Raw genomic sequence first — 57671 nt, 5'->3', positions numbered from 1 at the left:
ATGCCCCAATGGACTGGACCGGAAACCGGCCAACCGGCACGCAGTGACGCACAAACCGGCATCGGATACCGGCCGAATGCGCCGGTGCACACCCTGTGATGGGCTTTAGCCAAGGCCGAGTTGCATTCGCACCTGCTTGGGGCGATTTGTAATCACCGCATCGACTCCCAATTCCTGGCACAACACGACATCGTCGGGCTCGTTGACTGTCCACACATGCACCTGATTGCCCGCCCTGTGTGCCTTGGCGACGTATTCGGGATGTGCCCGGAGGATCCGGATGCCGGGTCCCGCGATGCCCACGCCCGCCGGTAGCCGGCCGTCGCGGTAGCGGGGGGTGAGGAATTGCATCAGGTAGACGGCGGGGATGGCGGGCGCCGCGGCCCGGACGCGGTGCAGCGAACGGGCGGAGAAGCTCATCACCCGGACCGGAGACGGCCGGTCGGTGCTCATGGCCGGTTTCGTGTACCCGAACCTGCCCAGCAGCTCGACCAGCCGCTCCTCCACCTGTCCGGCCCAACGCGTCGGATGTTTGGTCTCGATGGCCAGCTCGACCCGGCGGTCCGCGTCGGCGACCAGCTCCAGCAGCCGTTCCAGCGTCAGTACGGACGTCCGCTCCGGATCCTCGTTCTGCCGGTCCGGCGCCTCGCCGCCGAACACCCCGCTCCGGCGGTACGGCGCCTCGGCCCCGAACGTCTCGCCGCCGAGCGCCTCCTCCTTCCAGGAGCCGAAGTCGAGGGAGGCGAGATCGGCGAGTTCGAGGGCGGAGACCGCGCCGCGCCCGTTGGAGGTGCGGTTCACCCGCCGGTCGTGCACGCAGACCAGATGGCCGTCCGCGGTCAGCCGGACGTCGCACTCCAGCGCGTCCGCCCCGTCCTCGATCGCCTTGCGGTAGGCGGCCAGGGTGTGTTCCGGGGCGTCCTCCGAGGCGCCTCGATGGGCCACTACGGACATGGCGGGACGATCCGGATGGCGGTCCTGGGCGGGGCGTGCATAGCTCACCGCGTTATCGTGCCACTCGCCGGTGCCGGTGGGCCGGGCGTACCCCGGACCCCGGGCGTATCCGGGATCCCGGGCGTACCCCGGAGCGAGGGGGCGGCCGCGTTTCGGCTCCGCCGCGGTTCTCGCCGGGAGCATCGTCGAGGACCTCGCCGCCGTACCGACGCGGACCCGGCCGCCGTGGAGCCCGCTCGTGGAACTCGACGTGGACCCCGCTCGTGGAACTCGGTGTGGACCCTGCTTGTGGGTGGCCGTACTCCGACGTGCGGAACAACGGATGCGCCCGTTTTGTCCGGCATAAAGGATGAGAGCACAGTCACAGCCTCGGCTTACGGCACTCTGACGCGCGGTGGGAAAGGCTGGGACGGAGCTTCGCCCGTATCGCCTGGCCCGTACCGCCCGGCCGGGGCCCGCGGATCCACCGCGCGGCCCCGACCGACGGCCCGGTCCGGCGGCGCGGGACTCGCCGAGACCGCCGGGATCCTGAATCCTGGGGTACCGGAGTGCCGGAGCACTGGAGCAGTGGAGTACCGGGAGACCGGGAGTACCGGAGCACGGAAGCACGCGGGAAAGCACGGAAGAGCACGGAAGAACATGGAACGGCCCGCCGGGCGTACTGGTGAGCCGCGAAGTGGGTAGCCGAGCCAACCGGAGGTGGCCCCGGTCGATCGGGCCCACCGCTCCACCAGGCACTCCGGCGACGACGGGGACGCCCTCCGAGAGGTACTCGGAGACGTCCTCAGACGTCTTCGGAGACGTCACTCGGGGACGCCCTTCCGGGCGCCTCGGGGCGCACTCCGTGTCACTGTCGTCACCACCCGGTCGGACCGTGAGGCCCGGCCGGACCGCAAGACCCCCGTACGGGCCGCCGGCCCGGGCGGGACCGTAAGGCCGTGAAGCTGAGGAGAGAGCTGTGAGCACCGAGAACGAGGGAGCCGTCCCGTCGGAGGCCAGGCCGCCGACCGGGGCGCAGCCGGACAGCGCTGCCGCGTCCGCCTCCGGCGCCCAGGCTCCCGGCGCCCCGCCCGCGACTCCCCCCGCGGCACCCCCGCCGCCGGACTTCGCCCCGACCGTCGCCTCTGCGGGCGACCCCGGGCACGCACAGCCACCCCACCAGTCGCCCCAGGCACCCCAGCCACCCCAGACGCACCAGTCCGGCTACCCGGGTGGCGAGCCCACCGCCCCCGGGCACTCGGGTGGCGAGCCCACCGCGCAGCTCCCCCGTACGCCGCGGCCGGCCACGGTTCCTCCGGCGGCGGCTGGGGCGGGCCCCCGTACGGCGGTGGCGGCGACCCGTGGGCAGGGGCCGGCGCCCAGGCTCCCAAGCGGCGCACCGGTGGGCTGATCGCCGCGGTCCTGGTGGCGGCGCTGGTCGCCGGCGGAGTCGGCGGCGGCATCGGCTACTGGGCCGCGGGCCGCGACGACACCGCCTCGACGACGGTCTCGGCGCCCGGTGACGCCGGCGCGCTGAACCGCAAGCCCACCTCCGTCTCCGGGATAGCGCAGCGCGCGCTGCCGAGCGTCGTGACGATCGAGGCGCAGGGCGCCACCGGCGAGGGCGGCACCGGCACCGGCTTCGTCTACGACAAGCAGGGCCACATCCTCACCAACAACCACGTCGTCGCCAGCGCGGCCGACGGCGGCAAGCTCACCGCGACGTTCTCCAACGGCAAGAAGTACGACGCCGAGGTAGTCGGCCACGCCCAGGGCTACGACGTCGCCGTGATCAAGCTGAAGAACCCAGGTGATGCCACCCTCAACCCGCTCCCGCTGGGCAAGTCGTCCAACGTGCAGGTCGGCGACGCCACGATCGCGATCGGTGCGCCCTTCGGCCTGTCCGGCACGGTCACCACCGGCATCATCAGCGCCAAGGACCGGCCGGTGGCGTCCAGCGACGGCGGCGGCAGCCAGGCGTCGTACATGAGCGCCTTGCAGACGGACGCGTCGATAAACCCGGGTAACTCCGGCGGCCCGCTGATGGACGCCGGCGGCAACGTCATCGGCATCAACTCCGCGATCCAGTCGGCCGGCAACGGCGGTGGCCTGGGCGGCGAGTCCGGCCAGTCCGGCAGCATCGGGCTGGGCTTCGCGATCCCGATCGACCAGGCCAAGCGGGTGGCGCAGGACCTGATCAAGACCGGCAAGCCGGTCTATCCGCAGATCGGCGTCCAGGTCGGCATGCGCGACAGCGGCGACGGCGCGACCATCGCCCAGACGGGCAACAACGGCTCCGAAGCGGTCACCCCGAACGGCCCTGCCGACAAGGCCGGCCTGCGGCCCGGCGACACGATCACCAAGCTCGACGACACGGTCATCGACAGCGGCCCCACCCTCATCAGCGAAATCTGGCAGCACAAGCCGGGCGACCAGGTCACCCTGACCTACAAGCGCGCCGGCAAGGAGCACACGGCCAAAGTCACCCTGGGGCAGCGCACGGGCGACAAGTGACGCGCTAATCTGATCCCGCGGCACCCGCGCTCCCACGCGCCGGCGCCGCGGGGAGGCTTGCCCGAGCGGCCTAAGGGAACAGTCTTGAAAACTGTCGTGGCGGCAACGTCACCGTGGGTTCAAATCCCACAGCCTCCGCCGAGGTCAGCTAAGTAGCTGGTCAGAAGGGGTGCCCCGCATTAGCGGGGCACCCCTTCTGCATCCGTCCTGTCTCACCCCGGTTCGCCTGTATCCCGGTGCTGACCAGGGCGTACGGGCCAGCGGCGTGGCCAGGACAGGGTCAGGGGCACCGCGTGAGGTAAAGACGAAGACGGGGGTGACCGTAGCGAGAGACTCGGCGATGTTCGCTCGCTGCTTCGCCGCAGCCTGCGGCCACTTCATGAGTGCGTACGCGACGCTGTGGTCGTACCAGGTCGGGCTGTTGAGCGCGTCCAGCTCATTGGCCGGCAGATCGCTTTCCTCGTCGAACTGCTGCCGGTCTCGGAGGGCCTCTTCCAATCTTGTTGAAGTCGGCACAGAGGTGGCAAGAATTCGGTTCCCCCTCTGGCGTGGTTACCCTGTAATCGAACAAGTAGGGACCGCAATTCCACTATTCATCCTTCCCGAAGGGCGACCCGTCGTAGCCACCCTCCAGAGGCTGTCTGAGTTCGTCGAGGTGGTCATTGGCGATCTTCAACGGAATTTCCCCTAAGGCGGGATACGGTCGCGTGTGTGGATAGATGAACCGGGCTCCAACCGTGCCTGACAAGAAGGTCGGAGGCCGCCAAACTGCATGGTGGATGTGGGATGGAACTCACGCTGGTTCGCGCCGCGAAGGGTTTCAAGATTGATGTGTCTTGATCCGTCCAGTTGGGCCTCCCCTGACCTCTTCCTGCCCGTACCCTGAGCTGCCATGGACGAGGGGATTGCGGCGCTCGTAGGAGCAGCCGTCGGTGCAGCTGCGACCACTGTCGGCGCTGGATTGGCTTTTGGGACAGCAGTCAGGCAGGCAAGGATCCAGGCACGAGCTGAGCACGCGCAATGGCGGCGACAGGTGCGTCGGGAAGCATTCCTCGTCTTTCACGCCCTGATAGAAGACGTGTACAACCAGAACTGGGATGTCCTGGAAGCCATGTCCCTTCAGGGCGTGCAAACTCCGGCTCACGTCCCCATCCCGCTTTATGAATCCCGGAGGGCGGCCCATGAGGTTATGGATCACATCAGGCGGGCAAGAGGGGCTGTCCAAGTGGAGGGCCCACGGTCCATGTACCAGCTAGCCAACCAGCTGGACATGTTGGCTTACGCCATCCTCGACGAAGTAGCCGTCCTTCAGTCGAAGGAATCTCCGGAAATCGAATCGATCAGGCGAACTGATCAAAGACTCCGGGCCCTTCAGTCCGGGGCAGAAGGCATCCTCGACGCCGCAGCCAAGGTGCTCGATGATCCTGAGCCGACCGCCCCTGTTCCACGAGCTCGTCGGTGAGCCTGATGAGGAGTGGTGGCCCGACGCATCCAAACGGCACCAGATCGAGCGGGGAATGGTGGTGAGAGCAGCGGTGCCCATCGAGGCCGCCCGTCGTCGGCTCGGCAGATGAATCGTGCTTCCCGCTGCGGGATCCCCACGGGGAGGTCGAAGGCTCGTAGTAGTGTGCCTGAGCTCTTCAGGGGGTGAGCCTTGCCACAAGTGAGGGTCAGCTGTGGCTTGGTGACGTTGGCTGCCACCTCACTTCGACCAGAGCCCCTGCCTCGCGGAGAGCCATCGCCGCGGCGGCCGCCGGCTCTTCCGGAAGCCATTCCAGGACGGTTGCTGGCACGTCCCTGATGACGGTCTTGCTATGCCACAAACTCAGCCCCGTCAGCCTGTGCAGCACCTTCATCACTTCAACGGCCCGGGGGCCTGGATCCAGGACCACAACTGAGGTCGACACTTCGTCGCAGACAGGTTCTATGTACTCGGGCACCGTGCGCTCGCCTCCCTGTGGTCTGGCAGCAGGGTAGGCCTTGATCCACGCGGCGCCATTGACACGCACGCTCGCGCTTCCGAAAGTCTGGGTGCCTGTGGACGAGACGGGGACCGGCTAGGAGCCGGGGAAGGTCCTGGTTGGCGAAGCGGGTGAGCCAGGCAAGTCCAAGCGACGCCGATCCGGAGGAGAGTTGTCACAGCCCGTCGACTGCAGGAACCGTGCGGGACACCTTGGCGTTTGGCCCACGTGAGAGCGGTGGTGTTCCTACCCTGTTCCTTCCATAGTCCTGAACCTCGGGGGAGCAAATGAGTACTGAGATCGTGCAGTTGGTGGAGCAAGCAGCGCCCTACCTGTCGTCCGCGGTGAGTGCCTATGGGGCGGCTGTGTTGACCCGGGCGGAGAACGCGGCCGTGGAGAGCACAGCGAATCTGGGACGACGCATTCTGCAGATTGTGTGGCGCCGCCGTGACCAGCAAGGCCAGGCGCAACTTGAAGCCGCCGTCCAGGACGCCGCCGATGCCCCGGACGATGAGGATGCGGCGGCCGCCTTGCGTCAGCAGATCAAGCGTGCGCTGCGCGACGACACCGAGTTGCTGTCCGAACTGGCCCGGATGCTGCCCGTAGCTGGCGGGACTGTGAATGTGACGGCATCTGGCGAGCGGTCCATCGCTGCCAAAACCATTGGCACGGCCGTTACCGGAGACAACACAACGATCAAGCCATGACAGACAGCCTTGGGCCTGAGGTGGGTGGCCAGCATGCGACGGGCCCACGATCCATGGCGGTCGGTGGCAGTGTGGGCGTGGCACTGACCGGAGACGGTGCCCAGGTGGTGACGTTGCCGGCCGAGGCGGTGCGCTGGGCCCAGGAGGTGAACGCGCCACCGGGCGCGGGTAATCTCCCCGGGTCTGCGTCCGGCGTCTTCGTTGGGCGAAGGGACGAACTCGCCAAGCTGCACGAACTCTTGGCCGATCAGGGCGATGCCGCGGTCACCCAGGTGTCCGGCATACGCGCGATCCATGGGCTGGGCGGGGTCGGCAAGAGCACGCTCGCCCTGCACTACGCCCATGAGCACAGGCGCACGTACAAGCTTGTCTGGTGGATCAACGCCGCTAGCCCCGAGCAGATCATCACCAGTCTGGCCGCCCTCGCCACGCGGGTATGCCCGCAGTGGGCCGCAACCGCAGGGGTGCAGGAACGCGCGGCTTGGGCGATCTTGTGGCTTCAATGGCACCCTGGCTGGCTGCTCGTGTTCGACAACGTCGAAAACCCCAATGACCTGCGCCATTACCTGGGCACTCTCCCAGACGGACATCACCTGGCCACCAGCCGTGCCGCGACTGGTTGGCATTCCATCGCCCCCACCATTCCTCTGGGCTTGCTCGATGCCGAGGCGGCCGTGTCCTTGTTGTGCACCCTAGCTTTCGGAGACGAGCAAACCCCTACATCGGAACAACGCCGGGACGCTGCGGTCCTCGCTGCCGAACTCGGCTACTTGCCCCTGGCACTGGAACAGGCAGGTGCCTACCTCTTCGAGACCGGAACCTCTCTGGCCGACTATCGGAGTCTGCTAGGGAGGGTCATGGACAAGGCCGCGGGCGGCATCAACCCTGAACGAACCATCGCCCGGATCTGGCGCCACACCATCAACGCCATCGAACACCGCAGTCCGCAGGCTGTCAGGCTTCTCAACGCCATCGCCTGGTTGGCCCCGGACGACATCCCCCGTGCCCTGCTCGCTCCGATGTGCCCCGACTCAGTCGCCCTTGGCGAGGCACTGGGCGCTCTATACACGTACAACATGATTTCGTACAGTGACGACCGTCAGAACGTCAGTGTCCACCGACTTATGCAGACCGTTCTGCGCCACCAAGCCACCACCGACGGTGACGGCTACCAAAGCGGCCGCCAAGAGGCTGAATATCTCATTTGGCAAGCCTCACTCGATGAAGACGCAAGTACCTCACAGTGGGAGCAACTACTCCGCACGTCGTCGCGCTTGCCGAGTCCACCCCACCAAACAGCCCCGCATCGATCGAGACGACCAACGTCTACCATGCTGCGGCTCAATACCTTTACCGCCAAGGACGCCAAGCGCACACCATACCTTTACGTGAAGCCGGACTTGCTCAGTGTGAGCAGGTTCTGGGCGGCACTCACCCCGGCACGCTTGTCAGCCGGAATAATCTGGCCTCTGCCTATGAGTCGGCGGGGGACTTGGATCGAGCCGTCGCGTTGTACGAGGCGACGCTTGCTCAGTGCGAGCAGGTTCTGGGCAATACCCACCCAACCACGCTGACCGTGCGGAGCAACGTGGCCTTCGCCTATAAGAAGGCGGGGGACTTGCAGCGAGCCGTCCCGCTACTGGAGGCGACGCTTGCTCAGTGCGAGCAGCTTTTGGGCGACACTCACCCGGATACGCTGACCGGCCGGAATAATCTGGCCTCTGCCTATGAGTTGGCGGGGGACTTGGCCCGAGCCATTCCGTTGTACGAGGCGACGCTTGCTCAGCGTGAGCAGGTTCTGGGCGGCACTCACCCGGATACGCTGACCGGCCGGAATAATCTGGCCTCTGCCTATGAGTCGGCGGGGGACTTGGCCCGAGCCATCCCACTACTGGAGGCGACGCTTGCTCAGTGTGAGCAGGTTCTGGGCGGCACTCACCCGGATACGCTGACCGGCCGGAATAATCTGGCCTCTGCCTATGAGTCGGCGGGCGACTTGGCCCGAGCCATTCCGTTGTACGAGGCGACGCTTGCTCAGCGTGAGCAAGTTCTGGGCGGCACTCACCCGGATACGCTGACCAGCCGGAATAATCTGGCCTTCGCCTATGAGTCGGCGGGCGACTTGGCCCGAGCCATTCCGTTGTACGAGGCGACGCTTGCTCAGTGTGAGCAGGTTCTGGGCGATACTCACCCGGATACGCTGAGCAGCCGGAATAACCTGGTCTCTGCCTATGCGTCGGCGGGGGACTTGGCCCGAGCCCTCCCACTACTGGAGGCGACGCTTGCTCAGTGTGAGCAGGTTCTGGGCGGCACTCACCCGGATACGCTGAGCAGCCGGAATAATCTGGCCTCTGCCTATGAGTCGGCGGGGGACTTGGCCCGAGCCATCCCACTACTGGAGGCGACGCTTGCTCAGCGCGAGCAGGTTCTGGGCGATACCCACCCGGACACGCTGACCAGCCGGAATAACCTGGCCGGCGCCTACCGGACGGCGGGGGACTTGCAGCGAGCCATCCCACTACTGGAGGCGACGCTTGCTCAGCGCGAGCAGGTTCTGGGCGATACCCACCCGGACACGCTGACCAGCCGGAATAACCTGGCCGGCGCCTACCAGACGGCGGGGGACTTGCCGCGAGCCGTCGCGTTGTACGAGGCGACGCTTGCTCAGTGCGAGCAGGTTCTGGGCGATACTCACCCAAGCACGCTGACCGTGCGGAATAACCTGGCCTTCGACTATGAGTTGGCGGGGGACTTGCCGCGAGCCGTCGCGTTGTACGAGGCGACGCTTGCTCAGCGCGAGCAGGTTCTGGGCGATACCCACCCGGACACGCTGACCAGCCGGAATAACCTGGCCGGCGCCTACCAGACGGCGGGGGACTTGCCGCGAGCCGTCGCGTTGTACGAGGCGACGCTTGCTCAGTGCGAGCAGGTTCTGGGCGATACTCACCCAAGCACGCTGACCGTGCGGAATAACCTGGCCCTCGCCTATGAGTCGGCGGGGGACTTGGGCCGAGCCGTCCCGTTGCCAGAAGTTCCAGACATCCGTCCCTGAGATCAAGGGTGGTGGATGCCAGCAGTCGCCGAGGGCCCTCCAGGACGCAAGGGATGCCCCCATGGGGCTGATGTTCCGGAATTCGGGCGCATTTTGTAATGCGAGTGTCTCGAAGCCGTGCAGGTTCTGGCGTGAGGCAGCAGGGCCTACGGCTGACAGAACTAGAGCTGTGGGCCATGCGCGGGCCAACGGAGCGACATTACCTCTGTCGGCAGGAGTTTGCGCAGGTCAGGGCTGGACTGTTGGGCGCCAGAGTAACGCTCTTGAAAACTGTCGTGGCGGCAACGTCACCGTGGGTTCAAATCCCACAGCCTCCGCCGAGGTAGGAAAACATGCAGGTCGGAGCGGGTTCCGGGGTTACCGGGGTCCGCTTCGGCTGTGTTTGTTGGTCGGGTGCGCCAGGCTTTTCGTGCTTGTGGGGCGTCAGTAGCGCAGTACGCCTGCGATGCAGCCCTGGTCCGTGAGTGTGCCGTCGGGTACGAATCGGACCTCGGTGCCGGTCTCCAGGGCCTGCTCGATGATCTCGTCGATCATGTCGTCGCGTGCCCCGGAGTGGGCGGTGTCCGCCGGCTGGAGGTGCCCGCCCTCCTCGCGTACGACGGTCCGGAAGTGGTCTTCGACGGCGAGCAGGCGCACCCGCGCCTCCTTCACGGCCTGCCAGACCTCGTCGAGACCGCCCGCGAAGTCGTGCCGCCCCTGTGCGGTCTCCAGCTCGGCGACGACAGTGGACGTCGCCGCGGACTCGCGCGCGGTGCGCAGTGGCTCGACGGCCTCCCGCACGCCGGCGGCCGGCCCGTCGGCGAGACCGCCGTGCTCGACGGTCATGGTGTCCGGACCGAGCGGCCCGAGCTCCTCCAGGAGGGTCAGCGCGGCGGACGACCCGATCACGTAGAGGGGCGGGGTTCGGCGGTGAGGACGGCCCGCAGCTTCTGGTGTGCCTCGCGCAGGAAGTGTCGGGTGGCCTCGTCCTGGAAGGTGCTGGGCAGGTCGCCGATGCGTTCCTTTCGCTCCGCGTCGTAATCCTCGAGGCTCCGGGTGTGGGGAAAGCCGTCACGGGTGTGCTCGGCGGCGCGCTCGGGCTCGCCGTTCCACAGTGAGACCCGGTCGGCGGCCACGGCCAGTGCCCAGTAGGGCTGCTCAGCGGCCTGGGCCGCGACGAGGTTTCGGGTGAGGAAGGTGTCGGCGAGGACCACGCGCTCCGGCACGTCACGGGCCACCGACCACACCTGGTGTTCGCCCCGCGCCGCATAGATGATGAGACCGTCCTCGGCGTGGACGAGATCGACCTCGGCCACGGCTCGGCGCAATTGGTCGAGGACCTCGATGCGCCCTTCGCGGGGCACGTCCGGGTCGTTCTGGACGGCTTTCTCGGCTTCGGCGACGAGGTTGCGCAGGCGTACGGGGTCCTGGGCGTTCTCCGGTTCGCGGCGGTGCGTCGGCATCACGAGGGAGACGGCAGGGTACGGGCGGGGCCGGCGCAGTTCGGCAAGCACGTCACTGCTGAGCATGGGGTCCATGCGGAAGCCTTCCTGCTGGTTCGGGCAGATGCCGGGGCGGGGCCTCGGGATGCGGTCCGGCGGTCGACGCGGCCGTTCGCGGGGCGATTACCGGGGTCCGGCGAGCTGCTCTGGCAGCGGCCTCCCCCTTTTTTGCCCTATAAATCGACATTTTGTACTGATATGGCGGTGCTCGCGAGTCGGTGTGGTCTTGATCTCCGTGCGGCAGTGCCCAAGTTATGGAGTGCCCAGGTGAGGGGTGCCCGGGTCGGGAGTGCGCAGGTTGGGAGTGCCCCGGCCGGGAGTGCCCCGGCCGGGAGTGCCCAGGGTGGGAGTGGACTGATGGGTGTCTGGCGGACGTCTGGCGGAGGTGAGGGGGCGGGGCGGGGGAGTGTCGGTGGCGGCCGGGTCAGTCGGCCGCGCTTTTGGTCTTCGTCTCGTAGGTGTCCAGTTCGCTGCGTAGCGTTTGGCCCGGGTACAGCCGCTCGTGCGGTTTCGGTAGCACCAGTCGGAGGCTGCTGAGGGGGGCGACGGTGGGGCGGGCGTCGTACTCGATGCCGTCCTCGTTCTCGTAGTCGTCCAGCCGGTCCCACGGAGGGATGACGAAGGGGTACGACCTCCACCGGAAGTGGCCTTTTCCGTCCGGGTGTATCTGCCACTGGGTGCCTCGGTAGTGGTTGTGCACCTCCCCGAGGTACCAGGCAGCGACCTGCAGGAACGCCTCGTCCTCCTGCTCAGGCCGCCGATGTCCTGCACCCACGTCGAGAACCGCGACTGCTGTTCACGTAGCCACAGGGCAAGACGTCGTTCTCCGACCGCAGTACGTCCAGCTCGCGCGCTTCCCTGATGTCCTTGGCGCTCCAGTTCCCTCTGCTCATGGGCCCGACCTTAGTTACCCGCACTGACATCGCCGGGGTAACGGCCGTGCTGGTGTGGGGAGTTGGGGAGCGATCCGATGTGTCGGTCGAGGTCTCGGTGGTCGAGGCCTCGGCGGTTGAGCTTTTGACGGTCGAGGTTTTGTCGGCGAGGTTTCGTCGGTTGAGGTGGGGATAAATGGGTGGCGCTGTGGGGCGTTTGGGGGAAGTGTGGGGATATGAGTCGTATGCAGGAGTTTGAGGAATTGGTGGCCGAGGCGGAGGCCGTGTCGGTGGAGGGGTGGGATTTTTCGTGGCTGGAGGGGAGGGCTACGGAGGAGCGGCCCTCTTGGGGTTATCAGCGGGCGATGGGGAGCGGTTGGCGCGGGTGGGGGCGGCGCTGGACATCCAGACGGGGGGTGGGGAGGTGCTGGCCGGGGCTCCGAAGTTGCCGCCGGTGATGGTGGCCACGGAGTCCTGGCCGCCGAACATCGCCAAGGCCACCGCGCTGTTGCACCCGCTCGGTGCGGTCGTGGTGGCCGATGCGGATGAGCCGCCGCTGCCGTTTGCCGATGCGGCCTTCGATCTGGTGACGAGCCGCCATCCGGTGACGGTGTGGTGGGAGGAGATCGCGCGGGTGCTGCGGCCCGGGGGGACGTACTTCTCCCAACAGGTAGGGCCCGCGAGTGTTTTCGAGCTGGTGGAGTACTTCCTCGGGCCGCAGCCGGCGGACGTACGGCGGGCGCGGCACCCCGAGGACGCGCGGCGGGCGGCGGAGGCGGCCGGGCTGGAGGTGGTCGACCTGCGGGCCGAGTCGTTGCGGACCGAGTTCTTCGACATCGGGGCGGTGATCTATTTCCTGCGGAAGGTGGTGTGGATGGTGCCGGGGTTCAGTGTGGAGCAATACCGGGACCGGCTGCGGGAGTTGGACGGGCAGATTCGGCGGGAGGGGTCGTTCGTGGCCCACACGACGCGGTTTCTGATCGAGGGGAGGAAGCCGGAGCGTGTGGGGTGACGGGCCCGCCTTTGGGTAGCGCGCCCTTTGGGGGGGTGGGGTGGGGTGGGGGGTGGGCGGCTTGGGCGACCCCGTTCTGGGGTGTGGGGTGGGGGCTCAGGCCAGGTCGGGTCGGCATGGCTGCTCCTGGTGCCGGCGGGACGCTGAGGCGATGGTGGCGCGGGCCTCGTGTTCGCGGAGGCCGGTGTGGCAGGCGGCCTCGGTCAGGCGGGCGGCGAGCTCCGGGCCGAGGCCGTCCTCGTAGGCGCGGCAGGCGGCCCAGAAGAGCCGGGCGTTGCGCTGGCCGACCGGGGAGGAACGCACGAAGCGTACGAGCGCCGCGGCGGGCTGGGGCGGGACGCCGGGCGGGGACTCGTATCCGGCAGCGGTGTGCTGCGGGGAGGTGCGCCGGGTGGGCGTGCGGGGGTCCGTGAGGGGGCCCAGGAGCGGGTCCGTGAGCAGCGTGAGCAGGGCGCTGGGGACGGGAGCGGGGCGGGCCGGGGCGTTCGGGGCGAGGACGTAGCGGCCGTGGGTGGTGAGTGAGCCGGGGCCGACCAGATAGCCGCCGCCCCTCGAACGTCGATACCGGGGGCGAGGCGGCCGACCGAGTTCGGGACGGGCGGGGACGGTGGGCCGGTGAACCAGACGTGCCGGCCGCCGCTGGGGGTGCGGACCATGATCGTCGGCGGGACCGGGAAGTCGTGCGCCTCGGCGAGGAGCAGCAGGGCGGTGAGGCCGTCGGCGCCGTTCTTGATGTCGAGGTCGAGGCCTATGAGGTGGTGCGGCGGTAGGCCGCAGGCGATGCCGTAGCCGGTGGCCCAGGGGGCGGCGGCGAACATGCGGCGGATGGTGAACGGGTCGGTGCTCGCATCGTGGACACCGTGCCCGAGACGGCCGCAGCCGCCGTGGCAGGGCGGGACCTCGGGGTGCCCGCGGTGCGGGGACCGGAGGGCGGGCAGCTTGGCGCGGGTGAGCGGGATGACGGGATAGCCGCGCTCGGCGGCCCTCAGTGCTTCGGCCAGGGCGGCGGTATGGGCGTTGGGGGGTGGGGTGAGGGCGGGGTGGTGGGGGCTGGCGGAGCTGATGCTGCCGATATCGCTGCTGCTGCTGCCGCCCGCGCTGCTGCTCTCGATTCCGCTGCTGCTGCCGATACCGCTGCCGCTGCTGGCGCTGGCGCTGGCGGGATGTGGCGGGGCGGCGGTCGGTGGTGCGTGCCACCATGCGGTGGCCGCGGCGGCCGTGGCCGCCGCGTCGGTCGATGGCTGAGGGTGACCGCCGGTGGGTGACTGTGACCGCCCGTCGGTCAATGGCTGAGGGTGACCGCCGGCGGGTGACTGTGACCGCCCGTCGGTCGATGGCTGAGGGTGACCGCCGGTCGGTGATTGTGACCGCCCGTCGGTCGGTGGCTCGGTATGGCGTAGGTGCAGGGCTGCCATGGCGTTATTTTCGTACGAATGTTCGACGAAGGGAAGGGGGGCGTGCGACGGAGGGTTTTGTGCGCCGGGTGTCCAGGCCGGCGGGTGGGGGTGCTCACCCCTGTGGGGGGAGGGGTGCCGGCGGGCCGTGTCTTCGTCGTGCGGCGGAGGTGGGTCGACGCGATGCAGCGGGGGTTTACCCGGGGTTCCTCATGCTTGCGGGGGAATCGGCTCTTCGCGGCGGATTCGGCGGGGATTCGTGGGCAAGCCTGAGTTCGCGACGTCGAGGCAAGCATCGCGGTGGCTGGCCAACTGCCCGATGAACCAACGGAGTTACCGCACTTGACCAGGCGTGATCAGGCCCGGCGGGCCCGGTCCGGCAGGTCGGATCCAGAAGTTGTGTTCCGTAGGAGGAATTGACATGGCAAGCACCCGTACCGCCCGCGTCCTCGCTGTGGCCGCGGCACTGCCCTTTGCGGCGGCGCTCCTTTCCGGTGTGGCGCAGGCCGACAACGGCGGCTTTGCGAACAACGGGTCGAATGCGGCGTCGACGAGCCAGGGGGGCGTTCTCATCGGCGGCGACAACCACGGCAATGCGACCAACGGCCAGCAGGTCGCCAACGGTGCCGGCGCCTCCAACCAGAACAACACCGCGAGCGTCAACGGGTCCGGTTTCACGACCATCGACCAGGACAACGCCACCGTCAGCTTCGGGAACAACATCGGCTGACCCGGGGCCGCCGTATGGGGAATGGCGGCTGAACGAGGGGTGATACGTCGAGGTCGGTACCGAGGGCATGGGCTGCTCCGGGGTTCACCGCACCGGCCTTGACAGTGAGCGGGTTTCTGACGGACAGTCAGAAACCCGCTCACTTGTGCGTGCGTGTATGTGGGGGCGTTCAGTTCGTTCAGGTCGTTCGGGTTGCGGCATCGGGCCACAGAAGGGGAGGCCGTCGACGTGCACCTCGCCCCCACCGCGCGCCAGGAGCGCCTGCGTGCCGAACTCCGCGCGTACTTCCGCGACGTCATGCCGAACGGGGTGCCGGAGGACGCCGCCGCGCAGCGTGCGGTGCTGCGCCGGATCGGCGGCGACGGCATGCTCGGCCTCGGCTGGCCGACGGAGTACGGCGGGCAGGGGCGCGGCCCCGACGAGCAGTTCGTCTTCTTCGACGAGGCGTACCGTGCCGGCGCCCCGGTCTCCATGGTCACGCTCAACACCGTCGGGCCGACCCTGATGAAGTACGGCACCCGGCGGCAGAAGGAGTTCTTCCTGCCGCGGATCCTCCGGGGCGAGATCGTCTTCGCGATCGGCTATACGGAGCCGGAGGCCGGTACGGACCTCGCGGCGCTCCGTACGCGTGCGGTGCGCGTGCGGGCCTCTGATACGGAGGGGCGGCAGGGGCCGCAGGGGCCGCCGGGAGGCGTAAACGGCGGCGGGGGCGGAGACGGGTCCGGCAGTGGGGCCATCGACGGGGCCATCGGCGGGGCGGCCGGTGGGGCGGCTGGTGGGGCCACCGGTGGGGCCGGTGGGCGGCCGGTGGGGCCGGCAGCGAGGCCGACGGGCACTGGCTGATCAACGGTGCCAAGATCTTCACCAGTAACGCCCACCAGGCCGACTGGATCTGGCTGGCCTGCCGTACCGACCCCGACGCACCCAAGCACAAGGGCATCTCGATCATCCTTGTGCCGACCGGCGCGCCCGGCTTCTCCTGGACGCCGATCGAGACGGTCGGTGGGCTGCGGACCACCGCCACGTACTACGACGACGTACGCGTCCCGGCCGGCAACCTCGTCGGCGAGGAGAACGCCGGCTGGCGGCTGATCACCAACCAACTGAACCACGAGCGCGTGGCGTTGGCCGCGATCGGTATGCAGGCCGAGGACGCGTACCGCGCGGCGCTGGAGCACGCCCGGACCGTCGACCCGGAGACCGGGGAGCGGCCGGCGGACCGACCGTGGGTCCGGTCTCGGCTCGCCGAGGTGCACGCCCGGCTGGCCGCGACCCGGCTGCTGAACTGGCGGCTGGTCGGTGAGGTCGGCGCCGGGAGGCTCAGCCCCGGCGATGCCAGCGGGGTCAAGTTCGCCGGGACGGAGAGTGCGGTCGAGGTCTACCGGATGTGCCAGGAGGTGGTCGGCGACGCCGCCCTGGTACGGGCCGGTTCGCCGGGCGCGTTCGGGGTGGGAGACGGGGGCGGGGGCGGGAGAGGGAGCGGCGATGGGGGCGGAGATGGGGGCGGTGAAGAGGACGGTGGAGGGAATGGCGGAGGGAACTGCGGAGGGAACTGCGGAGGGAATGGCGGAGGGAGCGGTGGAGGGAACGGCGAACTGGAGCGGATGAATCGCGCGGCGCAGATCAACACGTTCGGTGGCGGCGTGAGCGAGGTCCAGCGGGAGATCGTCGCGACGGTGCGGCTGGGGATGCGGAGGGGACGGCGATGACGGCGATGACGGCCACCGGGGGCAGCGATGAGCGGGCGGGGCCGGGGGCGCCGGTGAGGGGACGGCCAGTGGGGGCGCCCGCGGGGGAACGGCTACCGGGGGCGCCTGTGGGGGGACGGCGCCCCGGGGCAGCGGCGAGCCGACGGCCGCCGGGGGCCTGAACGAGTCGACGGCCGCCGGGAGTCTGAGCGAGTCGACGGCCGCCGGGGGTCTGAACGAGTCGACAGTCGCCGGGGCTCTGTACGAGCCGACGGCCACCCGGGATCTGTACGAGCGGCTGAAGGCGTACGAGGGGCGGCCCGCGGCCACCGCCGGGGTCGGGAAGGACCCGGTCAACGCGGTGATGATCCGGCACTGGTGCGAGGCGATGGGGGACGCCAACCCGGCGTACGAGGGGCCGGACGCGATCGCACCGCCGACGATGCTCCAGGCGTGGACGATGGGGGGCTCTCCGGCCATCAGGGCCGCTCGGGGGCGTACGACGAGCTGTCCGCGCTGCTCGACGGCGCGGGCTACGCGGCCGTGGTGGCGACCGACTGCGAGCAGGAGTATCTGCGGCCGCTACGCCCGGGCGACCGGATCACCTTCGACGCGGTGATCGAGTCGGTATCGGAGCGCAAGACCACCAAGCTGGGGACCGGCCACTTCGTCACGACGCGGATGGACATCCGGGCGAACGGGGAACTGGCCGGGACGCACCGCTTCCGCATCCTCAAGTACGCCCCGGCGCCGGCACGTCGTAAGGGACCGCCACCACCGCCACCACCGGCACCCGCACCGGAGGCACCGGCGAAGGCGCGGCGGCCGCGGCCGGTGATCAACCGGGACAACGCGGGGTTCTGGGAGGGCGTAAGCCGGCACACACTGCTGATACAGCGGTGCGGAGGATGCCGGACGCTGCGCTTCCCCTGGCTACCCGGCTGCCAGGCATGCGGTTCCCCCGAGTGGGACACGGTCGAGGCGAGCGGCACCGGCACCGTCTACTCGTACGTGGTGATGCACCACCCGCCCTTCCCGGCCTTCGACCCGCCCTATGTGGTGGGACTCATCGAACTCGCCGAGGGCGTGCGGATGGTCAGCAACGTGATCGGCGTGCCCTACGACAAGGTGCGGATCGGGTTGCCGGTGCGGCTGGAATTCCTGCGTGTGGAGGAGGAGTTGGAGCTGCCGGTCTTCCGCGCGGACGAGGCCTTGCAGGGGTCGGTCTCCCGTGGGGGCGAGACGTCGCTGCGGCCGGTCTCTCGCGGGGATGAGGCGTTGCGGCGGCCGGTCTCTCGCGGGGATGAGGCGTTGCGGCGGCCGGTCTCCCTCGGGGATGAGGCGCTGCAGCGGTCGGTCTCCCGTGGGGCGGGGAGGGCTGAGGGCTGATGGACTTCACGCCCGCCGAGGAGCAGTCGGCCGCCCAGCAGCTCGCGGCGCGGATCTTCGGCGACCTCGCCACGCACGACCGGCTCACGGCGGCCGGTAGCGCCTCGGACGCCGAGCTCTGGAAGGCGTTGTGCGCGGCCGGCCTGCCGGCGGCGGTCGAGGAGATCGGGCTGCTGGGGCTGGCGCTGGTCCTGGAGGAGCAGGGCCGCACCACCGCGCAGGTACCGCTCGCGGCGACCTGCGCGTACGGCGTGCTGGCCGTCGCCCGGCACGGCACGGAGGAACAGCGGGCACGGCTGCTGCCGGCGCTGCGGGACGGCACCGCGGTGGCCACCGGCGCGTTCCCGGCGCGGGGGCCGTCACCGCGGCTACGGGAGCTGCAGAAGGGGCTACGGGCGTCGTCACAGCGCCCACCTCCGGACAGACGATCGTGGACGGTACGCCCGGTAGATCCGGTGCATCCGGTACGCCAGGTGCGCCCGGTACCGCGGACGGCATTGGGCGGCTGACCGGCGTCGTCCCGGTCGTGCCGTGGTTGCGCGACGCCACCCACGTACTGGTCCCGGACGCGGAGCAGGCGCTCTGGTTGGTGCGCGTCGCGGACACCCGGGTCGAGCCCGTGGAGACCACCGCGCCCTGGGCGGCGGGACGGCTCACGCTCGACGGAACGCGGGCGGAGCGCCTGGGTGAGCCGCAGACCGAGTGGCTTGACGGGATACGGGCCGAGCGCCTGGGAGGCAAGCGGGCGGAGCACCCGGAGGGCGGCGCGCAGGCCGAGCGGCTCGACGGGACGCGGAGGGACGGACCCGCGGACCGGCCCCCGACCCCGTACGACGACGTGCTGGCGTGCGCACGTATCGCCTTCGCCGCGCTGCAGGCCGGGGTCTGTGCCGGCGCGCTGGCGCGCACGGTGGCCCACACCACCACACGCGAACAGTTCGGCCGCCCGCTCTCCACCAACCAGGCGGTCCTGCTCCGCGCGGCCGACGCGTACATGGATACCGAGGCCATCCGCGTCACCACCTACGAGGCGGCCTGGCGACACGACGAGGGATGCCGTACGGCGAACATGCGCTGACCGCTGCCTGGTGGGCCTCCGAGGCGGGCAGGCGCGTGGTGCACACCGGCCAGCACCTGCACGGCGGCGTCGGCGCGGACCTCGACCACCCCATCCACCGGCACTTCCTCTGGGGCCGCCAGCTCGACGCCCACCTCGGCTGCGGCGCCGAACTCCTGGAAGAACTCGGCGCCTTACTGACCGAGCCCCCGACCAAGGAGGCGCAGCATGACGAGGCCTGAACACCCCGCGCCTGAACAGCAGATGCCTGAGCAGCCCATGCCTGAACAGTGCACGCCTCGGCAGCCCACGCCTGCACAGTGCACACCTGGGCGGCCCATGCCTGAGCAGTGCACGCCCGGCCAAGGCGCACCGGACGTCCGGGCCGGTGACGTGCTGCCCGCCCTGGAGATCCCGATCACCCGGACGCTGATCGTCGCCGGAGCCCTCGCCTCCCGCGACTACCAGGACGTACACCACGATGCCGAGCTCGCCAGGGAGAAGGGCTCCCCCGACATCTTCATGAACATCCTCACCACCAACGGGCTGGTGGGCCGCTACCTCACCGACCACTTCGGCCCCACCGCCGTACTGCAGAAGCTCGCGATACGGCTCGGTGCTCCCAACTACCCGGGAGACACCATGACGTTGACGGGAACGATCACCGAGGTCAGCACCGCCAGGGACGCCGCCACGGACACCGAAACCGCCACCGAAACCGCCACCGAAGCCACCGCCCCGGCCGCTGGCACCGCAACCATCGACGCCGCCACGGACACCGAGCCCCACCCCGCCCCCGCCCCGCCCCCTCCACCCCACCCACCACCTCCACCGGCCCCACCAGCCCCACCACCGCCAGGACAGCCGGGACCGCCAGGACCGCCGGGACAGCCGGGACTGCCAGGACAGCCGGGACAGCCGGGACCGCCGGGACTGCCAGGACCGCCGCTCAGGTCTGCATCCGCATCGTCGGTACCAACGCGCTCGGCAACCACGTCACCGGCACGGCGACCGTCCGCCTGCCTTCGGCCGGCCGGGCCGCGGCGTCCCGCGCGGCCTGGTCCCGCCTCTCCCCGGAGGGCACCGTATGAGCCTGCACCGTCCCGACGCGCTCTCCGGCGCGCCGCCATCGCCGGGATCGGCGCGACGGAGTTCTCCAAGGATTCCGGCCGCAGCGAGCTCAAGCTCGCCGTCGAGGCGGTACGCACCGCGCTCGACGACGCCGGGCTGGACCCGGCCGACGTCGACGGGCTGGTCACCTTCACCATGGACACCACCCCCGAGATCACCCTCGCGCAAGCAGCGGGCATCGGGGAACTGTCCTTCTTCTCGCGCGTCCACTACGGCGGTGGCGCGGCCTGCGCCACCGTCCAGCAGGCGGCCCTCGCCGTCGCCACCGGAATCGCCGAAGTCGTCGTCTGCTACCGGGCGTTCAACGAGCGCTCGGGCCGCCGCTTCGGTTCCGGCGTGCAGGAACGGCAGCCCTCCGCCGAGGGTGCGGCGCTCGGCTGGAACCTCCCCTTCGGTCTCCTCACCCCCGCCTCCTGGGTTGCGATGGCGGCCCAGCGCTACCTCCACACCTACGGCCTGACCCCGAGGTCTTCGGTCATGTCGCGGTCACCGACCGCCGTCACGCCGCCCGCAACCCGGCCGCGTATTTCTACGGCAAGCCGATCACCCTCGACGATCACGCGGCCTCCCGCTGGATCGTCGAGCCGCTGCGGCTGCTGGACTGCTGCCAGGAGACCGACGGCGGCCAGGCCCTCGTCGTCACGACCCCCGAGCGGGCCCGTGACCTGCGCCGTCCGCCCGCACTGATCACGGCCGCGGCGCAGGGTGCCGGCCGCGCCCAGGAGCAGATGACCAGCTTCTACCGCGACGACCTGACCGGCCTGCCGGAGATGAACGTGGTGGCCCGCCAGCTCTGGCGCACCTCACGACTGACCCCCGCCGACATCGACGTCGCCATCCTCTACGACCACTTCACCCCCTTCGTTCTCATGCAGCTGGAAGAGTTCGGCTTCTGCGCGCCCGGCGAGGCCGCCGACTTCGTCGCCGCGGACGCCCTTCCGCTGAACACCCACGGGGGCCAGCTCGGCGAGGCGTACCTGCACGGCATGAACGGCATCGCCGAAGCCGTCCGGCAACTCCGCGGCACCTCCCCCAACCAGACCCCGGACGCCACCCACGTGCTGGTCACGGCGGGGACCGGCGTACCGACCTCCGGGCTGGTCCTCAGCCGGGACGGAGCCGGCGCCCCGGACGGCGCCCCGGACAGTTCCCCGAACGGTTCCGCGCACGGTTCCCCGAACGGTTCCGCGCACGATTCCCCGAACGGTTCCGCGCACGATTCCCCGCACGGTTCCGCGCACGATTCCCCGCACGGTTCCCCGAATGGTTCCCCGGACGGTCCCTAGGGGACCGCGGCGTCCCCTCCCCCCAGAGGAGGTGCGGGCCGCCGTCTCCGTACAACTTGAGGGGGAGGCCGCTTCGGCACCTGGGGCCGATCCGTCCACACCCCCCTCGCTCCTAGCGTGGGAGCCATGACCACGCCTGTGTGCACCAGCGCTTCGACCGCCGCTGTGTTCCCCAGCTTCTCGTCCTACGTACGGGCCCGGGGCCGGTCCTGCTGCGCGCCGCGCGGTCGCTGTCCGCCAACCCGAACGACGCCGAGGACCTCCTCCAGACCGCCCTGGCCAAGACGTATGTGGCCTGGGAGCGGATCGAGGACCACCGCGCGCTGGACGGCTACGTCCGCCGCGCGCTGATCAACACCCGTACCTCGCAGTGGCGCAAGCGCCGGGTGGAGGAGTTCGCCGTCGACGAGCTCCCCGAGCCCGACCCGCTGCCGTCCCCCGACCCGGCCGAGCTGGAGGGCCTGCGGGACGCGATGTGGCGCGCGGTGATGCGGCTGCCCGCGCGCCAGCGGGCCATGGTCGTCCTCAGGTATTACGAGGACCTGAGTGAGGCCCAGACCGCCGAGGTCATGGAGGTCTCGGTCGGCACGGTCAAGAGCGCCGTCTCCCGTGCCCTGGCCAAACTCCGCCAGGATCCCGAGCTCGCCATGATCGCCTGACGGAACGCCGGCACCACGCGGGGGCGTCCGGCGGCCATGCCGGCGGGACGGGGGAAGCGGACCAGTCGGCGCCTCAGGTCGACGGGGGGTGAAGGGACGGTATGTCATCGGGATGCTCCTAACGGGTCGGTAGTTGCGCACCGCGCACCGCGTGCCGCGTGCCGCGTGCCGCGTGCTGCGGGCCGTGCACCGCGCGCTGTTTGCTTCGTGCTCCGGCTTTCGTTTCGTGCTTCGCGTGTGCTGCCTCGCGCCTCGCGCCTCGCGCCTCGCGCCTCACGCTTCGCTCCTTGCGTTTCGTGCTGAGGCAACTCTCGCCCCGCAGCGGTGCGTTGGGCATCAGTGATCAACCCTGGTCCGACCCTGAGGTGAACCCCGACAGTGCTCCGGGGCAAGCGGACGATCAGCGTCCCCCGGCGCGTCCCCGTTGCCTAAACTCGGGACGGGTGGATGCGTGCGGAGGGCCGGTGGGGGCCGCGAGACGACGGGGGCGCGAGTGAACAATCCGATCCCTATACCCATGGCTCTGGCGCTGCCACCGGTACGCGCGAGGGGGAGGGTGCGGCGGCTGTGGCGTTCCCGTAAGGCACTGGCCGGGCTCACCCAGTGGGTGATCGACTGGGGAATCCCCTTCGCGGTCGGCATCACCCTGCTGTCCGTCTTCGCCTCCCGGGCGGCGAGCCCGAGCGAGGTCTACCGGACGTTCACCCTCATCGATCCCCCGGACCACACCCTGCTGTGGCTGGCCTCGGTCATCGGCTGGCTGGCTGTACCGGCGGTCATCGGTGGGGTGGCCGGTCATGTGATCGCGACCCGCATCCAGAGCGTGAAGTCGATCTCCACCAGCACCCTGTTCCAGCGACGTACCTGGACTGCACGACTCCGGCCGCCGTCCCGGATCGACTACCTCGGGAACTACTTTCACGGCACACTGGCGGAGCAGGCCTTCGTGGACGCCTTCGTGCGCATCGCCCACCGCAATGACTGGATGAAGGCGCAGGACCACTGGGAAGTCATCATCCGGGACACGATGAGTACCCAGCAGTTTTCCAAGCTCGACCGGCACGAGTGCCTGCGCCAGGCACAGGACACCACGCGTATCCACATGCGGCCGGCGGCGCTCATCGGGTTGTGCGTGGTGTGCATTGCTCGCAAGCCATAGGGATCGCAGGCCGTAGGGATCGCAGGCCGTAAGCCGTAAGCCGTAAGCCGTAAGCAGGGAGAGGGTGGCGGTCGATGCAGGCTGAGAGTGCGGTGGAGATCGTGCGGGCGTCCCTGGCGCTGGCATTTCCCACCGCCACCGAAGAGGGCCTGACCCGGGCCGCCGAGCTCGTGCTGCGCTGGGGCTCCGAGGGGGTGGGGTTCAGCTGGAGCCTGATCTGGCGGAGCGGATGCTGCTCGACCTGATGGCGGTCACCGGTCAGGACGTGGAGGAATTCGACGCGGCCCGGGAGCCGGGCGGCGAGCTCACACGCGTCGAGGCGGCGCAGAGCCGCGCCTGGAGCCGTACGAGGGAAACGCAGAACGACGGGCTCCCGTACATCCCCAGGCCGCCGGAGCAGCCGGGACGCCACCGCTTCCGGGGCGGGCCGGGGCAGGAGCCCGGGCGCGGGACGTACCGCACGGACTAGCGGACCAGGACGCGTCACGCCCGGGGGGCGCCCGCACGTGCCTGCGGAGCGCCGCCCGTCACGCCCAGGGATCGCACGTCCCCCCCCGGGGGCCGCCCGTCGCGCGTGGGGGCCGCCCCGCGTCCCCCGAACCGTCCGGCGGCCGGCCCGGCGGCCGGCGGGGGCCTGCGTTACGCCTCGTGGCTCACCAGTAGCCTGCCGACCGCCGTTTCCAGTTCGGCGACGCGGTCGGCGAGGTGGGTGCGGTCGAGCGAGGATGCGTCGCGCAGGAGGAGTTCCAGGTCCGCCAACTGCCCGGCGATGTCCGCCAGATGGGCCGCATCGCCGGGGGTGAGGGCCGTGGGTGTCGTCGGGTGCGGGACGGGGCCTTCAGGAGGGCCGCCGGCCACCTCGGCCTCCCCGGGGCCGTGGGCTCCGCAGACGTGGCGGATGTCGCCGAGGTGGCCGATGCGGCGGTGGTGGGCGCGGATGCTGCCGAGCTCTCCGGTACGCCAGCGGACTTGCGGGCCCCCTCCGGTTCACCGGCCCTCTCCGGTTCACCAGCCCTCTCCGGCCCACCAGCCCCCTCCGGCCCACCAGCCTCCTCCAACCCACGGATCTGCTTCGGCCCATGAGCCTCATCCGCCGCCTGTTCCGATTCGGCCGCGCCCGGACGGTTCTCGTTCGTCAGCAGGCGTTTCAATTGTTCTGCCTGGGCGGCCAGTTGGCGGTTCTTGCGGTGGAGGTCCAGGAAGACGTTCACCTTGGTACGCAGGAGCCAGGGGTCGAAGGGCTTGATGAGGAAGTCGGCGGCGCCGACGGTGTAGCCGCGGTAGGCGTAATTGGGATCGACCGAGGCGCCGGTGAGCAGAATGATGGGCACGTCTTTCGTCTGGTCCAGGCCCTTGATGTTGGCCGCGGTCTCGAAACCGTTCATGCCGGGCATCAGGACGTCGATGAGGACCACCGCGAATTCCTCGCGCAGCATTGCCTTGAGGGCCTCTTCGCCGGAGCGTGCGCGCACGACCTTCTGGGTGAGGGAGCCCAGCACGGCCTCCAGCGCGACGAGGTTCTCCTCCATGTCATCGACGATGAGGATGCTCGAAGTGGTGTCCGGTGCCGTCGTCATGACCGCCGTCCTGACTCCGGTCCGGCCGCTTCCTGGTCCTCAGGTGTGCGCGGCGTTTCCGGGCCATCGAGCGCCCCGGCCGCCGTTCCGCTGTCGTCCTGCCGGCCGGTCTCCCCGGCCCCGTCCCCGCCGGCCGGCTCGCAGCCGTTCCCGGAATCCTCGGCCGGATTCGGGTCCAGCAAGTGGCAGATCACCGAAAGGAGGCGGTCCACGTCCACCGGTTTCGGGATGTAATCGTTGGCGCCGCTTTCGATCGCCTTTTCGCGGTCGCCGGGCATGGCCTTCGCGGTGAGCGCGATGACCGGCAGGTCCGCGAATCGGGGGGCTTGTCGGATCGCCTTGATCATCTCGTAACCATCCATTTCCGGCATCATGATGTCCATCAGCACCAGAGAGACGTCCGGTGTCCGGTCGAGAACTTCCAGGCCCTCGCGGCCGTTCTCGGCGTATTTCACATTGATGCCGACCCGGCCCAGTACGTGGGTGAGCGCGAAGACGTTGCGGATGTCGTCGTCGACGATGAGGATCCGGCGGTTCGCCAGGATCTGGCCGGCGCGCCCGCTCAGCCAGTCCTTCAGGCGGGTGGTCTCGGGCCAGGTCACGTCGCCGCCGTCGGCCGAGCGGGGGCCCGTACGGGAGGCGGCCGGCTCGGCCCGGCCGGCGAAGACCTCGCCCCTCGACGGGCCGTGGCCGCCCGCCGGGGGCGGACGGGGCAGCCGGTGCGCCCCTGGACGCGGGGGCGAGCCCGGTTCCGCGGGCGCTTCCGCCGCCCGGACGGTGCTCCGCCGCGCCGGTGGGGCGGCTCTCGGGACCGCCGTTGGGCCTGGGCTCGGTGCCGTCGACGGGCCGGGGTGAGGCTGCCGGGGCGGGGGCCGGGAGCGGTGCGGTGTAGCGGGCCGGGACGTAGAGGGTGAAGGTCGAGCCGACGTCGGGTTCGCTCTCGGCGGTGATCCGGCCGCCGAGCAGCGCCGCCATGTCGCGGCTGATGGACAGGCCCAGGCCGGTGCCGCCGTATTTGCGGTTGGTGGTGCCCTCGGACTGCTGGAACGCCTCGAAGATTCCGCCGAGTTTCTCCGCCGGAATGCCGATACCGGTGTCCTTGACGGAGAACGCGACGACGTCGTCGGCGGTGCGCAGCGATTCCTCCTCGAAATGCCGGCCGGAAACGCGTGCCACGAGGAGTTCCACGCCGCCGGCGGAGGTGAATTTCACCGCGTTGGAGAGGAGGTTGCGGAGGATCTGCTGGAGGCGCTGTTCGTCGGAGAACAGTTCCTCGGGGACGTCGTCGGCGACCTTGACGTCGAAGGTGAGGCCGCGGTCGACGGTGAGCGGCCGGAAGGTCGCGCGGACGTAGTCGAGGAGTTTGATGAGCGCAGCGGCTTGGGGTGGACGTCCATCCGGCCGGCCTCGATCTTCGACAGGTCGAGGATGTCGTTGATCAGCTGGAGCAGGTCGGAGCCGGCGCGGTGGATGGTGACCGCGAATTCCACCTCCTGCGCGGAGAGCCGCCCCTCGGGGTTGTCGGCGAGGAGCCGGGAGAGCACCAGCAGGGAATTCAGCGGGGTGCGCAGCTCGTGCGACATGTTCGCCAGGAATTCGGACTTGTACTGCGAGGAGGTGGCGAGGAGTGCCGCCTTCTCCTCCAGCTCGGCGTTGGTGAGCTGCAATTCGTCGGAACGCTGGCGGAGTTCGGCGGTGAGCCGCTGGGATTCCGAAAGCAGCGATTCGGTGCGGGAGTTGGCGATGATGGTGTTGATGGACACCCCGATGGTGTTCACGAACTGGTCGATGAAGGCGAGGTGGACGTCGCTGAAGCGGCTGAAGGACGCCAGCTCGATGACGCCGAGCACCTGGTCCTCGAAGAGCACCGGCAGGATGACGATGCTGGCCGGGGCGGCGGCGCCCAGGCCGGAGCTGATGGTGATGTAGTCGGGCGGTGCGGAGTCGACCACGATCCGCTTCTTCTCCATGGCGGCCTGGGTGATCAGCCCCCAGCCGGGGGTGCCCAGGCGCAGCCGCGGCAGGGAGCGCCGGCCCTCGGGCTGGCCGGTGCCGTAACCGGCGATCAGCTCCAGGCCCTCGCCCGGCTCGGCGCCCGCCTCGGCCAGGAAGAACGCGCCGAACTGCGCGTTCACCAGCGGGGTCAGCTCGCGCAGGATCAGGTCGGCGACCTCGACCAGGTCGCGGTGGCCCTGCATGAGGCTGGCGATACGGGCGAGGTTGGATTCCAGCCAGTCCTTGGCGCGGGTGGTCTCGCGGAGGTTGGCGACCATCAGGTTGATGTTGTTCTTCAGCGCGGCGACCTCACCCTGGGCGTCCACGGTGATCGAGCCGGACATGTCGCCCTGGGTGACCGCGCTGGCCACCTCGGCGATCGCGCGCACCTGCGTCGTCAGGTTCAGGGCCAGGTCGTTGACGCTGGTGGTCAGCCGCTTCCAGGTGCCGTAGACGCCCTCGACCCGGGCCTGGCCGCCCAGTTGTCCCTCGCTGCCGACCTCGCGGGCGACGCGGGTCACCTCGGAGGAGAAGGAGGAGAGGGTGTCGACCATGGTGTTGATCGTCGTCTTGAGTTCGAGGATCTCGCCGCGGGCGTCGACGTCGATCTTCTTGGACAGGTCGCCCTTGGCGACGGCGGTGGCGACCTGGGCGATGTTGCGGACCTGGGACGTCAGGTTGTCGGCCATCGAGTTGACGTTGTCGGTGAGGTTCTTCCAGACGCCGGACACACCGTGGACCTGGGCGCGGCCGCCGAGCCGGCCTTCGGTGCCGACCTCGCGGGCGACCCGGGTGACCTCGTCGGCGAACGCCCGCAGCTGCTGGACCATGGTGTTGACGGTTTCCTTGAGTTCGAGGATCTCGCCGCGGGCGTCGACGTCGATCTTCTTGGACAGGTCACCGTTGGCGACGGCCGTGGTCACCTGCGCGATGTTGCGGACCTGGGACGTCAGGTTGAGCGCCATCGAGTTGACGTTGTCGGTGAGGTCCTTCCAGACCCCGGACGCGCCCCTGACCTGCGCCTGACCGCCCAGGTTGCCCTCGGTGCCGACCTCGCGGGCGACGCGGGTGACCTCGTCGGCGAAGGCGGAGAGCTGGTCGACCATGGTGTTGATCGTCGACTTCAGTTCGAGGATCTCGCCCTTCGCCTCGACGGTGATCTTCTTGCCGAGGTCGCCCTCCGCGACCGCGGTGGCGACCTGGGCGATGTTGCGGACCTGGGACGTCAGGTTGTCGGCCATGAAGTTGACGCTCTCCGTGAGGTCCTTCCAGACCCCGGATACGCCCCTGACCTGGGCGCGGCCGCCCAGCTGGCCTTCGGTGCCGACCTCGCGGGCGACGCGGGTCACCTCGTCGGCGAAGGCGGAGAGCTGGTCGACCATGGTGTTGATCGTCGACTTCAGCTCCAGGATCTCGCCGCGCGCGTCCACGGTGATCTTCTGGCTCAGGTCACCGTTGGCGACAGCCGTGGTCACCTGCGCGATGTTGCGGACCTGCCAGGTCAGGTTGGACGCCATGAAGTTGACGTTGTCGGTGAGGTCCTTCCAGACCCCGGATACGCCCCTGACCTGGGCGCGGCCGCCCAGCTGGCCTTCGGTGCCGACCTCGCGGGCGACCCGGGTGACCTCGTCGGCGAAGGCCCGCAGTTGGTCCACCATCTTGTTGACGGTCAGCTTCAGCTCCAGCAGCTCGCCGGTGGCCTCGACCGTCACCTGCTGGGTCAGGTCGCCGCGCGCCACCGCAGTGGTGACCACCGCGATGTCCCGCACCTGCGCGGTCAGCCGCGACGCCATGGTGTTGACCGCCTCGGTCACGTGCAGCCAGTCGCCGGACAGCCCCTGGACCTTGGCCCGGCCGCCCAGCCGGCCCTCGGTGCCGACCTCACGGGCGACCCGGGTGACCTCGCCGGTGAACAGGGACAGCTGGTCGACCATGCGGTTGACCCCGCTGCCCAGACGGCGCAGATCGCCGCGCAGCTCCCGGCTGCCGTCGTGCAGCTCGACGTGCTGGGTCAGATCGCCGTCGGCCACCGCGTCCAGCACCCGGTCGCCTTGGCCAGCGGCACCACCAGCGCGTCCAGCACGGTGTTGGCCGCCTCGATGCTGGTCGTCCACGCGCCCTGGCCGGGGCTGGCGGAGATCCGCTCGTCCAGCCGGCCCTGCCGGATGATCTCCCCGCGCACCCGTTGGAGTTCCGACGACAGATGGGCGTTGCGGGTCACGATCTGGTTGAGGGCTCCGGCCAGGTCCGCCAGGAGACCGTCCGCGGAGGAGCCCTCCGGGATCGCCACCCGGCTGGTGAAGTCCCCGTCGCGCAGCGCGTTCATCGCCGCGAGCAGCGGCCGCAGCTCGCGCGTACGCACCCACTGGCCGTTGCCATCCGGCTGGGGCGGGTCAGGAGCCATGACGCACCCTCCCCCCAATGATCGATGTGGAGAGCTACATTTCCGCGAGAGATCCTTTTGGGGCGGGTATGACATAGTATAAAGCGCTCGTAATTACTTTCTCCCGGTATATCAGGGGCCCGTAGTGGCAGCGCTGTCCAGCCCGTACGCGACGGAAACCGTTTCCCGGAAGGGTCTGCCGGCCAACCAGCTCGCAGCTCCGGTGCGCGCAAATTCGTCCGTGCGCTGCTCACCGAACGGGCCGCCGCACCGTCCGCCACCGCCGGACCGGGCGCCCCGGCGATCACCTCCGAACTGATCTACACCGCGGTACTGCTCACCAGTGAGCTGGTCACCAACGCCGTGATGTACGCCGGCACCGACATCGACGTGACCTGCCGCCTGGAACACGGCCCGCCGCCCGACCCCGAAACGGGGACGGCCGGCGACGGTGTGGCGTGGTCCTGGAGGTCTCCGACCGCCACCCCGCCCGGGCGTGCGCGGCGGGTGGACGCCCGCACGGGAGAGCCGGATACGGCCTCCAGCTGGTCAGCGCGCTGGCGGAGTCCTGGGGCGTCACCTACCGCAGGGCGGTCAAGACGGTCTGGTTCCGGCTGGAGGCCACCGAGGGCGAACCGGTCAGCCCGCCGCCCCAGGAACACCGCGCCGAGCCCCCGCCCCGCCCCACCCACCCGGTGACCGGGCGGCCCCCGCCGCGCACGCCGCCGAATGGGCCGACCGCGGCGGCCCGTCCTTCCTCGCCGAGACCAGCGAGCTGCTGGCCGGCCAGCTCGACCAGGACATGGTCACCGCGCTCGCCGCCCAGCTGCTGGTCCCCGGCTCGCCGACTGGTGTGCCATCTGGCTGAGCACCGAGGGCGGCGGACGGCAGCTGTCCCGCGTCTGGCACGTCGACGAGCGGCGGATCCCGCCCCTCCGCGCCGACCTGGAGCGCGACCCGCCCCGTGAGATGTTCCGCACCGGCGGCACCCCTGGCCCTGGCCGGAACACGCCGGCGCGTCCCCGGCGGGCGGCTCGGCGCTCGCCTTCCCGCTCACCGCCCGCGACACCGAACAGGGCGTCCTGCTGCTCGGCCGGGCCGGACAGCTGCGGATGACCGACACCGTGGTGCGGATGGTCGAGGACGTCGCGCGGCGGGTCGCCCAGGCCGTCCACACGCCCGCCAGTACACCCGGCAGACCACCATCAGCCTGGCCCTCCAGCGCCGCCAGCTGCCCGCCTCACTGGCCAGCATCGAGGGCGTGGACACCGCGATCGTCTACGAGCCGCACGGCGAGGGGCAGACCGTCGGCGGCGACTTCTACGACGTGTTCCCCATGGGCGGCCGCCGCTGGTGCTTTCTGCTCGGCGACGTCCAGGGCAAGGACCCCGAGGCGATGTCCGTCACCGGACTGGCCCGGCACCTCGTCCGGCTGCTGGCCGCGAGGGGCACGGCGTGGAGTCCGTCCTCGGCCGGCTGAACCTCGCCATGGCCGAGGAGACCGCCGAGGCCCTGGAACTGGGCGGCGAGCAGGCCGGTACCCGCTTTCTGAGCCTCCTCTACGGCGAGCTGGAGGTCGACCCCGGCGTGCCCGGAGCCCGCTGTACGGTCGCCAGCGCAGGGCATCCGCCGCCGCTGCACATGTTCGTCGACGGCACCGTCGAGCCGGCCTCCGAACCGCAGATGCTGCTCGGCATCGACGAGGGCACCGAGTACCAGGCCAGCTCCTTCGACCTGCGGCCCGGCGAGACGCTGCTCTGCGTCACCGACGGGGTCACCGAACGCCGGTGCGGCAACTGGCAGTTGGACGACAACGACGGACTGATCCGGGTGCTCCGGGACGGCCTCGGGCTGGGCGCCAAGGCGCTGGCCGAGCACGTACGGCGCGCGGCGCACGACTTCGGCACCGGCCCGGTGGAGGACGATCTGTCGGTGCTGGTCCTCCAGGCGCTGCTGCCGACGGTCGAGCCACGGGCCTGAGGGCGGGGGCGCGGCGGATCCGGACCGGGCGGGCCGTGCCGCCCCGGCTCAGGCCCCGCCGGCCCGGCTGACCAGCAGTTGCCCGCCGCCCGCGACCACCCCTCCGCCGTGCCCGACGACCGGGTCGAACTGCCCGCCGAACGGCCGGTGCCCGGACGCGGCGCCGCCGTCGGCCGGCCGCAGGACCTCGGTGGTCCGCGGCGCCGCCTGGACGGTGCCCGACGCCAGCACGCTGACACCGCCCAGGGCGGCGAGGACGAGGCAACGGCGGAGGTGGGGGCGCATGAGGGCTCCAGTGAGCAGAGGTGACGGGTTGCCCGCCAGCGTGCGGCCCGCCCCGGCCCCGCACAAGCAACCCGCCCGGCGGGCCATCCCTGTGGGTGAACGCCCGGCCGGTGTCCCGGCCGGGACGCGGGTGACGGAACGCGGCACGCAGGTAACCGAACAGAAGGAGGAAATCAGTCTCGTGCTCGCCGGCTAGTGACATACCGCGTGGTATGCCAGCAGAATCACCAGGAAATTACCCTCGCGTAACGGCCGCTGTCTTGGGAGGCCCCTGGTGTACAGCACGATGCAGGACGTACCGCTGCTGATCTCACGGATTCTGACCCACGGATCCACGGTCCACGGTCAGTCCCAGGTGACCACCTGGACGGGCGGCGCACCGCACCGCCGCAGCTTCGCCGAGATCGGCCGCCGGGCCGCCCAGCTGGCCCACGCGCTGCGCGACGAGCTGTCCGTGGCCGACGAGGACCGGGTCGGCACGCTGATGTGGAACAACGCCGAACACATGGAGGCGTACCTCGCCATCCCCTCCATGGGGGCGGTGCTGCACACCCTCAACCTGCGGCTGCCCGCCGAACAGCTGGTGTGGATCATCAACCACGCCGAGGACCGGGTCGTCCTCGTCAACGGCAGCCTGCTGCCACTGCTCGCCCCGCTGCTGCCCCAGCTGGAGACCCTCCGGCACATCGTGGTCGTCGGCCCCGGCGACCGGTCCGTCCTGGACGGCGCGCGGGCCCGGGTGCACGACTACGAGGAACTCATCGCCGACCGCCCGGAGACGTACGACTGGCCGGAGCTCGACGAACGGGACGCCGCGGCCCTCTGTTACACCTCCGGCACCACCGGCGACCCCAAGGGCGTGCTCTACAGCCACCGTTCGCTCTACCTGCACTCGCTGCAGGTCAACAGCGCGGAGGCGTTCGCGCTCTCGACACGCGACATCACGCTGCCCGTCGTGCCGATGTTCCACGTCAACGCCTGGGGCCTGCCGCACGCCGCCTTCATGGCCGGCGCCTCGCTGCTGATGCCGGACCGCTTCCTGCAGCCCGCCCCGCTCGCCGAGATGATCGAGACCGTACGGCCCACCATCGGCGCCGCGGTCCCCACCATCTGGCAGGGCCTGCTCGCCGAACTGGACGCGACCAAGCGGGACGTTTCCTGTCTGCGGACCGTCGTCATCGGCGGCTCCGCCTGCCCGCCCGCCCTGATGCGCGGTTCGAGGAACGGCACGGCATCCGTGTCGTGCACGCCTGGGGCATGACCGAGACCTCGCCGCTGGGCTCCGTCTCGCACCCGCCGGCCGGGGTGAGCGGCGAGGCGGAGTGGGACTACCGCGCCACGCAGGGCCGCTTCGCCGCCTCCGTCGAGGCCCGGCTGATCGGCCCGGACGGCGCGCAGCTGCCGCACGACGGCGCCGCGGCCGGCGAGCTGGAGGTCCGCGGCCCGTGGATCGCCGGTGCCTACTACGGCGGCGCCCAGGGCGAACCGCTGCGCCCCGACGACAAGTTCAGCCCCGACGGCTGGCTGCGCACCGGAGACGTCGGCACCATCACCCCGGACGGCTATCTGACCCTGACCGACCGCGCCAAGGACGTCATCAAATCCGGCGGCGAGTGGATCTCCTCGGTCGAGCTGGAGAACCACCTGATGGCGCACCCGGACGTCACGGAGGCCGCGGTGGTCGCCGTACCGGACGACAAGTGGGGCGAGCGGCCGCTGGCGACCGTCGTCCTGAACGAGGGCGCGACCATCGGCTACGAGGACCTCAAGGCGTTCCTCGGCGAGCGGATCGCCCGCTGGCAGCTGCCGGAGCGCTGGGCGGTGATCCCGGTGGTGCCCAAGACCAGCGTGGGCAAGTTCGACAAGAAGGTGCTGCGGCGGCAGTACGCGGACGGCGAGCTGGACGTGACGCTGCTGGCCTGAACCGGCCCCAACCGGGCGCCCGTCCCACGGGCGCCCGGTACCGCCCGGTACCGCCTGGCCAGCCGCTACGACCGGTAGCGGAAGACGATCCGGCCGCGGGTGAGGTCGTACGGGCTGAGCTCCACGAGCACCCGGTCCTGCGGCAGGATTTTGATGTAGTTCTTCCGTATCTTCCCGCTGATGTGCGCGAGGACCGTGTGCCCGCTCTGGAGCTCCACCGTGAAGGTGGCGTTGCGCAGGCAGTCGACGACGGTGCCCTCGACTTCGATTCCCTTGGCTGTTTTCGTCATGTTCTCTCACTTCTCTGTCGGCGGCCGTGCGGACGGTGGGGAAACGCCTCACGCCGGCCCCGGTCCGGCCGGGCGGTGAGGTGGCGGAGCGTCAGCGGCACACCAACTCCAGGTTGCTGCTGGCGCGCCGGGCGCCGATGCCGTCGAACAGCGCCGTCGCCGCCCCGTTGGATTCGTTCACCTCGGCCGCTGCCCTTTCGATCCCGGTGCGGTGCAGCGAGCCCAGCACGTGGGCCAGCAGCGCCCGGGCGGTACCGCGGCGGCGCCAGCCGGCCCGGACCGCGATCAGCCCGATCCGCGGCAGCCGGGTCACCGGCGCGAGCCTGAGCAGGCCCACGTACTGATCGGACGCCGCTGCCACCGCGTACTTCGACGGGTCCACGACGGTGACCCCGTGCGGGCGGGGCAGCACCTCGGCGGGCATCGCCTGCCACCCGACGGTGGCCTCGATCTCCTCGCGAAGGGCACGGTCCAGCGCGCGCAGCGGGCCTTCCGCCGCCTCGCCGGCGGGCACGATCGTCACGCCCGACGGCGGCCGCACCGCGTCGAGCCCCGTGACCCGCGGGTCGGTGGGCACGAAGTACTCCCACTCGCGGCGTCGGATGGTGAAACCGACCCGCTCCCAACGGGACTTCGCCTCGCGGTCGGCCTCGTCGACCAGCGTGTACAGCGGCCTGGGCAGGTCGGCCAGCATCGCCTCGACGAGTTGGCCGAAGGCCGCGCCGTGCCACGCGTCGATGCTGACGAAGATCCGCCCGTCGGGCCGGCGCGCAACGTCACCGCAGCCGACCACGTGAGTGCCGGCCAGAGCGTGCCATTCCTGCTCCGCGACCCGCGTGATCACTACCGGGCGCTCGTCCGTGCCCGCAGGGAAATGCGCAGTATTCATAGGTGTCTGCCTTTCAGGAGGGCCTTGCGTACAGGCACCCCCGGCGACACCTACGTCAGTCGCCCGACCATGAAGGAAAGGGGGGAGCGCCCATGGGACACAGCGTTCACGGGTCTCACCTCCTGGTCAGAACTTCACGGCCGCCTGCAGACTACCAACCGCGGCCGTCTCGCCCAAGGCATTTTTTTCCGCGGGTACCTCCCGCGGAGATCCCTCGATCCGCAACCCGGCCACGCGACCGTAACTCCGGGCGGGCCGCCCCTAGTTCGTACCGATCTTCGCCAGCAGATCGACGATCCGGGACTGCACCTCGGCACTCGTCGAACGCTCCGCCAGGAACAGCACCGTCTCACCGGCCGCCAGCCGCGGCAGCTGCGCCGGATCCATGTCGGCGGAGGTGTAGACGACCAGCGGGGTGTGGTCGAGCAGCCCGTTCGCGCGCAGCCAGTCGACGATGCCGGCCCGCCGGCGCCGCACCTGCATCAGGTCCATCACGACGAGGTTCGGGTGCATCTGCGTCGCCAGGGTCACCGCGTCGGTGTCCGCGCCGGCCCGCGCGACCTGCATCCCGCGCCGCTCCAGCGACGTGATCAGCGCCCCGGCGATGGTGTCGTTCTGCTCGATGAGCAGCACCCGCGACGGGTGGTTCTCGCTGTCCCGCGGCGCCAGCGCCTTGAGCAGCACCGCCGGGTCCGCCCCGTAGGCGGCGTCCCGGGTCGCCTGCCCCAGACCGGCCGTCACCAGCACCGGCACCTGGGCCGCGCCCGCCGCCTGGCGCAGCGACTGCAGCGCGGTACGGGTGATCGGCCCGGTCAGCGGGTCGACGAAGAGCGCCGCGGGGTACGCCGCGATCTGCGCGTCGACCTCCTCACGGGAGTTGACGATCACCGGGCGGTAGCCGCGGTCACTGAGCGCCTGCTGGGTGGCGACGTCCGGCGCCGGCCAGACCAGCAGCCGGCGCGGATTGTCCAGCGGCTCCGGCGGCAACTCGTCGTCCATCGGCATCGGCTGACGGTCCATCACCTCTATGGCGCCGTTCGGCCCGTCCAGCGGCTCGGGACCCTCGCTGCCCTCGTCGGGAGCCGAGATCGCGAAGGCCCGCCCCTCGCTGGCGTCCATCAGAAGCGGCTGTGCCTGCGCCGCGGGCGCCGGACCGGGCTGACCGGCCGCCGGCGCACGGTCCTGCGGCGCGGCCGGCTGCGGACCCGGACGCGGCCCGGCCCGTCCGGTACGGACCCGGCGGCCGCCGCGCGCTCACCGTCCTGCGGCGGCGCGGCGAGCTTACGGCGCCGGCCCGAACCCGCGGACGTACCGCCGGGCGGGGTGCTGCCGGGCGGCAACGGCCGCTGCTGCCCGGCGATCTGCTGGGCGAACGGCACGCCCTGCCCGAGCGTACGCACGCTGAAGGCCCGGCCCTGGGCCGCCGCCTCGTCCTCGGAGCCCGGCGGGAGCGGCTGACGGTGCGGCTGACCGGCCGGCCCGCCCTGCGCGGGTACCGGCGCCGCGGGCGTCCCCTCGGCGGGGCTGGGGCGGCCCCGACGGCGGCCGGTCGGGGCGGGCGGCGCCTCGGGCCCGGCGGGCGCGTCCCCGCCCGGCACCGGCGCGATGCCGGGCGCCGGACCGGTCCCGGCCCCGGTCGCACTCGCCGGCCCGGCCGGCTCCGCGGAACCGTCGGACCCGGCGGGCTGGGCCACCAGCCCCTCCGGCCCGGCCACGAACGTCCCGGACGACTCGGAGTCGGCCATCGCGGCCGCCGCACGCTCCTCGGCGGCCGCCCGGCGGGCCAGGCGCCGGCCGGTCGGCTCGTCGTCCCACGTCTCTTGTGCCTCAGGGGAGTTGGCGGCCCCCGCGGCGGCCTCCAGGGCGTACCCGGGCGGTCCGGCGGGCGCCGCGGCCTCCGGACCGCCGGCGACCGGCCGACGCGCCCGGCGCCGGCCCGTACCGCCGGCCTCCTGCGGCCCGGCGGCCTGCGCGGGCACCTGATCGGCGACCGCGGGCAGCGCGGGCAGCCCCGACGGGGCCGGCTGCGGGGTCCGGTCCGCCGCGGCCGGCGGCAGCGCGAACGCCGTCCGCTGACCGGTCTGCTGCGCGGCACCGGTGGCGGCGGGCGCCCGGTCCCGCTCGCCCTGCGCGGCGCGCTCCGGCGCCTCGGCCAGCGCCCGGCGGGCCCGCCGGCCGGCCGGCTGGACGGGGCCCAGACCCTGCGGCTGGGCGGGCGCGGGGGCCTGGCCCGGAATCTGCGGACGGGCGGGAACGGGGCCGGTCGACGGCCCGGACGCGGCGCCCGGCCCGGTGGCGGTCCCGGCCCGGTCCGGTCCGGCGGTCGGCGCCTGCCCCGGCTGCTGACCGGCGGACGGGTCCGCACCCGAGGGCAGCGCGGGCAGCCCGGCGCCCTCCGTGCCGCCCTGCCGGGCCCGCCGACGACCCGTAGGAGGCACGGCCTCGGCCCCCGCCATACCCGGCGGCAGCCCCGGGCCCTCGCCCTCGGCAGCCGCCGCGCCCGGCTCGCCCTCGGGCGCGCCCTGCTCCCCACCGGGGCGACGGGCCCGCCGACGACCGGTCGGCTGCGCGCCACCGGCCTGCGCCGGCACCGCCGCACCCTGCTCCCCACCGGCACCGAGGGACTCACCGGCCCCATCGGTACCGCCGTCACCCGCCGCGGGCCCCTGGCCCGTTCCGTCCTTGCGCGCCGCGTCGCCCTGCGTACCCCGGGCCCGCGCGGTCGGGACCGGCATCACCGTCGTCTCGTTGCCGACCGGCACCTCCGCCGACCCGGCCTCCGCGGCACCGTCCGCCGACTCCGCGTCGTCCGCGCCGTCGATCCCCACCGGCAGCTCCAGCACATAGGCGCTGCCGCCCGCACCGGGCCCGCTGCCCGGCACCTCATGGGTCTGCAGCAGCCCGCCGTGCTGCCGCACGATCCCGCGGACCAGCGGCTCGTGCACCGGGTCACCGCCGCCGAACGGCCCGCGCACCTCGATCCGTACGACCTCGCCGCGCTTGGCCGCCGCCACCACGATCGTCGAGTCCCCGGGGATCGCGGTACGCCCGCCGGTCCCCGGCGCGCCGTCCCCGGCCGGCATCCGCCCCGTCGAATCCACGCCCGCGACATCCGCGATCAGGTGCGACAGCGCCTGCGCGATCCGCTCCGCGTCCACCACCGCCTCTATCGGCGGGGCGTGCACCGCGAACTGCGCCCGGCCCGGCCCGATCAGCTCGATCGCGCCCTCCACGCCCGCGGCGACCACACCGTCCAGCGACACCTTCGCGCGGTTCAGCTTCTCCTTGCCGGCGTCCAGCCGCTGGTAGCTCAGGACGTTGTCCACCAGCGTCGTCATCCGGGCGTGGCCGGCCGCGAGGTGGTGCAGGATCTGGTTCGCCTCCGGCCACAGCTGGCCGGCCGGATCGGACGCCAGCGTGCCGAGCTCGCCCTTCAGCTCCTCCAGCGGACCGCGCAGCGCCTGCTCCAGTACGGCCAGCAGCTGGGCGTGCCGCGCCGCCAGCGCGTCGAGGGCCCGCCGGTCGGTGAAGGTCATCACCGCGCCGACCAGCTGATCGCCGTCCCGCACCGGCGCCGTGGTCAGGTCCACGGCCACCGCACGCCCGTCCTTCGCCCACAGCACCTGCCCGCGGACCCGGTGCTTGCGCCCCGACTTGAGCGTGTCGGCCAGCGGTGTGTCCTCCCAGGGCAGCGCCGACCCGTCGGTCCGCGAGTGATGGATGAGCGGGTGCAGTTCCTTCCCGCCCAGCTCACTCGCCCGGAACCCGAGGATCTGCGCCGCGGACGGGTTGACCAGGACGACCTTGCCCTCGGAATCGACCCCGACCACACCCTCGGCCGCGGCCCGCAGGATCATCTCGGTCTGCCGCTGCTGGCGGGCCAGCTCGGCCTCGGTGTCCAGCGTGCCGCTCAGGTCCCGCACGACGAGCATCAGCAGCTCGTCACCGGTGTAGCCGTTGCGGTGATCGGCGTAGGCGGCCTCGAAGGCGGACTCGTACGGGGTCCGGCCGTCCTCGAGGTTTGCGCTGGTCACCTCGACCAGCAGCTCGGTGCCGTCCGTCCGCCGCGCGACCATCCGCGTCGGCTTCGTCCGCTGCCCCGCGACCTCCTCGTCCCGGCGCCGCATCGAGCCCGGGATCCGCTTGGAGTCGAAGTCCGGCAGCAGGTCCAGCAGACCGCGCCCGACCAGGGCCGTGCCCGGCGCCTCGAAGGTCTCCAGCGCGATGGTGTTGGCGTTGACGACCGTGCCGTTGCAGTTGACGAGCAACAGCGCGTCGGGGAGGGCGTCGAGTATGGCTGCGAGGCGAGCAGCGCCTCGGGATGGCCTGCTGCTCACGAGACGCTTCCCTCCTGTTACCGCACCGTGCCGGGCCCGCCGCGGCGGACCGTCGGGATGGAGTCTACGGGCACTCGCGCGCGACGCGGAGGCGGATGACGGGGAGGTTATGCCGCGGCGCCGTGCGACTCGCCGCACGCCCGACATGTGCCCCTCGTCCTGACCTGGGACGCTACTGCGGCACGAAACGGGTCACGAACTCGTCGCGGGGAGCAGAGGTTCGAAGCGGCTCCAGCGTTCGATCTCACACCCGTTGGTGCGTCGGAAGTCCGCGTTGACGGGCCGTCCCGCCCACGTCCCGCTCACGTGCGCGGTCGCCGGACCGCCGTAGATCATCGTGCACTGCGCGTGCTGCGGCACCGGCGCGAACGGGTCCTTCCCCCACCGCGTCATGGAGTCGAGCTTGGCGCACGCCCGCCGCACATGGTGGTGCGTCCCGTGCGCGGGGTGGCAATACAGCTCGAAGGTCCCGTCCGTATGCGCCGACCCGGACCGGTGGACGGTAACGGTGAGGTGATCCTGGGGCGCCCCCTGGGGCACCCGCCGGGACGCCCCTTGGGGCACCCGTCGTGACGTCGGGGCGACGTGGTGCGCGCCGTGCCGGGAGGGATAGGGGTGGCCAGCTGCCCCCGCTGCGTATCCCGCCCGATCAGCAGATCCGGCCCGACGACCGTCTGCCGGCCACCGGCACCCCCACCCCCGTGGCTGCCGCCCTGATGGTCAATCCCGTTCGGGGCGTGGTGGCCCGCGCCCGTCACGCCGTCGCCGGCCCGGTAGTGGGGGAGCGGGATCGGTGCGGCCGACGCTGCCGGCGCCACCAGGGCCAGCACGGCGGTGGCTGCGGTGACGGCGGTGGCAGCGGCGGCGAAGGGGGACGACGTCCGGCGGTGCGACATCACAGGCTCCAGAGAGGCGAGTGCGGGGCGGTACGCGGTACGTACACGCCGGGGGCGCACGACACGGAGGTCGCCACGGCCCCACACTCCTAACGCGCCGCCGCCCCCGACGTTGCGCCGCAGGAACGTCTTTGCCGGGTGGCCCGCGCGCCTAGTACCGTAGGGGGCGATTGGTGACAGCCCTCGGAGCTGTGCCATCATCGACTCACACCACAGCGCGCCTGCGCGCGTGGGGTGCGTGGAGGCGTCGCCTAGTCCGGTCTATGGCGCCGCACTGCTAATGCGGTTTCGGGCTTACCCCCGATCGAGGGTTCAAATCCCTCCGCCTCCGCTCTGCACCGTTCAGGCCCCGGTCATCCCGACCGGGGCCTGAACGCTTTCCGGCGCATGGCATGCATGGCGAGGGCTTCGCGGGGCGGCCCCCCCGGAATGTCTTGCGATCTCCCCCGATGATCTCCCCCGATGATCTCCGTCGGTGATCTCCCCCTGATCTTCCCGACCCTCCCCTTGGGTTGTTCTTCGTGGCCCCCGTCACACCCACCGCCGGGCTCAGCCCGTCCATTCCGCGCGACCCCACCCCGAAGAGGGCTCCCCCCGCCCGAACTTCGCTCAGATCATCGACCGCCGACCCCGCCGCGGATCACCCCCACCCCCGACCGCAAACACATTTCCGCAGGTCAAAGGGGGTGAGGGGAATGGATTTCGCCTGACGCCGCAGGTCATGTAATGTTGTTCCCGCAACGCCGACCGGCAAGAAAAACCGCCGGAAAGCCAAGCGCTCGTAGCTTAACGGATAGAGCATCTGACTACGGATCAGAAGGTTGCAGGTTCGAATCCTGCCGAGCGCACAGCAGGTCAAAGCCCCCGCCGGGTAATCCGGACGGGGGCTTTGTCGTGCTGTACGGCAGCGTAGACATCCATGGTGATCTCGATCGCCGAGTGCCGCGGGATCCGCTGTGCGGCCTTCGGTGGTGAAGATCGGCTCCTCGCCGTTGCCCGCTCGGTAGGGTGCGGCCGGGAGGGGAGCGATGACGGGGCACGACTGGAGTGACGACGACACTGACTACGCATCAGCGGTCGGCCGGACGTGGATCGTCGTGGTGATCTCCTTGCTTTGCGTGTTGTTCGTGGTCGGTGCTGCCGTCGCCCTTGGCCTGGGGCTCTTCGGGTTGAGTGGCATGCTCTCGCTGATCAGTGATTGACCCACGCAGCGCAGGAGCGGAACGCAGCAACCGTCGTGGCCTGAAGCGGCGACCGGTGACCCTGGCAGGCAGGTAGATCAGGCCGAACGACCTCGGCAACCTTGCCGCCGGTAGTTCACGACGAGGTGGTCGTAGGGTAGTTCGCCGTGCTCAGCCGGGCGAGGGCCGGAAGGAAGGCGTGCCTGTCGGTCACTGTGGCGATGCTCCGCACGGCTGCAGGGTGGAGCCAGGCGGAACGGGTGTGGTGGTCGGTGGTGGGAAAGGATTAGGCGTGGGGGCCGGAGTCGCGTAGTGTTCGGGGAACCGACGCGGGGTGGAGCAGCTCGGTAGCTCGCTGGGCTCATAACCCAGAGGTCGCAGGTTCAAATCCTGTCCCCGCTACTGACGCCGCAGGGCCGTGGATCTTCATCCACGGCCCTGCGGCTTTTTTGCGTTCCAGGGGTTCCAGGGACATCGCGTTCGCGCGGTGTCAGGGGTGGTGGGGCGGGGGTGGGGTTGTGTAGTGGGCGTAGGGGCCCGCGGGGGTGGGGGTGAGGTGGGGGTGGAGGAGGAGGTCGTCGTCGTAGTCGCCGGTGTTCTGGTGGCGGAAGGCGAGGGGGTCGGTGGTGGGGAGGGCACGGAGGCGCTCCCGTAGGCGGGTGGCGGCGGTTGCGTAGGCGGTGGGGGTGGTGCGGTCCGCGCTGGGGATCAGGAGGGGCGGGAGGACCGACATGCCGGTGTACCAGAGGGTGCCGTGCTGCAGGGGGAAGAGGAGATCGTTGAGTTCACCGTTGACGCCGCGCGGGCCGAGGGTGGCGGCGCGGCCGCCGGCGGTGGTGATCACCATGGCGCGTTTGCCGGTGAGCTGGCCGTCGCCGTAGCGCAGCGGGCGGCCGGTCTCCGGGTCGGTGTGGCCGAAGGCGAAGCCCCTGATGAAGACGCGGTCGAACCAGCCCTTGAGGATGGCGGGCATGCCGTACCACCAGAGGGGGAACTGGACGATCACGGTGTCCGCCCAGGTGACCTTGGACTGTTCCTCGGTGATGTCCGGGCTCAAGTGGCCGTGGGTGTAGGCGTGTTCGGAGGCCGGGCCGACGTGGAGGCGGTCGGTGGGGTCGTGGCCGTAGTCGGGGGCGTCGACCACCGGGTTCCACTTCATGGCGTACAGGTCGGAGACGCGGTACTCGTGGCCGTGGGCTTCGAGCGTGCGCAGGCCCTCGTCCTTGAGGGCGCCGCTCAGTGAGCGCGGGTCGGGGTGGGCGAACAGCCAGAGGATCTTCATGGCACCCACTGTCCGGGCGGGCGGGCGTACGGACGAGTGGCCGGATGGCCATACAGTGCAAGGATCGGGCCATGGGGAAGGGGAATGGTGTGGGGAATGGTGGGAGGAACGGTGGGGGGCCCGGTATGGGGAAGGTCATGGGGGCCGGGGCCGGGGCCGGGGCCGGGGCTGGGGTAGCCGTGGGGGGTGAGGGGGTGCGGCGGCATCGGGTGGCGGTGCTGGTGCGGGACGGGATGCTGCCGATCGAGGTGGGCATCGTGCACCGGATCTTCGGCGAGGCCCGATCGGCGGACGGGGAGCCGCTGTACGAGCTGGTGACCTGTGCGCTGGAGCCGGGCGAGGTGCGGACGGACACGGATTTCACGGTGTGCGTGGCGCACGGGCCGGAGGCGCTCGCCGAGGCGGACACCGTGGTCGTGCCGGCCTCCGGGGCGGATTACGACCGGGCGAAGAGCACGGCCGGGCGGCTGAGCACGGAACTGGCCGAGGCGCTGGGGCGGATCCGGCCCGGGACGCGGATCGCGTCGATCTGTACGGGCGCGTTCGTGCTGGCGGCGGCAGGGCTGCTGGACGGGCGGCGGGCGACCACGCACTGGCGGTCGGTGGACGACTTCCGGCGACTGTTCCCGCACGTCGAACTGGACGCGGACGTGCTGTACACGGATGAGGGGGACGTGCTGACGGCGGCGGGGGTCGCGTCGGGCATCGACCTGTGTCTGCACATGGTGCGGTGCGATCACGGCGCTGCCGTCGCCAATGACGTGGCCCGGAGGACCGTCGTACCGCCGCACCGGGAGGGCGGCCAGGCGCAGTACATCCGGCGGCCGATGCCGGAGGCGCAGGTGTCCTCGACGGGCCGGGCGCGGGCCTGGGCGCTGGAACACCTGGACCGGCCGGTGACGCTGCGGGAGCTCGCGGCGTGCGAGGCGATGAGCGTACGGACCTTCACCCGGCGGTTCCGGGAGGAGGCGGGGATCTCGCCGTTGCAGTGGCTGACCCAGCAACGGATCGAGCGGGCACGGCAGTTGCTGGAGGAGACGGAGCTGACGGTGGACCGGATCGCGGCGGAGGCCGGCTTCGGGACGGCGGCGTCGCTGCGGCAGCATCTGCAGTCGGCTCTGGGGGTTTCGCCGCGGACGTATCGGAGCACGTTCCGGGGGCCGGGGGTGGGGGCGGGGGCGACGCCGGGGCCTGGGCTGGGGGCGGCAATGGCACCGGGGGCGTAGGAGCCGGGTGCTCGTGTGTGGGCCGGGCGTTGTCAGTGGGGGGTCGTACGCTGGCGATGTGTGGTGGCGATGTACGGGACCGCGCTGGTCAGGCGGTGGTTCGGGGGTACGGACGGGGCCAAGGCCGGGGCCGGGAGCGGGGTTCGGGCCGGGGTCGGTGTCTGGTGCGCTGACGGACTCCGGTGCGCCGAGGGGAGCTGACGGGCTGAGGGAGGCCGGTGGGCCGGCGGGTGGTGGTTCGGCGCCTCCGGCGGGGCGCGGGGCGGAGGGGGCGTCGGCGGGGTTCGGGCAGCGGCTGGGCTGGTATTGCGCCGAGCGGGACGAGGAGCGGGAGAGTCTGCTCCCCGCGGGCAAGATGCTGGCCTTCGCGGCGCAGGGGGAGCGGCGTTGCCTGGGCGTGCGGCGGGCCGGCCGCTGGCTGGTGTGCCCGTATGCGGCGGTGCTGGACGGGGAGAGCGCCAAGGACCAGTGCGCGCGGTGCGCCCAGTTGGACCGTTCGCGGTCGGTGGCCGCAGACACCATGGCCGATGACCCGCGTCCGTACGCCGTCTACCTCGCGTACTTCGGGCCCGGTCTGCTCAAGGTGGGGATCACGGCCGCCGAGCGGGGACCGGCGCGGTTGGTGGAGCAGGGCGCGGTGGCGTACGCATGGCTGGGCCGCGGTCCGCTGATGGCGGCGCGGCGGGCGGAGGCGCTGCTGGGGAGCGCCCTGGCGATCCCGGACCGCTTCACGAAGGCGGCGAAGCGGGCGGCGCGGGGGGTGCTGCCGGCGGTGCCGGAGCGGTGCGCCGCATTGGCTCAACTCCACGCGAGAGCAAGGGCGTTGGGTGGCTGGCCGGAGACGCTTGAGCCGGTGGAGTTCGCGTGCACGGACCATACGGAGCTGTTCGGGCTCGACCGGGTACCGGCCGATGCGGCGGTGTTGGGCGGGCTGACGGCGGGGGCGGAGATCGTGGGGGAGGTGTTGGCCGGGGCCGGGTCGGATGTGTATGTGCGGCTGGTGGGAGGAGTCGAGGGGGAGGCGGGGGAGGCTGCTGAGGGGCGGCGTCGGCGTTCCGGTGCGGGGCAGGGGGCGGGGGCCGGCGGGCCGTGGCCGGTGGTGGTGATGGATGCGCGGTTGCTGTCGGGGTGGGTGTTGGGGGCGGCCGCGGGGCGGGTGACGACCGTGCCGGTGTTGCCGGCCCGTACGGCGGGACCGGGCGGGCCGGAGCGGGGAGGGGAGCGGGGAGTTGAGCAGGAAGGGCTGTTCTGAGGCGCGCCGGGGGCTTTGAGGGGGAGGCGGAACGGGTGCTTTGAGGGTGAGGTGCGACGGGTTCTTCGACAGGGAGGCGGGACGGGTCCTCCGTGGGGGAGGGCGCGCCGGGCTGTTCGAGGGTGAGGCGGAGCGGGTGCTTCGTGGGTGAGGCGCGCCGGGCTGTTCGCGTCTGAGGTGCAACGAGCTCTTCGAGGGGATTCTGCTGAGGTGGAGGCGCCTGCGAGGCTGGGTGGCCGGCGGTCGCCGGTGTGGCGGATGGACTGAGGAGGGGCCGGGGTGGCGGACGGGGACGAGCGGGTGGCGGCGTTCTGGCGGGAGCTGGGGCTGCCGGGGCTGATCGACGTCCATACGCACTTCATGCCGGAGCGCGTGATGGCGAAGGTCTGGGCGTATTTCGACGCGGCCGGGCCGTTGGTGGGCCGGGAGTGGCCGATCGTGTACCGCTTCGAGGAGGACCAGCGGCTGGCGGTGCTGCGCGGCTTCGGCGTGCGGGCGTTCACCTCGATGATCTATCCGCACAAGCCGGGAATGGCGCAGTGGCTGAACGGCTGGGCGGCCGACTTCGCGGCCCGTACGCCCGATTGCCTGCGGACCGCGACGTTCTTCCCCGAGGACGGCGCGGAGGCGTACGTACGGGCCGAACTCGCCGGCGGGGTACGCGTCTTCAAGGCACATGTGCAGGTAGGGGCGTACGACCCGGCAGGTGCGGAGCTGGATGCGGTGTGGGGGGCCGTCGCGGAGGCGGGGGTGCCGGTGGTCGTGCACTGCGGGTCGGGGCCCACGCCGGGCAAGCACACCGGTCCGGAGCCGATCGCGCGGGTGCTGGCGCGGCATCCCCGGCTCCGGCTGATCATCGCGCACCTGGGGATGCCGGAGTACGCCGACTTCCTGGAGCTGGCCGAACGGTATCCCGGGGTGCACCTCGATACGACGATGGCCTTCACTGACTTCGCGGAACGCACCGCACCGTTCCCGCGGGCCGAGCGCGCCCGGCTGGCGGACCTCGGTGAACGGGTGCTGTTCGGCAGCGACTTCCCCAACATCCCCTACGGGTACGCCCATGCGCTGGAGGCGCTGGCCCGGTTGGGGATGGGGGAGGAGTGGCTGCGCGGGGTCTGTTACGGGAATGCGGCGCGGTTGTTCGGGGTGGGGGACGGGGCCGGGGGCGGAGCTGGGGGGGGGGCGAGGACGGGGGCGAGGTGTAGTTGGGGCTGTCGCTGTCGCTGTCGCTGTGGCTGTGGCTGTGGCTGTGGCTGTGGTTCTGGTTGAGGCGGAGGCGGAGACGGAGGCTGGAGTGGCGACCGGGGTGGAGGCCGCGGTGGCGACCGCGGTGGCGACCGGGGTGGAGACGGCGGCAGGGGGCGTGGTGGAGCGGTCTGCTGGCGGTGTGTCAGGTGCCCCAGGGCGCTAGCGGGCTGTCGGTGATCCCGTGGCGGCGGTGGCCAGGTGGGTCAGGGCCGCGGCCAGGTCGGTGAGGGTGGCCTCGTCCGAGACGCGTTCCGCCGTGGCGTCGATCTTGGGGCCGATGGCGGGGATTTCGCGGCAGGCGGCCGTGATGACCTCGCCGGTCATCATGCGCAGGGTCTCCCGGAGCTGGGCGTTGGCGTGATCGCCGCCGGTGGGGAAGGGGACGCGGTGATGACCGCGACCGGCTTGTGGACCACCTCACCGCTGCTGACCAGCCAGTCGAGCGCGTTCTTGAGGACGCCGGGGACCCCGTGCGCGTACTCGGGGCTGACGACGAGCAGGGCGTCGGCGGACGCCACTGCGGTGCGCAGGGCGGCGACGGCGGCGGGGGGCGTGGCGTCCTCGCCGTCCAGGTCGGGGTTGAAGTGAGGGAGCGCGCCGATGTCTGCGGTGGTGGCGGGGCCGTCCCACAGGGTGAGGGCGGAGTTCAGCACCGCGCCGTTGGAGGAGCGGGCGCGCAGACTGCCGGAGAGGGCGACGAGGCTCAGAGCTTCGCCCGGCAGAGCTTCGCCCGGCAGTGCTTCGCCCACCAGCGCGTCATCCGGCAGCGCGTCATCCGGCCGGGAGTCGGCCGGCTGGGAGTCGGCCGGTCGGGAGCCGTCCGAAAGGGAGTCGCCCGAAAGGGAGTCGTCCGGACGGGAGTTAGGGGGCAGGGCGTCGTGGGGCGGGGCGTCGTGGGTCATGGGGGGACGGTACGCCGGGCGGTCGGGGGCGGCTGGGTGAGGTCCCGTGAAGGGGTAAAAGTGCTGGTCAGGGCGATTGTCAGTGGGGGGTGCCATGCTTGGGGCAGTGGTGATCGGCCTGGACCGCGCGGGGGGCGGCCCAGGCCGGTCACGGACCCGATCATGGGCCCGATTACGGACCCGATCGGACCAGGTCATGGGCCCGATTACGGACCCGGTCATGGGTCCCGGTCGTGACCCAGCCCGGGCCGTGACCCGGCCGCGGGCTGCGTCCGGGATTCTCAGGAGATTCACAGGAAGGAGCAAGGGAGCTCTCACGAGCGGGGGTCAGGCTCACCGGCATGACCGTGACTTCGTCGTCCTCAGCGGCTCTTCATGCTGCGTCAGTTCCGGTTTCGTCGGTTCCGGCGGGCTCGGCGAGAAGAGCGCCCGGGAAGCAGCCGGAGCTGTTGCGGCCGGACGGCAGCCCGGTGCGAGTGCTGGTGGTTGACGACGAGTCCTCGCTCGCCGACTTGCTGTCGCTCGCGCTGCGGTACGAGGGCTGGGACATCCGTGCCGAAGGGGACGGCGCGGGGGCGCTGCGCTCCGCCCGTAGCTGGCGGCCGGATGCGGTGCTGCTGGACGTCATGCTGCCGGACATGGACGGGCTGACGCTGCTCGGACGACTGCGGCGCGAACTGCCGGACGTGCCGGTGCTGTTCCTGACGGCCAAGGATGCGGTCGAGGACCGGATCGCCGGGCTGACGGCCGGCGGGGACGACTACGTCACCAAGCCGTTCAGCCTGGAGGAGGTCGTGGCGAGGCTGCGGGGCCTGCTGCGCCGGGCCGGGGCGGCGGCCGCCCGGAGCGAGTCGCGGCTGACGGTGGGCGATCTGGTACTGGACGAGGACAGTCATGAGGTGTGGCGGGACGGGCAGGAAATCCACCTGACGGCCACGGAGTTCGAGCTGCTGCGGTATCTGATGCGCAATCCGCGGCGGGTGCTGAGCAAGACCCAGATCCTCGACCGGGTCTGGAGCTATGACTTCGGCGGCCAGGCCAATGTCGTGGAGCTGTACATCTCGTACCTGCGGCGGAAGATCGATGCCGGGCGGGCGCCGATGATCCATACGCGGCGGGGTGCGGGCTATCTGATCAAGCCGGCTGGGTAGCGGAGCGGTGCCCGATCCCGTGCTTGCGCCGCTGCCCGGTCACGGTCACGGTCACGGTCCTGACCCCGGTCACGGTCCTGGTCCCGGTCACGGTCCCGATCCTGACCCCGGTCCCGGTCCTGGTCACGCTCCCGGCCCTGATCCGGATGCCGAGAGGGCACCCGATTCGGGACCCGCAGCTTCGCCCGTTTCGGGCGTGGGGGCCGTGCCCGCGTCCGCGTCCGCGTCTGTTTCGGGTTACGGGGCCGTGCCCGCGTCCGCGTCTGTTCCGGGTGGCGGGTCCGTGCCCGGGCCCGTAACCGAAGGTGCACCCTCGCCTGCGTCCGTGCCTGAGTCCATGTCCGCGTCTGCGCCTGTGTCCGTGCCCGTGCCTGCGTCCGCATCCGTGCCCGTGCCCGCGTCCGAGTCCGTGTCCGGGCGCAGGTGGTCAGGGCGGGCGCTGGTGGGGCGGCGGTGGACGTTGCGGACGCGGCTGGTGGTGTCGGCGGTGGCCCTGATTGCCGTTGTGGGGGCGGTGATCGGGGTCGTCACCACCATCGCGTTGCACTCGTACCTCCAGGGGCAGTTGGACAAGCGGCTGAGGGATACCGTCGTACGGGCGGAGATGCCGCGGCCGCACGATCCGATGCGGAACGAACCCCTCGACTTCGTCGCTATGGGGGGTCAGCCCCCGGGCACGGTGGGCGCGCGGGTCGGGCCGGACGGGGCCCTTGACGTAGGGGCGCGGCTGAACAAGTCGACCAGCCGGGAGCCCTTGGAGCGGCTGGCGTGGCTGACCGCTGGGCAGGTCGCGGCGCTGGACGGCGTACCGAGGGACGGCCGTCCGCACACCGCCGAGCTGCCCGGGCTCGGCGACTACCGCGTGCAGTCCGCGAGGGACGGCTCACTGGTGGCCGGGCTGCCGCTCGGCGAGGTCGAGGACACGGTCGGCCGGCTGGTGCTCATCGAGACGTGTGTGACGGTCGCCGGGCTGGTCGCGGCGGGGATGGCCGGGGCGAGCATGGTGGGGATCGCGCTGCGGCCGCTGCGCCGGGTCGCCGCCACCGCCACCCGGGTGTCCGAACTGCCGCTGCATCAGGGCGAGGTGGCGCTGCACGTCCGCGTACCGGCTGCCGAGGCGGATGCCCGGACCGAGGTGGGCCAGGTCGGGGCGGCGCTGAACCGGATGCTGGGACACGTGGGCTCGGCGCTGTCGGTGCGTCAGGAGAGCGAGATGCGGGTGCGGCGGTTCGTCGCCGACGCCAGCCATGAGCTGCGGACGCCGCTGGCGTCGATCCGGGGGTACGCCGAGCTGACCCGGCGCGGGGACGAGCGGCCCGGGCCGGTGACCCGGCACGCCCTGGGGCGGATCGAGTCGGAGGCGGAGCGGATGACGGGGCTGGTGGAGGACCTGTTGCTGCTCGCACGGCTCGATTCGGGGCGCCCGCTCTCGTACGAGCGCACTGATCTCTCGCCGCTGGTGGTGGACGCGGTGAGCGATGCCCGGGCGGCCGGGCCCGGGCACCGGTGGCGGTTGGAACTGCCGGACGAACCGGCGTGGGTCCACGGGGACGGCGGGCGGCTGCACCAGGTCCTGGTGAACCTGCTGGCCAACGCCCGGACGCACACACCGGACGGGACGACGGTGACGGCTCGGGTGGTGCCGGCGGTTGGAGTCCCGGAAGTCGCAGTCCCGGAAGTTGGGTTCCCGGCGGTTGGAGTCCCAATGCCGCAGGGGCAGGGCGTACAGGGGCAGACCGCACAGGGGCAGACCGCACACGGTCAGGCCGTACAAGGGAAGTCATCACAGGGTCAGGCCCTGCACGGGCGCGTCCAACAGGGCAGGGCCCCACAGCCCGCCGTCCGCCTCCAGGTGGAGGACGACGGGCCCGGCATTCCGGCGGACCTCCTGCCGCGGGTGTTCGAGCGGTTCGCGCGCGGGGACGCCTCCCGTTCGCGGGCGGCCGGCAGCACCGGGCTCGGGCTCGCGATCGTGCAGGCCGTGGTTGCCGCGCACGACGGTACGGTCGGCGTCGAGAGCGCGCCGGGGCGAACCGTCTTCACGGTGACCCTGCCGGCTTCACGGTGACCGTGCGGCCTTCACGGTGACCGTGCGGCCTTCACGGTGACCTGCCGCCTTCACGGTGACCCGGTCGTCTCCACCGTGACCCTGCCGGCGGGGTCCCCCGCCCCCCCGGCCCTGACCGTGCCCCACCGCCTTGACCGCACCCCGGGCTCCCTGACCGCACCCCGGGCCTCCGGCCCACGGCTCAGGAAGCTCACCGCTCGACTCACTGCCCGGCTCACAGCTGAGCCACAGGCTCACCACACAGCCATGACAGGGCGGTTGGCGAGGGTCGGGTGCATGACGACGACACAGCCGCCCGACACACCGCTGGGCTCCCTGCCACCTCGCGAGCATCTGTGCCTCGACCAGACCGCGACCGTGCTGGATGTGGTCATCCCCGTCTACAACGAGGAGGCGGACCTGGAGCGCTGCGTCCGGCGCCTGCACGAGCACCTCGCGCGGACCTTCCCGTACGGGTTCCGGATCACCATCGCGGACAACGCGAGCACCGACCGTACGCCCGAGGTCGCCGCACGGCTCGATGACGCGATCGACGAGGTCACGGCCGTACGGCTGGAGCAGAAGGGGCGCGGGCGGGCGCTGCGCACCGTGTGGTCGCTCTCCGAGGCGCCGGTGCTGGCCTATATGGACGTCGATCTGTCGACGGACCTCAATGCCCTGTTGCCGTTGGTGGCGCCGTTGATCTCGGGGCACTCGGATCTGGCGATCGGCTCGCGGCTCAGCCGGAGCGCGCGGGTCGTTCGCGGACCGAAGCGGGAGTTCATCTCGCGAACGTACAACCTCATCCTGCGGGGTTCGCTCGCCGCCCGCTTCTCCGATGCGCAGTGCGGGTTCAAGGCCATACGGGGCGATGTCGCGGAGCGGCTGCTTCCGATGGTCGAGGACACCGGGTGGTTCTTCGACACCGAGATGCTGGTGCTCGCGGAGCGGGCCGGGCTGCGCATCCATGAGGTGCCGGTGGACTGGGTCGACGACCCGAACAGCACCGTGCACATCGTGCGCACGGCCACCGACGACCTGAAGGGCGTCTGGCGGGTGGGACGGGCGCTGGCGACCGGTGCGCTGCCGCTGGACCGGCTGGCCCGCCCGTTCGGGGACGATCCGCGGGACCGGGAGCTGCCCGGTGTGCCGGGCGGGCTGGCCCGTCAGCTCGTCGGCTTCTGTGTCGTCGGCGGGCTCAGCACCTTGCTGTACCTCGGTCTCTACTCCCTCTTCCGGCTCGGCACCGGTGCCCAACTGGCCAATGCCGGCGCACTGTTGTTGTCGGCGATGGCCAATACGGCGGCCAACCGGAGGCTCACCTTCGGGGTACGGGGGCGGGACCGGGCGGTCCGCCATCAGGCCCAGGGCCTGGTGGTCTTCGCCATCGGCCTGGTCCTGACCAGCGGGTCCCTGGCCGCACTGGACGCGGCCAGCGGGCCGGCCTCGCACGGCACCGAACTGGCGGTGCTGGTGGCCGCCAACCTGGCGGCGACCGTGCTGCGTTTCCTGCTCTTCCGCGCCTGGGTGTTCCCGGACCGCGAGCGCCGGGACGTCGTCGAGGACGTCCACGTGGGCGCCCACGAAGGCGTCCACGAGGGCGTCCACGAGGGCGCCCCACCGCGCGACCAGAACCACGACTTCTTCAGGAGCACCCGATGAACCCGCGTCCGCATCCGCATCCGCATCCGCATCCGCATCCGGACCCGTACCCCCCTGGCACCGCCTCCCGGGAGCGCTGGGCGCGACCCGCGCTGGTGGCGTTGCTGCTGGTCACGGCCGTGCTCTACCTCTGGAGCCTGTCCGCCTCCGGCTACGCCAACCAGTTCTACTCGGCCGCCGTACAGGCCGGCAGCGAGAGCTGGAAGGCGTTCTTCTTCGGCTCGTCCGACGCCGCGAACTCGATCACCGTCGACAAGCCGCCGGCCGCGCTCTGGCCGATGGCGCTGTCCGTACGCCTCTTCGGCCTCAGCTCGTGGGCGATCCTGGTGCCCGAGGCGCTGATGGGCGTGGCGACCGTCGGGGTGCTCTACGCGGCCGTACGGCGGCGGTTCGGGGCGGGTGCGGGACTGCTCGCCGGCGGGGCGCTGGCGGTGACGCCGGTGGCGGCGCTGATGTTCCGGTTCAACAACCCGGATGCACTGCTGTGCCTGTTGATGGTGTGCGCGGTCGCGGCCGTTCTGCGGGCCCTTGCGGACGGCCGGACGAAGTGGCTGGTGCTGGCCGGGCTCTGCTTCGGCGCCGGGTTCCTCACCAAGACGCTCCAGGCGTGGCTGATCCTGCCGGCGCTCGCCGTGGTCTACGCGTGCTGTGCGCCGGTGGGCCTGCGCAAGCGGTTCGGGCAACTGCTGCTCGCCGGGCTGGCGATCGTGGTGTCCGGCGGCTGGTGGGTGGCGATCGTCGAGCTCATGCCGGCGTCCTCGCGGCCGTACATCGGCGGCTCGCAGACCAACAGTTTCCTGGAGCTGACCTTCGGCTACAACGGCTTCGGGCGGATCAGCGGCAACGAGACCGGCAGCGTCGGCGGGGGCGGACACGGTCCGGGCGGGGGCGGTCCGGGCGGGGGCGGCGGCTGGGGCGAGACCGGCATCACCCGGCTGTTCTCGTCCGACATGGGCGGGCAGATCTCCTGGCTGCTGCCGGCCGCGCTGATCCTGCTGGTGGTGGCGGTGGGGCTGCTGTGGCGGGCCCGACGTACGGACGCCGCCGCCGTACCTGCTGCCGCCGAACAGGCCGGGGGCGGTCAGGCCGTCACCGTGACCTCTCCGGCCGTCACCGTGCCCTCTCCGGCCGGTCTCGCCGCCGAACAGGCCGGTCAGCGGGCCGAGTTCCTGGTGTGGGGCGGCGCGCTGCTGATGACCTTCACGACGTTCAGCTTCATGTCCGGGATCTTTCACCAGTACTACAACATCGCGCTGGCCCCGTACATCGCGGCGCTGGTCGGTATGGGCGCGGCCCTGCTGTGGCGGCGCGGTGGGCGGCTGGCGTCGATCGTGCTGGCGCTGACGGTCGCGGTGACCGCGGTCTGGTCGTACGTCCTGCTGGACCGCTCGCCCGACTGGCTGCCGTGGCTGCGCTGGACGGTTCTGGTGCTCGGGGCGCTGGCGGCGGTGGGGCTCGTGCTGGGGGCACGGAAGACGGCGGCGGCGGACCGGCAGGACGTGGTGGCGGACCGGCAGGAGGCGGCGGCGGACCGGCAGGACGTGGTGGGGGACCCGCAGGAGGTGGCGGGGAACCGGCAGGAAGTGGTGGGAGCCCAGCAGGAAGCGGCGGGGGCCCGGGTCCCGGTCGCCCGGTGGTTCGGTGTCGTCGCCGCGGGGCTCGGGGTGGTCACGGCGCTGGCCGGACCGGTCGCGTACACGCTCGACACCGTCAACACGCCCAAGGGCGGGTCGATCATCACGGCCGGGCCTTCGGTGCGCGGCGGTATGGGCGGGCCGGGCGGCGGCTTCCCCGGAGGCCGACACCGCATGTGGCGCGGCAACAACGGTGCGATGCCGGGCGGCGGCGGCATGCAGGCCGGGGCCCACGGAGCGCCTGGAGCCTTCCCCGGGGCCCCTGGTGCCGCTGGCGCTCCCGGCAACGCTGTCGGTCGCCTCCCGGGCATGCCGGGAGCGAAGGGTGCGGGTGCCGGTATGGGCCGTGTGCGCGGTGGCATGGGGGGCCTGCTCAACGGCAGCAAGGTGAGCGCCCGGGCCAAGGCCCTGGTGGAGAAGAACGCCGGCGATTACACCTGGGCCGCCGCGGCCATCGGCTCGCAGAACGCCGCCAGCTACCAGCTGGCCACCCAGAAGCCGGTGATGTCGATCGGTGGCTTCAACGGCAGCGACCCGTCGCCGACCCTGGCGCAGTTCAAGAAGTACGTCGCGGAAGGGAAGATCCACTACTTCATCGCGGGCGGCCGGGACGGCTTCGGCGCCGGGGGCCCCGGTGGCCCCGGTGGCCGGGAGTGGCCCGGTGGATTCGGCGGCCGTGGTGGCCGCGGTGGTCCGGGCGGCGGACAGGGCCACTCGTCCAAGATCAGCTCCTGGATCGAGCAGACCTTCAAGAAGGTCACGGTCGGCAGCGCCACCTTCTACGACCTGACGAAGCGCGCCTGAGCGGCGAGCTTCTGCCCAGTGGCGAAGAGGGCCCGAGTAGTGACGCAGGGGGCCTGACCAGTACGGACGCCGGGGCCCTGACCGGTACGGACGCCGGAAACGGTCGCACCATAAACGGTCGCCCCCATAAACAGGCGCCCGGAAATGGTTGCCCGGAATTGGTCGCCCCCCGCCCCCACTCGGCCGAAAACCAAATGTACGGCGTATAACCCTCCCTGTACGGTGTATGGCAACCGCTCGCACCGTACAGGGAGCCCGTATGCCGTCCCCCGTGGCCTCCGACGCCGCACCCACCACGCTCCAGCCGCCGGGCCGGCATGCCGCCCGCTGGCTGATCCTGGCCGTCATCTGCGTCGCCCAGCTCACGGTCATCCTCGACAACACCGTCCTGAACGTCGCCATCCCCTCCCTCACCGAGGAGATGGGCGCGACCACCGCCGACGTCCAGTGGATGATCAACGCCTATTCGCTGGTCCAGTCGGGCCTGCTGCTCACCGCCGGCAATTCCGCCGACCGTTACGGCCGCAAGAAGATGCTCGCCGTCGGCCTGGTGCTGTTCGGCCTGGCCTCGCTCGGGGCCGCGCTAGCCCAGTCGCCCGGCCAGCTGATCGCGGCCCGGGCCGGTATGGGCGTCGGCGGAGCCCTGCTGGTCACCACCACGCTCGCGGTCGTCATGCAGATCTTTGACGACGAGGAGCGTCCCAAGGCGATCGGCATCTGGAGCTCGGTCAACTCCCTCGGCTTCGCCGCCGGCCCGCTGATAGGCGGTGCGCTGCTCGACCACTTCTGGTGGGGTTCGCTGTTCCTGGTCAACCTCCCCGTCGCCGTCATGGCGGTGGCGGCCGTGGTCACCCTCGTCCCCGAGTCCAAGAGCCGCGGCGGGGAACGCCCGGACCTCCCCGGCGCCCTGCTCTCCATGATCGGCATGGTCGGGGTGGTCTTCGCGATCATCTCCGGACCGCGCGACGGCTGGCTCTCCGGCCAGGTGCTGATCTCCGCCGCCATCGGGATCGCCGGCCTCGCCCTCTTCGCGGGCTGGGAACTGCACACCCCGCACCCCATGCTGGACATGCACTTCTTCCGCAACCGCCGGTTCATCGGCGCGGTCTCCGGCGGGATCCTGGTCGCCTTCGGGATGGGCGGCTCGATGTTCCTGCTCACCCAGCACCTCCAACTGGTGCTCGGTTACGGCCCGTTGGACGCCGGACTGCGGATGGCGCCACTCGCCGTCACCGTCATCCTGATCAACTTCACCGGCCTGGGCGCCCGTCTGATGCCGAAGTTCGGCACCCCGGGCATGATCATCACCGGGATGTCGCTGCTCGCCGCCGGACTCGCCGCCATATCGGTGCTCGGCGGACACAGCTACGGCGGCATGCTCACCGGCCTCATCGTGATGGGCATCGGCGTCGCGTTCGCCATGCCGACGATGGCCAACGCGATCATGTCCGCGATCCCGCCGGCCAAGGCCGGCGTGGGGGCCGGGGTCAACGGCACGCTGATGGAATTCGGCCAGGGCCTGGGCGTCGCCGTCCTCGGCGCTGTCCTCAACATCCGCTTCACGGCCCTGCTCCCGCTGGTGGCCGCGGGCGCCGGTTCGCTCTCCGCGGCGCTCGCCCGTACGCACACCACCGCCGAACGCACCGCCGTCCAGGACGCCTTCGCCTCCGGCATCGGCACCAGCCAGCTGGTCGGCGCGGCCGCGGTGTTCCTGGGCGGGCTGCTCGCCGCCGTACTCCTGCGCCGGGCGGAACGCACCGGGGAGGGCCAGGGGACACCGGAGGCACAAGAGGCGCAGGGGGCGGCAAGGGAATCCAAGACACCGGGAGCGCCGGGGATGCCGCACGGACCGGAAGCGGCCGCCGCTGCCGCGGAATAGCATCGACGGTGCGGAAGATCGACGGTGCGGAAGACCGACGGTTCAGGCCGACGGTTCAGACCGACGGTTCAGAACGACGGTGCGGAAGATGGACGGTCCGGAGGATCGACGGTCGGGAGGGTCAACGGTCCGGAGGGCCGATGGTCCTGAGGATCGTCGAACGCCGACGTGCCGAACGAGCACGCCGATGTGTCGAACGAGCGCGCCGATGTGTCGAACGAGCACGCCGACGTGCTGAAAGAGCACGCCGGCGGGCGGAACGAGACCGCCGACGGGCAAGACGTGAACCCGTACAGCAGGCGAAGAAGAAGAGGACGGACGCCATGACCGCGACCAACGGCCGTGCCGGTAAGCGGCCGCACAGCGTCTGGTTGACCGAGCGGCCCCCGCTCAAGCGCAAGGCGGAGCAGCCGGCCGGTCTCGACCTCGAAAAGATCATCGGGGCGACCGTCCGGCTGCTGGACGACGAGGGGCTGGCGAGGTTCTCGATGCGCCGGCTCGCCGCCGAGCTCGGTGTCACCGCGATGTCCGTCTACTGGTACGTCGACACCAAGGACGATCTGCTGGAGCTTGCCGTCGACGCGGTGGCCGGCGAACTGCCCCTGCCCGACGAGTCGGAGCCCGGCGCCGACTGGCGCGAACAGCTCCGGGTCCTCGCCACCGGCTACCGCGACATGCTGCTGCGCCACCCCTGGGCGGCCCGGCTGCTGGCCGAGTTCATCAATATCGGCCCGCACTCCACCGCCTTCTCCAACGCCACGCTGCGGGTGATGGGGAGCAGTGGCCTGGACGCCGAACGCACGTCCGGCGCGCTGGCGTCGCTGTTCCACTTCGTCTACGGCTTCGCGACGATCCGGGCGACGCACGAGGCGCGGTGCCGGGCCGCGGGCATCAGCCTGGACGACTACTTCGAGCAGGTCGTCTCGGCCATCTCGAGCCGCCCGGAGTTCGCCGAGACGATGGAGCTGTCCCTCCACGCCGACCGTGTCCGCACGGGCCGGTCGGCCGTGGCCATGCTGGACCGGGACTTCGCCTTCGCGCTCGACCTGCAGATCGCGGGGATCGAGGCGATGCGGGGCGGGCTGCGGGGCGAGGAGGAGGCGAAGGGGTGATCGGGGCGGGGCCTCAGTCAGGGGGCCCGTACCGCTTTCTGATCCGGTGGGAGTCACCCCAAGGGCGGCTATCCCCAACGGGGATGCCGCCCTCCGCGTTGCCCTCGGCGTTGCCCTCCGGGCGGAATGCAGCATTCCACAGCGCACCCCAAAACCACTGGACACATGTACCAAGATCCGGACAATAGTGCGGGTGCTCCGCACACCTACGCGGAGCGCACCGCCGATTCCGCATACCTCATGGAGTCCTACGTGACCCAGCCTTCCAGGCGTGCACGCGCGCTGGCGCGTCTCGCCACCTCGGCGATCGCCGTCGCCCTGGCCGGTGCGACCGCCGGCACCGCCCTGGCCGACGCTCCTGCGACGACCGGTCCGGCGAAGAACGTCGCCCGGAGCGCCACCGCGGCCGGGCAGCACAAGCCCACCCCGGCCGCGCCGTTCTTCTTCCTCTCCGGGATCCTGCCGTCGGGCCAGATGTACGTCTACATGGCCGACGGGAAAGGCGGCTTCGACGACCGGTCGGGCGCCTACGTCTGGCCACACTTCAGGTACGGGGTGTCGATCGACCTCGATCTGACCGGCTACCAGGACGGTGCGTACCACGTCATGGACGACGGCGTGCTGAACCTTTGGCGGGACGGGCGCCTCAAGAAGGTGGCCACCGGCTGGGGTCGGTACAACGTCGTCTTCTCCCCGGGCACCCTGGGC

Annotated in this window: 39 protein-coding genes, 4 tRNA genes and 12 pseudogenes (2 of these 55 running past the window's edge); 38 read left to right on the top strand and 17 right to left on the bottom strand. The window is 71.2% G+C overall.

From position 1 onward, the window contains the following. Positions 1–47, top strand: partial view of a hypothetical protein gene (locus tag OJ254_RS08350; RefSeq protein ID WP_265365395.1) — the 3' end only. 79 nt of this gene lie to the left of the window's left edge; the window shows 47 of its 126 coding nt (coding positions 80–126); its start codon lies off the left edge, out of view; it ends in the stop codon at positions 45–47. A gap of 58 nt (positions 48–105) precedes the next feature. Here the strand turns inward: OJ254_RS08350 and OJ254_RS08345 are convergent, their stop codons facing one another. After that, positions 106–1002 (bottom strand): glycerophosphodiester phosphodiesterase, encoded by an 897-nt coding sequence (locus tag OJ254_RS08345; protein WP_265361824.1) that lies wholly within the window; start codon positions 1000–1002, stop codon positions 106–108. Between the two features lie 1356 nt (positions 1003–2358). Between OJ254_RS08345 and OJ254_RS08340 the strand changes: the two genes are divergently transcribed. The 3 genes from OJ254_RS08340 to OJ254_RS08330 all read left to right on the top strand — a co-directional run bounded on the left by OJ254_RS08340 (position 2359) and on the right by OJ254_RS08330 (position 4909). Then, positions 2359–3447: a S1C family serine protease gene (locus OJ254_RS08340; protein WP_423835865.1), complete on the top strand. Its 1089-nt coding sequence runs from the start codon at positions 2359–2361 to the stop codon at positions 3445–3447. Positions 3448–3498: 51 nt separating this feature from the next. Beyond that, a tRNA-Ser gene (locus OJ254_RS08335) sits at positions 3499–3585 on the top strand. Positions 3586–4339: 754 nt separating this feature from the next. After that, positions 4340–4909: a hypothetical protein gene (locus tag OJ254_RS08330; protein WP_265361823.1), complete on the top strand. Its 570-nt coding sequence runs from the start codon at positions 4340–4342 to the stop codon at positions 4907–4909. A 208-nt stretch (positions 4910–5117) separates the two neighbouring features. Here OJ254_RS08330 and OJ254_RS08325 read toward each other — a convergent pair whose 3' ends face one another. Further along, a complete protein-coding gene (locus tag OJ254_RS08325; protein ID WP_341483773.1) occupies positions 5118–5339 on the bottom strand; it encodes a ribosomal protein L7/L12 in 222 nt (73 codons plus the stop codon). A gap of 356 nt (positions 5340–5695) precedes the next feature. On the opposite strand from OJ254_RS08325, the gene OJ254_RS08320 reads away from it, so the two are divergent. The 4 genes and pseudogenes from OJ254_RS08320 to OJ254_RS08305 all read left to right on the top strand — a co-directional run bounded on the left by OJ254_RS08320 (position 5696) and on the right by OJ254_RS08305 (position 9167). After that, positions 5696–6115 (top strand): hypothetical protein, encoded by a 420-nt coding sequence (locus OJ254_RS08320; RefSeq protein ID WP_265361821.1) that lies wholly within the window; start codon positions 5696–5698, stop codon positions 6113–6115. Continuing rightward, positions 6112–7209 (top strand): annotated as a pseudogene (locus OJ254_RS08315) (NB-ARC domain-containing protein); the annotation flags it as partial. The gene OJ254_RS08320 and the pseudogene OJ254_RS08315, both read left to right, overlap by 4 nt. Positions 7210–7358: 149 nt before the next feature. Continuing rightward, a pseudogene (locus OJ254_RS08310) lies at positions 7359–7622 on the top strand (tetratricopeptide repeat protein); the annotation flags it as partial. 3 nt (positions 7623–7625) lie between these two features. Beyond that, positions 7626–9167, top strand: coding sequence for a tetratricopeptide repeat protein (locus OJ254_RS08305; RefSeq protein WP_265365097.1), 1542 nt, complete (start codon positions 7626–7628; stop codon positions 9165–9167). Positions 9168–9590: 423 nt separating this feature from the next. Here OJ254_RS08305 and OJ254_RS08300 read toward each other — a convergent pair. Both OJ254_RS08300 and OJ254_RS08295 read right to left on the bottom strand, forming a co-directional pair. After that, positions 9591–10684, bottom strand: a pseudogene (locus OJ254_RS08300) (baeRF3 domain-containing protein). Between the two features lie 388 nt (positions 10685–11072). Beyond that, positions 11073–11423, bottom strand: coding sequence for a hypothetical protein (locus OJ254_RS08295; RefSeq protein ID WP_265361820.1), 351 nt, complete (start codon positions 11421–11423; stop codon positions 11073–11075). 342 nt (positions 11424–11765) lie between these two features. Here OJ254_RS08295 and OJ254_RS08290 point away from each other — a divergent pair. Next, positions 11766–12532: pseudogene (locus OJ254_RS08290) on the top strand (class I SAM-dependent methyltransferase). A gap of 96 nt (positions 12533–12628) precedes the next feature. Here the strand turns inward: OJ254_RS08290 and OJ254_RS31515 are convergent. Together OJ254_RS31515 and OJ254_RS08285 are read right to left on the bottom strand one after the other, a co-directional pair. After that, positions 12629–12835, bottom strand: coding sequence for a primase alpha helix C-terminal domain-containing protein (locus tag OJ254_RS31515; protein ID WP_423836050.1), 207 nt, complete (start codon positions 12833–12835; stop codon positions 12629–12631). Next, the gene (locus OJ254_RS08285; protein WP_423836005.1) at positions 12736–13470 is read right to left on the bottom strand and encodes a bifunctional DNA primase/polymerase; all 735 of its coding nucleotides are present in this window, start codon (positions 13468–13470) and stop codon (positions 12736–12738) included. The genes OJ254_RS31515 and OJ254_RS08285 overlap by 100 nt, the downstream gene beginning before the upstream one ends. Positions 13471–13594: 124 nt before the next feature. Between OJ254_RS08285 and OJ254_RS08280 the strand changes: the two genes are divergently transcribed. The 11 genes and pseudogenes from OJ254_RS08280 to OJ254_RS08230 all read left to right on the top strand — a co-directional run bounded on the left by OJ254_RS08280 (position 13595) and on the right by OJ254_RS08230 (position 23494). Beyond that, a complete protein-coding gene (locus tag OJ254_RS08280) occupies positions 13595–13777 on the top strand; it encodes a hypothetical protein (RefSeq protein ID WP_265365394.1) in 183 nt (60 codons plus the stop codon). A 570-nt stretch (positions 13778–14347) separates the two neighbouring features. Continuing rightward, positions 14348–14656, top strand: coding sequence for a hypothetical protein (locus OJ254_RS08275; RefSeq protein ID WP_265361819.1), 309 nt, complete (start codon positions 14348–14350; stop codon positions 14654–14656). A gap of 228 nt (positions 14657–14884) precedes the next feature. Continuing rightward, positions 14885–16365 (top strand): annotated as a pseudogene (locus OJ254_RS08270) (acyl-CoA dehydrogenase family protein). Between the two features lie 432 nt (positions 16366–16797). Continuing rightward, positions 16798–17733 carry a Zn-ribbon domain-containing OB-fold protein gene (locus OJ254_RS08265; protein WP_423835863.1) on the top strand — a complete coding sequence of 312 codons (936 nt, stop codon included), beginning with the start codon at positions 16798–16800 and terminating at the stop codon, positions 17731–17733. Beyond that, positions 17733–19032: pseudogene (locus OJ254_RS08260) on the top strand (acyl-CoA dehydrogenase family protein). The gene OJ254_RS08265 and the pseudogene OJ254_RS08260 overlap by 1 nt, the downstream one beginning before the upstream one ends. Positions 19033–19129: 97 nt before the next feature. Beyond that, positions 19130–19463 (top strand): annotated as a pseudogene (locus OJ254_RS31510) (MaoC family dehydratase); the annotation flags it as partial. Positions 19464–19877: 414 nt separating this feature from the next. Continuing rightward, positions 19878–21039: pseudogene (locus OJ254_RS31505) on the top strand (lipid-transfer protein); the annotation flags it as partial. A gap of 294 nt (positions 21040–21333) precedes the next feature. Beyond that, positions 21334–21866, top strand: a pseudogene (locus OJ254_RS08245) (SigE family RNA polymerase sigma factor). Positions 21867–22383: 517 nt separating this feature from the next. Continuing rightward, a complete protein-coding gene (locus OJ254_RS08240; RefSeq protein WP_265361816.1) occupies positions 22384–23025 on the top strand; it encodes a DUF6313 family protein in 642 nt (213 codons plus the stop codon). Between the two features lie 74 nt (positions 23026–23099). Continuing rightward, complete coding sequence (locus OJ254_RS08235; RefSeq protein WP_265361815.1) at positions 23100–23270, top strand: hypothetical protein; 171 nt, start codon at positions 23100–23102, stop codon at positions 23268–23270. After that, the gene (locus OJ254_RS08230) at positions 23255–23494 is read left to right on the top strand and encodes a hypothetical protein (protein WP_265361814.1); all 240 of its coding nucleotides are present in this window, start codon (positions 23255–23257) and stop codon (positions 23492–23494) included. The genes OJ254_RS08235 and OJ254_RS08230 overlap by 16 nt, the downstream gene beginning before the upstream one ends. 663 nt (positions 23495–24157) lie before the next feature. On the opposite strand, the pseudogene OJ254_RS08225 reads toward OJ254_RS08230, so the two are convergent. Together OJ254_RS08225 and OJ254_RS08220 are read right to left on the bottom strand one after the other, a co-directional pair. After that, positions 24158–24602: pseudogene (locus OJ254_RS08225) on the bottom strand (response regulator); the annotation flags it as partial. A 42-nt stretch (positions 24603–24644) separates the two neighbouring features. Next, a pseudogene (locus tag OJ254_RS08220) lies at positions 24645–29001 on the bottom strand (HAMP domain-containing protein); the annotation flags it as partial. Positions 29002–30241: 1240 nt separating this feature from the next. Here OJ254_RS08220 and OJ254_RS08215 point away from each other — a divergent pair. Both OJ254_RS08215 and OJ254_RS08210 read left to right on the top strand, forming a co-directional pair. Continuing rightward, positions 30242–30460 carry a SpoIIE family protein phosphatase gene (locus OJ254_RS08215; protein WP_265361813.1) on the top strand — a complete coding sequence of 73 codons (219 nt, stop codon included), beginning with the start codon at positions 30242–30244 and terminating at the stop codon, positions 30458–30460. Beyond that, on the top strand, positions 30436–30960 hold the full coding sequence (locus OJ254_RS08210) for a PP2C family protein-serine/threonine phosphatase (protein WP_265361812.1): 525 nt from the start codon (positions 30436–30438) through the stop codon (positions 30958–30960). The genes OJ254_RS08215 and OJ254_RS08210 overlap by 25 nt, the downstream gene beginning before the upstream one ends. Positions 30961–31008: 48 nt before the next feature. Here OJ254_RS08210 and OJ254_RS08205 read toward each other — a convergent pair whose 3' ends face one another. After that, positions 31009–31245 (bottom strand): hypothetical protein, encoded by a 237-nt coding sequence (locus OJ254_RS08205; protein ID WP_265361811.1) that lies wholly within the window; start codon positions 31243–31245, stop codon positions 31009–31011. 274 nt (positions 31246–31519) lie between these two features. Here OJ254_RS08205 and OJ254_RS08200 point away from each other — a divergent pair. Beyond that, positions 31520–33168 (top strand): annotated as a pseudogene (locus OJ254_RS08200) (long-chain fatty acid--CoA ligase). Between the two features lie 65 nt (positions 33169–33233). Here OJ254_RS08200 and infA read toward each other — a convergent pair. The 5 genes from infA to OJ254_RS08180 all read right to left on the bottom strand — a co-directional run bounded on the left by infA (position 33234) and on the right by OJ254_RS08180 (position 39248). Next, a complete protein-coding gene (gene infA / locus OJ254_RS08195; RefSeq protein ID WP_265361810.1) occupies positions 33234–33458 on the bottom strand; it encodes a translation initiation factor IF-1 in 225 nt (74 codons plus the stop codon). A gap of 91 nt (positions 33459–33549) precedes the next feature. Next, entirely contained in the window at positions 33550–34347 is a 798-nt protein-coding gene (locus OJ254_RS08190) for a GNAT family N-acetyltransferase (RefSeq protein ID WP_265361809.1), read from the bottom strand. A gap of 261 nt (positions 34348–34608) precedes the next feature. Further along, on the bottom strand, positions 34609–35466 hold the full coding sequence (locus tag OJ254_RS31500) for a response regulator (protein ID WP_423835862.1): 858 nt from the start codon (positions 35464–35466) through the stop codon (positions 34609–34611). After that, positions 35466–38684, bottom strand: coding sequence for a PAS domain-containing protein (locus OJ254_RS08185; protein WP_423835861.1), 3219 nt, complete (start codon positions 38682–38684; stop codon positions 35466–35468). The genes OJ254_RS31500 and OJ254_RS08185 overlap by 1 nt, the downstream gene beginning before the upstream one ends. 192 nt (positions 38685–38876) lie before the next feature. Then, complete coding sequence (locus OJ254_RS08180; RefSeq protein ID WP_423835860.1) at positions 38877–39248, bottom strand: SSI family serine proteinase inhibitor; 372 nt, start codon at positions 39246–39248, stop codon at positions 38877–38879. Between the two features lie 572 nt (positions 39249–39820). Here OJ254_RS08180 and OJ254_RS08175 point away from each other — a divergent pair. The 4 genes from OJ254_RS08175 (at position 39821) to OJ254_RS08160 (ending at position 41163) form a co-directional block, all read left to right on the top strand. Further along, positions 39821–39911 (top strand) — tRNA-Ser (locus tag OJ254_RS08175). 444 nt (positions 39912–40355) lie between these two features. Next, a tRNA-Arg gene (locus tag OJ254_RS08170) sits at positions 40356–40428 on the top strand. Between the two features lie 180 nt (positions 40429–40608). Then, complete coding sequence (locus OJ254_RS08165) at positions 40609–40782, top strand: hypothetical protein (RefSeq protein WP_265361808.1); 174 nt, start codon at positions 40609–40611, stop codon at positions 40780–40782. 307 nt (positions 40783–41089) lie between these two features. Beyond that, positions 41090–41163 (top strand) — tRNA-Met (locus tag OJ254_RS08160). A gap of 88 nt (positions 41164–41251) precedes the next feature. On the opposite strand, the gene OJ254_RS08155 is transcribed toward OJ254_RS08160, so the two are convergent. After that, positions 41252–42043 carry an NAD(P)H-dependent oxidoreductase gene (locus OJ254_RS08155; RefSeq protein ID WP_265361807.1) on the bottom strand — a complete coding sequence of 264 codons (792 nt, stop codon included), beginning with the start codon at positions 42041–42043 and terminating at the stop codon, positions 41252–41254. A gap of 233 nt (positions 42044–42276) precedes the next feature. Between OJ254_RS08155 and OJ254_RS08150 the strand changes: the two genes are divergently transcribed. From OJ254_RS08150 to OJ254_RS08140, 3 genes are all read left to right on the top strand, one after another. Continuing rightward, a complete protein-coding gene (locus tag OJ254_RS08150) occupies positions 42277–43269 on the top strand; it encodes a GlxA family transcriptional regulator (protein WP_423836004.1) in 993 nt (330 codons plus the stop codon). Between the two features lie 157 nt (positions 43270–43426). Then, positions 43427–44521: a DUF2797 domain-containing protein gene (locus OJ254_RS08145; protein ID WP_265361806.1), complete on the top strand. Its 1095-nt coding sequence runs from the start codon at positions 43427–43429 to the stop codon at positions 44519–44521. A gap of 279 nt (positions 44522–44800) precedes the next feature. Next, positions 44801–45793 carry an amidohydrolase family protein gene (locus tag OJ254_RS08140; protein ID WP_265361805.1) on the top strand — a complete coding sequence of 331 codons (993 nt, stop codon included), beginning with the start codon at positions 44801–44803 and terminating at the stop codon, positions 45791–45793. Between the two features lie 138 nt (positions 45794–45931). Here OJ254_RS08140 and OJ254_RS08135 read toward each other — a convergent pair whose 3' ends face one another. Both OJ254_RS08135 and OJ254_RS08130 read right to left on the bottom strand, forming a co-directional pair. Then, positions 45932–46099: a hypothetical protein gene (locus tag OJ254_RS08135; protein ID WP_265361804.1), complete on the bottom strand. Its 168-nt coding sequence runs from the start codon at positions 46097–46099 to the stop codon at positions 45932–45934. Next, positions 46096–46674, bottom strand: coding sequence for an NADPH-dependent FMN reductase (locus OJ254_RS08130; protein ID WP_265361803.1), 579 nt, complete (start codon positions 46672–46674; stop codon positions 46096–46098). The genes OJ254_RS08135 and OJ254_RS08130 overlap by 4 nt, the downstream gene beginning before the upstream one ends. A gap of 449 nt (positions 46675–47123) precedes the next feature. On the opposite strand from OJ254_RS08130, the gene OJ254_RS08125 reads away from it, so the two are divergent. The 8 genes from OJ254_RS08125 to OJ254_RS08090 form a co-directional block, all read left to right on the top strand. Beyond that, positions 47124–47825, top strand: a complete 702-nt coding sequence (locus tag OJ254_RS08125) for a response regulator transcription factor (protein ID WP_279350124.1) — start codon at positions 47124–47126, stop codon at positions 47823–47825. A gap of 337 nt (positions 47826–48162) precedes the next feature. Then, positions 48163–49893, top strand: coding sequence for a sensor histidine kinase (locus OJ254_RS08120; RefSeq protein WP_423835859.1), 1731 nt, complete (start codon positions 48163–48165; stop codon positions 49891–49893). 276 nt (positions 49894–50169) lie between these two features. After that, positions 50170–51534 carry a bifunctional glycosyltransferase family 2/GtrA family protein gene (locus OJ254_RS08115; RefSeq protein ID WP_265361802.1) on the top strand — a complete coding sequence of 455 codons (1365 nt, stop codon included), beginning with the start codon at positions 50170–50172 and terminating at the stop codon, positions 51532–51534. Beyond that, on the top strand, positions 51531–53972 hold the full coding sequence (locus tag OJ254_RS08110; RefSeq protein WP_265361801.1) for an ArnT family glycosyltransferase: 2442 nt from the start codon (positions 51531–51533) through the stop codon (positions 53970–53972). Before OJ254_RS08115 ends, OJ254_RS08110 begins: the two co-directional genes overlap by 4 nt. 259 nt (positions 53973–54231) lie before the next feature. Further along, entirely contained in the window at positions 54232–55851 is a 1620-nt protein-coding gene (locus OJ254_RS08105) for an MFS transporter (protein ID WP_265361800.1), read from the top strand. 168 nt (positions 55852–56019) lie between these two features. Beyond that, positions 56020–56178 (top strand): hypothetical protein, encoded by a 159-nt coding sequence (locus tag OJ254_RS08100; protein WP_265361799.1) that lies wholly within the window; start codon positions 56020–56022, stop codon positions 56176–56178. Further along, complete coding sequence (locus tag OJ254_RS08095; RefSeq protein ID WP_265361798.1) at positions 56175–56963, top strand: TetR/AcrR family transcriptional regulator; 789 nt, start codon at positions 56175–56177, stop codon at positions 56961–56963. Before OJ254_RS08100 ends, OJ254_RS08095 begins: the two co-directional genes overlap by 4 nt. A gap of 252 nt (positions 56964–57215) precedes the next feature. Then, positions 57216–57671, top strand: partial view of an FG-GAP repeat domain-containing protein gene (locus OJ254_RS08090; protein WP_265361797.1) — the 5' portion only. 447 nt of this gene lie beyond the right edge of the window; only the first 456 of its 903 coding nucleotides appear in the window; its start codon is at positions 57216–57218; its stop codon lies off the right edge, out of view.

It is taken from the genome of Streptomyces endophytica (assembly GCF_026153355.1).
Classification (GTDB): domain Bacteria; phylum Actinomycetota; class Actinomycetes; order Streptomycetales; family Streptomycetaceae; genus Streptomyces; species Streptomyces endophytica.
This window is presented reverse-complemented; position numbering and strand designations above follow the sequence as displayed.

Excerpts from the sequence above, each read along its gene's own strand:
- OJ254_RS08330 (WP_265361823.1), top strand. The coding sequence starts at position 4,340 with ATGGACGAGGGGATTGCGGCGCTCGTAGGAGCAGCCGTCGGTGCAGCT.
- OJ254_RS08320 (WP_265361821.1), top strand. The coding sequence starts at position 5,696 with ATGAGTACTGAGATCGTGCAGTTGGTGGAGCAAGCAGCGCCCTACCTG.
- OJ254_RS08280 (WP_265365394.1), top strand. The coding sequence starts at position 13,595 with ATGCTGCCGATATCGCTGCTGCTGCTGCCGCCCGCGCTGCTGCTCTCG.
- OJ254_RS08275 (WP_265361819.1), top strand. The coding sequence starts at position 14,348 with ATGGCAAGCACCCGTACCGCCCGCGTCCTCGCTGTGGCCGCGGCACTG.
- OJ254_RS08240 (WP_265361816.1), top strand. The coding sequence starts at position 22,384 with ATGGCTCTGGCGCTGCCACCGGTACGCGCGAGGGGGAGGGTGCGGCGG.
- OJ254_RS08235 (WP_265361815.1), top strand. The coding sequence starts at position 23,100 with ATGCAGGCTGAGAGTGCGGTGGAGATCGTGCGGGCGTCCCTGGCGCTG.
- OJ254_RS08230 (WP_265361814.1), top strand. The coding sequence starts at position 23,255 with ATGCTGCTCGACCTGATGGCGGTCACCGGTCAGGACGTGGAGGAATTC.
- OJ254_RS08205 (WP_265361811.1), bottom strand. The coding sequence starts at position 31,245 with ATGCGCCCCCACCTCCGCCGTTGCCTCGTCCTCGCCGCCCTGGGCGGT.
- infA (WP_265361810.1), bottom strand. The coding sequence starts at position 33,458 with ATGACGAAAACAGCCAAGGGAATCGAAGTCGAGGGCACCGTCGTCGAC.
- OJ254_RS08190 (WP_265361809.1), bottom strand. The coding sequence starts at position 34,347 with ATGAATACTGCGCATTTCCCTGCGGGCACGGACGAGCGCCCGGTAGTG.
- OJ254_RS31500 (WP_423835862.1), bottom strand. The coding sequence starts at position 35,466 with ATGGACGCCAGCGAGGGGCGGGCCTTCGCGATCTCGGCTCCCGACGAG.
- OJ254_RS08165 (WP_265361808.1), top strand. The coding sequence starts at position 40,609 with ATGACGGGGCACGACTGGAGTGACGACGACACTGACTACGCATCAGCG.
- OJ254_RS08155 (WP_265361807.1), bottom strand. The coding sequence starts at position 42,043 with ATGAAGATCCTCTGGCTGTTCGCCCACCCCGACCCGCGCTCACTGAGC.
- OJ254_RS08150 (WP_423836004.1), top strand. The coding sequence starts at position 42,277 with ATGCTGCCGATCGAGGTGGGCATCGTGCACCGGATCTTCGGCGAGGCC.
- OJ254_RS08135 (WP_265361804.1), bottom strand. The coding sequence starts at position 46,099 with ATGATGACCGGCGAGGTCATCACGGCCGCCTGCCGCGAAATCCCCGCC.
- OJ254_RS08130 (WP_265361803.1), bottom strand. The coding sequence starts at position 46,674 with ATGACCCACGACGCCCCGCCCCACGACGCCCTGCCCCCTAACTCCCGT.
- OJ254_RS08120 (WP_423835859.1), top strand. The coding sequence starts at position 48,163 with ATGTCCGCGTCTGCGCCTGTGTCCGTGCCCGTGCCTGCGTCCGCATCC.
- OJ254_RS08115 (WP_265361802.1), top strand. The coding sequence starts at position 50,170 with ATGACGACGACACAGCCGCCCGACACACCGCTGGGCTCCCTGCCACCT.
- OJ254_RS08110 (WP_265361801.1), top strand. The coding sequence starts at position 51,531 with ATGAACCCGCGTCCGCATCCGCATCCGCATCCGCATCCGCATCCGGAC.
- OJ254_RS08105 (WP_265361800.1), top strand. The coding sequence starts at position 54,232 with ATGCCGTCCCCCGTGGCCTCCGACGCCGCACCCACCACGCTCCAGCCG.
- OJ254_RS08095 (WP_265361798.1), top strand. The coding sequence starts at position 56,175 with ATGACCGCGACCAACGGCCGTGCCGGTAAGCGGCCGCACAGCGTCTGG.